Source organism: Paenarthrobacter nitroguajacolicus (assembly GCF_029952445.1).
Taxonomy (GTDB): domain Bacteria; phylum Actinomycetota; class Actinomycetes; order Actinomycetales; family Micrococcaceae; genus Arthrobacter; species Arthrobacter nitroguajacolicus_B.
In genome coordinates, this window is record NZ_JAQPPK010000007.1 from 57,672 (window position 1) to 114,548 (window position 56,877).

Annotated in this window: 54 protein-coding genes, 8 tRNA genes and 1 riboswitch (1 of these 63 cut by a window edge); of the genes, 17 read left to right on the forward strand and 45 right to left on the reverse strand. The window is 62.2% G+C overall.

Going from position 1 to position 56,877, the window contains the following annotated elements; translation table 11 throughout:
- The 3 genes in view from PJL15_RS06485 to PJL15_RS06495 are tightly spaced (at most 57 nt apart) and all read left to right on the forward strand, a layout consistent with a single transcriptional unit that may run on beyond the window.
- On the forward strand, positions 1-708 hold the 3' portion of the coding sequence (locus PJL15_RS06485) for an ABC transporter substrate-binding protein (protein WP_281450373.1). Its footprint begins 549 nt before the window's first position; 708 of the gene's 1,257 nt are visible here — the last part of the coding sequence; its start codon lies beyond the left edge, outside the window; its stop codon occupies positions 706-708.
- A 57-nt stretch (positions 709-765) separates the two neighbouring features.
- Positions 766-1,698, forward strand: coding sequence for a carbohydrate ABC transporter permease (locus PJL15_RS06490; protein WP_281450374.1), 933 nt, complete (start codon positions 766-768; stop codon positions 1,696-1,698).
- Complete coding sequence (locus tag PJL15_RS06495) at positions 1,695-2,555, forward strand: carbohydrate ABC transporter permease (protein WP_281450375.1); 861 nt, start codon at positions 1,695-1,697, stop codon at positions 2,553-2,555. The genes PJL15_RS06490 and PJL15_RS06495 overlap by 4 nt, the downstream gene beginning before the upstream one ends.
- Before the next feature lie 146 nt (positions 2,556-2,701).
- Here the strand turns inward: PJL15_RS06495 and PJL15_RS06500 are convergent, their stop codons facing one another.
- From PJL15_RS06500 to PJL15_RS06540, 9 genes are all read right to left on the reverse strand, one after another.
- On the reverse strand, positions 2,702-3,145 hold the full coding sequence (locus PJL15_RS06500; RefSeq protein WP_281450376.1) for a VOC family protein: 444 nt from the start codon (positions 3,143-3,145) through the stop codon (positions 2,702-2,704).
- A gap of 4 nt (positions 3,146-3,149) precedes the next feature.
- The gene (locus PJL15_RS06505) at positions 3,150-3,899 is read right to left on the reverse strand and encodes an SDR family NAD(P)-dependent oxidoreductase (protein WP_281450377.1); all 750 of its coding nucleotides are present in this window, start codon (positions 3,897-3,899) and stop codon (positions 3,150-3,152) included.
- 133 nt (positions 3,900-4,032) lie between these two features.
- Positions 4,033-5,019, reverse strand: a complete 987-nt coding sequence (locus tag PJL15_RS06510) for a Gfo/Idh/MocA family protein (protein WP_281450378.1) — start codon at positions 5,017-5,019, stop codon at positions 4,033-4,035.
- A 140-nt stretch (positions 5,020-5,159) separates the two neighbouring features.
- Positions 5,160-6,446: an MFS transporter gene (locus tag PJL15_RS06515; protein ID WP_281450471.1), complete on the reverse strand. Its 1,287-nt coding sequence runs from the start codon at positions 6,444-6,446 to the stop codon at positions 5,160-5,162.
- A gap of 28 nt (positions 6,447-6,474) precedes the next feature.
- Positions 6,475-7,467: a Gfo/Idh/MocA family protein gene (locus tag PJL15_RS06520; RefSeq protein ID WP_281450379.1), complete on the reverse strand. Its 993-nt coding sequence runs from the start codon at positions 7,465-7,467 to the stop codon at positions 6,475-6,477.
- On the reverse strand, positions 7,464-8,366 hold the full coding sequence (locus tag PJL15_RS06525; RefSeq protein ID WP_281450380.1) for a sugar phosphate isomerase/epimerase family protein: 903 nt from the start codon (positions 8,364-8,366) through the stop codon (positions 7,464-7,466). The genes PJL15_RS06520 and PJL15_RS06525 overlap by 4 nt, the downstream gene beginning before the upstream one ends.
- Complete coding sequence (locus tag PJL15_RS06530; protein ID WP_281450381.1) at positions 8,308-8,937, reverse strand: VOC family protein; 630 nt, start codon at positions 8,935-8,937, stop codon at positions 8,308-8,310. Before PJL15_RS06530 ends, PJL15_RS06525 begins: the two co-directional genes overlap by 59 nt.
- The gene (locus PJL15_RS06535) at positions 8,934-9,929 is read right to left on the reverse strand and encodes a LacI family DNA-binding transcriptional regulator (RefSeq protein ID WP_281450382.1); all 996 of its coding nucleotides are present in this window, start codon (positions 9,927-9,929) and stop codon (positions 8,934-8,936) included. Before PJL15_RS06535 ends, PJL15_RS06530 begins: the two co-directional genes overlap by 4 nt.
- A complete protein-coding gene (locus PJL15_RS06540) occupies positions 9,922-10,908 on the reverse strand; it encodes a Gfo/Idh/MocA family protein (RefSeq protein ID WP_281450383.1) in 987 nt (328 codons plus the stop codon). The genes PJL15_RS06535 and PJL15_RS06540 overlap by 8 nt, the downstream gene beginning before the upstream one ends.
- Before the next feature lie 140 nt (positions 10,909-11,048).
- Here PJL15_RS06540 and PJL15_RS06545 point away from each other — a divergent pair, with 140 nt between their 5' ends.
- From PJL15_RS06545 to PJL15_RS22695, 6 genes are all read left to right on the forward strand, one after another.
- Positions 11,049-11,696, forward strand: coding sequence for a bifunctional 4-hydroxy-2-oxoglutarate aldolase/2-dehydro-3-deoxy-phosphogluconate aldolase (locus PJL15_RS06545; protein WP_281450384.1), 648 nt, complete (start codon positions 11,049-11,051; stop codon positions 11,694-11,696).
- The gene (locus PJL15_RS06550) at positions 11,696-12,238 is read left to right on the forward strand and encodes an AAA family ATPase (protein WP_281450385.1); all 543 of its coding nucleotides are present in this window, start codon (positions 11,696-11,698) and stop codon (positions 12,236-12,238) included. Before PJL15_RS06545 ends, PJL15_RS06550 begins: the two co-directional genes overlap by 1 nt.
- A gap of 313 nt (positions 12,239-12,551) precedes the next feature.
- On the forward strand, positions 12,552-13,970 hold the full coding sequence (locus tag PJL15_RS06555; protein WP_281450386.1) for an MFS transporter: 1,419 nt from the start codon (positions 12,552-12,554) through the stop codon (positions 13,968-13,970).
- Between the two features lie 138 nt (positions 13,971-14,108).
- On the forward strand, positions 14,109-14,921 hold the full coding sequence (locus PJL15_RS06560; RefSeq protein ID WP_281450472.1) for a sugar phosphate isomerase/epimerase family protein: 813 nt from the start codon (positions 14,109-14,111) through the stop codon (positions 14,919-14,921).
- A gap of 112 nt (positions 14,922-15,033) precedes the next feature.
- Entirely contained in the window at positions 15,034-15,822 is a 789-nt protein-coding gene (locus tag PJL15_RS06565) for an SDR family NAD(P)-dependent oxidoreductase (RefSeq protein ID WP_281450387.1), read from the forward strand.
- A gap of 233 nt (positions 15,823-16,055) precedes the next feature.
- Positions 16,056-16,298, forward strand: a complete 243-nt coding sequence (locus tag PJL15_RS22695; protein WP_432443802.1) for a competence protein CoiA family protein — start codon at positions 16,056-16,058, stop codon at positions 16,296-16,298.
- Positions 16,299-16,843: 545 nt separating this feature from the next.
- Here the strand turns inward: PJL15_RS22695 and PJL15_RS06570 are convergent.
- From PJL15_RS06570 to PJL15_RS06610, 9 genes are all read right to left on the reverse strand, one after another.
- Positions 16,844-18,277, reverse strand: a complete 1,434-nt coding sequence (locus PJL15_RS06570; protein ID WP_281450388.1) for an MmgE/PrpD family protein — start codon at positions 18,275-18,277, stop codon at positions 16,844-16,846.
- Positions 18,274-19,182, reverse strand: coding sequence for a polysaccharide deacetylase family protein (locus tag PJL15_RS06575; protein WP_281450389.1), 909 nt, complete (start codon positions 19,180-19,182; stop codon positions 18,274-18,276). Before PJL15_RS06575 ends, PJL15_RS06570 begins: the two co-directional genes overlap by 4 nt.
- Positions 19,179-20,057: a polysaccharide deacetylase family protein gene (locus PJL15_RS06580; protein WP_281450390.1), complete on the reverse strand. Its 879-nt coding sequence runs from the start codon at positions 20,055-20,057 to the stop codon at positions 19,179-19,181. Before PJL15_RS06580 ends, PJL15_RS06575 begins: the two co-directional genes overlap by 4 nt.
- Positions 20,054-20,926: an ABC transporter substrate-binding protein gene (locus PJL15_RS06585; protein WP_281450391.1), complete on the reverse strand. Its 873-nt coding sequence runs from the start codon at positions 20,924-20,926 to the stop codon at positions 20,054-20,056. Before PJL15_RS06585 ends, PJL15_RS06580 begins: the two co-directional genes overlap by 4 nt.
- A gap of 30 nt (positions 20,927-20,956) precedes the next feature.
- Complete coding sequence (locus tag PJL15_RS06590) at positions 20,957-21,724, reverse strand: amino acid ABC transporter ATP-binding protein (protein WP_281450392.1); 768 nt, start codon at positions 21,722-21,724, stop codon at positions 20,957-20,959.
- A complete protein-coding gene (locus PJL15_RS06595) occupies positions 21,721-22,638 on the reverse strand; it encodes an amino acid ABC transporter permease (RefSeq protein ID WP_281450393.1) in 918 nt (305 codons plus the stop codon). Before PJL15_RS06595 ends, PJL15_RS06590 begins: the two co-directional genes overlap by 4 nt.
- A 66-nt stretch (positions 22,639-22,704) precedes the next feature.
- Positions 22,705-24,147, reverse strand: coding sequence for an argininosuccinate lyase (argH, locus tag PJL15_RS06600; RefSeq protein WP_281450394.1), 1,443 nt, complete (start codon positions 24,145-24,147; stop codon positions 22,705-22,707).
- Between the two features lie 308 nt (positions 24,148-24,455).
- Complete coding sequence (locus PJL15_RS06605; protein WP_281450395.1) at positions 24,456-25,532, reverse strand: LacI family DNA-binding transcriptional regulator; 1,077 nt, start codon at positions 25,530-25,532, stop codon at positions 24,456-24,458.
- A 1,241-nt stretch (positions 25,533-26,773) separates the two neighbouring features.
- A tRNA-Leu gene (locus PJL15_RS06610) sits at positions 26,774-26,855 on the reverse strand.
- 198 nt (positions 26,856-27,053) lie between these two features.
- On the opposite strand from PJL15_RS06610, the gene PJL15_RS06615 reads away from it, so the two are divergent.
- Positions 27,054-27,659 carry an ANTAR domain-containing response regulator gene (locus tag PJL15_RS06615; protein ID WP_281450396.1) on the forward strand — a complete coding sequence of 202 codons (606 nt, stop codon included), beginning with the start codon at positions 27,054-27,056 and terminating at the stop codon, positions 27,657-27,659.
- 131 nt (positions 27,660-27,790) lie between these two features.
- On the opposite strand, the gene pyk is transcribed toward PJL15_RS06615, so the two are convergent.
- From pyk to hisI, 11 genes are all read right to left on the reverse strand, one after another.
- Complete coding sequence (pyk, locus tag PJL15_RS06620; protein ID WP_281450397.1) at positions 27,791-29,284, reverse strand: pyruvate kinase; 1,494 nt, start codon at positions 29,282-29,284, stop codon at positions 27,791-27,793.
- 55 nt (positions 29,285-29,339) lie between these two features.
- Entirely contained in the window at positions 29,340-30,797 is a 1,458-nt protein-coding gene (locus tag PJL15_RS06625; protein ID WP_281450398.1) for a glutamate synthase subunit beta, read from the reverse strand.
- Positions 30,790-35,403, reverse strand: coding sequence for a glutamate synthase large subunit (gene gltB, locus PJL15_RS06630; RefSeq protein WP_281450399.1), 4,614 nt, complete (start codon positions 35,401-35,403; stop codon positions 30,790-30,792). Before gltB ends, PJL15_RS06625 begins: the two co-directional genes overlap by 8 nt.
- Positions 35,404-35,662: 259 nt before the next feature.
- Complete coding sequence (gene lgt / locus PJL15_RS06635; protein WP_281450400.1) at positions 35,663-36,817, reverse strand: prolipoprotein diacylglyceryl transferase; 1,155 nt, start codon at positions 36,815-36,817, stop codon at positions 35,663-35,665.
- A 21-nt stretch (positions 36,818-36,838) separates the two neighbouring features.
- Positions 36,839-37,651, reverse strand: coding sequence for a tryptophan synthase subunit alpha (gene trpA, locus PJL15_RS06640; protein WP_281450401.1), 813 nt, complete (start codon positions 37,649-37,651; stop codon positions 36,839-36,841).
- Positions 37,651-39,042: a tryptophan synthase subunit beta gene (gene trpB, locus PJL15_RS06645; protein ID WP_281450402.1), complete on the reverse strand. Its 1,392-nt coding sequence runs from the start codon at positions 39,040-39,042 to the stop codon at positions 37,651-37,653. Before trpB ends, trpA begins: the two co-directional genes overlap by 1 nt.
- A 115-nt stretch (positions 39,043-39,157) precedes the next feature.
- Positions 39,158-39,976, reverse strand: coding sequence for an indole-3-glycerol phosphate synthase TrpC (gene trpC, locus PJL15_RS06650; RefSeq protein WP_281450403.1), 819 nt, complete (start codon positions 39,974-39,976; stop codon positions 39,158-39,160).
- A gap of 2 nt (positions 39,977-39,978) precedes the next feature.
- Positions 39,979-40,251 (reverse strand): HGxxPAAW family protein, encoded by a 273-nt coding sequence (locus PJL15_RS06655; RefSeq protein ID WP_018778631.1) that lies wholly within the window; start codon positions 40,249-40,251, stop codon positions 39,979-39,981.
- A gap of 133 nt (positions 40,252-40,384) precedes the next feature.
- Positions 40,385-40,987: a Trp biosynthesis-associated membrane protein gene (locus PJL15_RS06660; RefSeq protein WP_281450404.1), complete on the reverse strand. Its 603-nt coding sequence runs from the start codon at positions 40,985-40,987 to the stop codon at positions 40,385-40,387.
- Positions 40,984-42,564 (reverse strand): anthranilate synthase component I, encoded by a 1,581-nt coding sequence (locus PJL15_RS06665; RefSeq protein WP_281450405.1) that lies wholly within the window; start codon positions 42,562-42,564, stop codon positions 40,984-40,986. Before PJL15_RS06665 ends, PJL15_RS06660 begins: the two co-directional genes overlap by 4 nt.
- A gap of 57 nt (positions 42,565-42,621) precedes the next feature.
- On the reverse strand, positions 42,622-43,038 hold the full coding sequence (gene hisI / locus PJL15_RS06670; RefSeq protein ID WP_281450406.1) for a phosphoribosyl-AMP cyclohydrolase: 417 nt from the start codon (positions 43,036-43,038) through the stop codon (positions 42,622-42,624).
- 90 nt (positions 43,039-43,128) lie between these two features.
- On the opposite strand from hisI, the gene PJL15_RS06675 reads away from it, so the two are divergent.
- Positions 43,129-43,773, forward strand: coding sequence for a TIGR03085 family metal-binding protein (locus tag PJL15_RS06675; RefSeq protein ID WP_281450473.1), 645 nt, complete (start codon positions 43,129-43,131; stop codon positions 43,771-43,773).
- An 83-nt stretch (positions 43,774-43,856) separates the two neighbouring features.
- Here PJL15_RS06675 and hisF read toward each other — a convergent pair whose 3' ends face one another.
- From hisF to PJL15_RS06755, 16 genes are all read right to left on the reverse strand, one after another.
- Positions 43,857-44,633, reverse strand: coding sequence for an imidazole glycerol phosphate synthase subunit HisF (gene hisF / locus PJL15_RS06680; protein ID WP_281450407.1), 777 nt, complete (start codon positions 44,631-44,633; stop codon positions 43,857-43,859).
- A gap of 45 nt (positions 44,634-44,678) precedes the next feature.
- On the reverse strand, positions 44,679-45,539 hold the full coding sequence (gene hisG / locus PJL15_RS06685; protein WP_235520531.1) for an ATP phosphoribosyltransferase: 861 nt from the start codon (positions 45,537-45,539) through the stop codon (positions 44,679-44,681).
- Positions 45,540-45,623: 84 nt separating this feature from the next.
- Positions 45,624-45,887: a phosphoribosyl-ATP diphosphatase gene (locus PJL15_RS06690; RefSeq protein WP_018778638.1), complete on the reverse strand. Its 264-nt coding sequence runs from the start codon at positions 45,885-45,887 to the stop codon at positions 45,624-45,626.
- 122 nt (positions 45,888-46,009) lie between these two features.
- Complete coding sequence (ribH, locus tag PJL15_RS06695) at positions 46,010-46,495, reverse strand: 6,7-dimethyl-8-ribityllumazine synthase (RefSeq protein WP_281450408.1); 486 nt, start codon at positions 46,493-46,495, stop codon at positions 46,010-46,012.
- Positions 46,496-46,513: 18 nt separating this feature from the next.
- Entirely contained in the window at positions 46,514-47,221 is a 708-nt protein-coding gene (ribA, locus tag PJL15_RS06700) for a GTP cyclohydrolase II (protein WP_281450409.1), read from the reverse strand.
- Positions 47,218-47,913, reverse strand: a complete 696-nt coding sequence (gene ribB / locus PJL15_RS06705; RefSeq protein WP_281450410.1) for a 3,4-dihydroxy-2-butanone-4-phosphate synthase — start codon at positions 47,911-47,913, stop codon at positions 47,218-47,220. The genes ribA and ribB overlap by 4 nt, the downstream gene beginning before the upstream one ends.
- Positions 47,913-48,539 (reverse strand): riboflavin synthase, encoded by a 627-nt coding sequence (locus PJL15_RS06710; RefSeq protein WP_281450411.1) that lies wholly within the window; start codon positions 48,537-48,539, stop codon positions 47,913-47,915. Before PJL15_RS06710 ends, ribB begins: the two co-directional genes overlap by 1 nt.
- A complete protein-coding gene (gene ribD / locus PJL15_RS06715; protein ID WP_281450412.1) occupies positions 48,539-49,675 on the reverse strand; it encodes a bifunctional diaminohydroxyphosphoribosylaminopyrimidine deaminase/5-amino-6-(5-phosphoribosylamino)uracil reductase RibD in 1,137 nt (378 codons plus the stop codon). Before ribD ends, PJL15_RS06710 begins: the two co-directional genes overlap by 1 nt.
- Positions 49,672-50,364 (reverse strand): nicotinamide riboside transporter PnuC, encoded by a 693-nt coding sequence (pnuC, locus tag PJL15_RS06720; protein ID WP_281450413.1) that lies wholly within the window; start codon positions 50,362-50,364, stop codon positions 49,672-49,674. The genes ribD and pnuC overlap by 4 nt, the downstream gene beginning before the upstream one ends.
- 89 nt (positions 50,365-50,453) lie before the next feature.
- Positions 50,454-50,610: riboswitch (FMN riboswitch) on the reverse strand.
- Between the two features lie 77 nt (positions 50,611-50,687).
- Positions 50,688-51,362: a ribulose-phosphate 3-epimerase gene (gene rpe / locus PJL15_RS06725; protein WP_281450414.1), complete on the reverse strand. Its 675-nt coding sequence runs from the start codon at positions 51,360-51,362 to the stop codon at positions 50,688-50,690.
- 77 nt (positions 51,363-51,439) lie between these two features.
- The gene (locus tag PJL15_RS06730; RefSeq protein ID WP_281450415.1) at positions 51,440-53,005 is read right to left on the reverse strand and encodes an RsmB/NOP family class I SAM-dependent RNA methyltransferase; all 1,566 of its coding nucleotides are present in this window, start codon (positions 53,003-53,005) and stop codon (positions 51,440-51,442) included.
- Complete coding sequence (fmt, locus tag PJL15_RS06735) at positions 53,002-53,922, reverse strand: methionyl-tRNA formyltransferase (protein ID WP_281450416.1); 921 nt, start codon at positions 53,920-53,922, stop codon at positions 53,002-53,004. Before fmt ends, PJL15_RS06730 begins: the two co-directional genes overlap by 4 nt.
- Positions 53,919-54,491 (reverse strand): peptide deformylase, encoded by a 573-nt coding sequence (gene def / locus PJL15_RS06740; protein WP_281450417.1) that lies wholly within the window; start codon positions 54,489-54,491, stop codon positions 53,919-53,921. The genes fmt and def overlap by 4 nt, the downstream gene beginning before the upstream one ends.
- 50 nt (positions 54,492-54,541) lie before the next feature.
- Complete coding sequence (locus PJL15_RS06745) at positions 54,542-55,444, reverse strand: cytochrome (protein WP_281450418.1); 903 nt, start codon at positions 55,442-55,444, stop codon at positions 54,542-54,544.
- Between the two features lie 12 nt (positions 55,445-55,456).
- Positions 55,457-55,624: a hypothetical protein gene (locus PJL15_RS06750; protein WP_281450419.1), complete on the reverse strand. Its 168-nt coding sequence runs from the start codon at positions 55,622-55,624 to the stop codon at positions 55,457-55,459.
- Positions 55,625-55,760: 136 nt separating this feature from the next.
- A tRNA-Val gene (locus PJL15_RS06755) sits at positions 55,761-55,835 on the reverse strand.
- A gap of 249 nt (positions 55,836-56,084) precedes the next feature.
- Between PJL15_RS06755 and PJL15_RS06760 the strand changes: the two genes are divergently transcribed.
- From PJL15_RS06760 to PJL15_RS06785, 6 genes are all read left to right on the forward strand, one after another.
- Positions 56,085-56,157 (forward strand) — tRNA-Gly (locus PJL15_RS06760).
- Positions 56,158-56,203: 46 nt separating this feature from the next.
- Positions 56,204-56,274: transfer RNA gene (locus tag PJL15_RS06765), tRNA-Cys, on the forward strand.
- Positions 56,275-56,312: 38 nt separating this feature from the next.
- Positions 56,313-56,387 (forward strand) — tRNA-Val (locus tag PJL15_RS06770).
- A gap of 56 nt (positions 56,388-56,443) precedes the next feature.
- Positions 56,444-56,516: transfer RNA gene (locus PJL15_RS06775), tRNA-Gly, on the forward strand.
- 24 nt (positions 56,517-56,540) lie between these two features.
- Positions 56,541-56,615 (forward strand) — tRNA-Val (locus PJL15_RS06780).
- 56 nt (positions 56,616-56,671) lie between these two features.
- Positions 56,672-56,747, forward strand: a tRNA-Gly gene (locus PJL15_RS06785).
- Positions 56,748-56,877: the final 130 nt, after the last annotated feature.

The window sequence follows — 56,877 nt, forward strand, 5'->3', positions numbered from 1 at the left end:
GGATATACCGGCTTCGGTACCGGTTTCTCGGACACGGACAACTCGGCCATCATCAGCACCTTCTTCAATTGCTTCATGACACAGGTTGACCAGGAAATCTGGAACAAAGATGGACAAGCGGATTTCGCAACGGACAAAGGCAACGAGTTTGGCAACTTTCTGGCCAAGCTCAGGGATGCAAAGGCTCTCGGTAGCAACGTCGTTTCAGACACATACGGCACCGTAGCTGACGGCATGGCGAGCGGCACTGTCGCCATGGCCGTCTTAGGCACAGAACGAGCGGTTTCCTTCGGCTCGCAGAACAAGGACCTCAAGTGGACGGCCCTGCCGAAGGCGAGTACCGGCGACACGACAGGCACCACCATTGGCTGGACCTTAGGCATCGGCAATGGCAGCAAGAACACCGAGGCTGCCTGGAAGTTCATCGAGTACATGACCGGTCCGGAAGCCGGCGCCCTGATGGCAACCGGCGGTGAGGTACCCACCCGTGCAGCCACTTACCAGCAACCGTTCTTCGCCACTCCGGAGGCCAAGACCGTCAACGACATCGCCGCCTACGTCAAGAGCAACAGTGAACCACGCACGTACTCCAACACATGGACCGCGCTTGCCACTGGCCTCTCCCAATCCGGGCAGAAGCTGACCCTCAACGGTTCATCAGGCAACGACTTCATCCGTTCCGCGCAGGATGCGGCCAACAAGAACTAGCCGCTCGCGGTATCCGGGGAGCCTGGGAAATCAGGCTCCCCTCGGAAGGGACAGATAATGTCAACCAAAAGCCCCACACGCAGCCCACGTAAGACCGCAACGCCTCCCCTAGGCACCCAGGCTCTTCGCCGAGTCCGCAGGGATCGAATGGTATGGCTCTACGTCCTCCCGGTCAGCGCCGTCTTCCTCTTTGTTTTTGTGGGGCCGCTCATCTACACGGCGTGGACGGCCCTACACGAGACGACCTATTACCAGATCGGCAAATTCTCCGGCCTGAATTCCTTCGTCCGGTTGTTCTCCGACTCCGACCTGCCGAGCCGCATATGGACAACTTTGGTGTTCTCGCTCGGTGCCTTGGTTATCGCTTTGCCGGCGGGACTGCTCTCCGCAATAGTGCTCAACAACCTTCACCGCTTCAAGCGCTCGGTCCGGAGCCTCTTCCTCCTTCCCTGGCTGATGTCACAGGCCACTGCAGGAACAATCTGGCTCTGGTTCCTTAACCCCAACTACGGTCCTGCATCAGCTATCACTAAGTCCCTCGGGTTCGGTCCCACAGATGTATTCTCATCACCGACCAGCGCGCTGGTCGCAGTAACCCTGATGACAGCATGGTGGTCCTACCCGCAAGCCATGCTCCTCTTCCTGGGCGCACTTCAAACAATTCCGGAGGAGCTCCGTGAAAGCCTGAAAGTGGACGGCGGTGGCATCTGGCACGGACTTGTGAACATCACCCTTCCCTACCTACGCAACACCATCGTCTCCGTCGTGGTGGTCCTACTCATGCTCTATGTCCAAATGGTCACCATCATCCTGGTCACCACAAGAGGAGGCCCCATCGGCTCAACAGAAACCTTGTCCATGCGGGTCTACAACCAGATGTTCGACAAATTCGATCTCTCTGGAGCCTCAGCAACGGCAATCCTGCTTTTCGCCGTCAACATCGCCCTAACCCTCGTCGCCATTCGCTTCCGACGGAAGGAAAGCCTGTGAGCACCACAACCCCGCGCCGCCAGCTACGCCTGGGCAATTTCTTGCGGGCAGTCCCGGCCTGGACGTACATCATACTTTCCGCCGCGGTCGTACTCCCGCCCGTTGCATGGATTGTGTCCACGTCGCTCAAGACCGCTTCGGGCACACTGGAATTCCCGCCAAGATGGATACCCGCCCCGTTCTCTTCCGAAGGCTATGTTGGTCTTCTGACATCGACGAACATCCGCTTCTTCGCAAACTCCCTCATCTATGCCGGGGGTTCCATCGTCCTTGCTCTGGCCATCTGCATACCCGCAGCCTACGTGGCCACGAGATACCGCAGCCGCCGCATGGAAACACTGATGACAGGGATCCTCGTCCTATCCATGGTCCCGGCGATCGTTGTCTTTATCGCCTTGTACTCCATGTTCGTCAAAACCGCATTGATCAACACCTACCCCATGATGATCATCGTCTACACTGCAATCATCTGCGGACAAACCATCCTGTTTCTGCGCAATTTCATCGAGAACATACCCGTCGAAATCGAGGAAGCGGCAGCAATCGATGGCTGCTCCAGGATGCAAATCTTGTGGCGCATTATCCTCCCGCTCATCAGGCCAGGTATCGCTGCTGTCGCCATCTTTATCTTCGTGTTCGTTTGGAACGACTTCCTGGTGGGCACCGTCCTCGCCACCACAGAAGACATGAAGACCGTGCAGAACGGCATAGTGCGATACATAACCACCGGCTTCGGTAGCTTCTGGGGGCTCTTCGCCGCATTCATCGTCGTTGCCTTCATACCCGTGCTCTCAATCTTCCTGGCATTCCAGCGCTGGTTTGTTGCCGGAATGACCTCCGGTGGCGTGAAGGGGTAGCTGAATCGCCCATTCACCGCACTGTCCGACAACTCAGAAGCAGGCCCCGTGGCCGTCTCCGACGGCTCACGGGGCCTGCTTCTGCGGCGCCAAGGACGTCCAACTCGCTGACTGACCCCAACGTGCAGTGACTTGTGCCCCCCGGCTTAAGCCGGACGCCAGTCCGGCGGCTGAATCAGCTCAACGCGATTTCCGTCAGGATCGAGGAGGTATACCAACCAACCGCCGGCAATGGGGCCTGAAGTCGGGGCCACGGGTTCGGATACCGCGCTGTAACCACGCGCTGTCATCCTGGCGTAAACCTGTCGCACGTCGATATCCGTAAAGGCAAGATGAGCCGTGCCCGGTTGGGCCTCTGATGGGTTAACGGCCGGCAGTAGCGGCTCGGCATGGGCGAGTTCCAGCCGAAAGGATCCGTCACTGGTAGCGAGCAGCATAGCCCTGACCTTGACGTTGGGACGGCCGTAGAGATCGCCAATGTATGGTCCCGATGTCCACGCATCCAAACGCGTTAGTCCGAGGCCGTCGACATAAAATTGCTCGCTGCGCTCCATATCCGTCACGTGCAGGGCGGTGTGATGATGTCGCATTTAGTCAGCTTCCGATTCCCAGATGTGCTCCGCCAGCCACATCGAGGGACACTCCCGTGATGTAGCGGTTGTCGGGGTCAGAAAGGAACAGGATGGCCCGGGCAACTTCGTCGGGTTCGGCAAACCGTCGCATCGGCAGTTGTGCTGCCCTCTTCGCTCGGTTGGCTGCTGCGTCCGGGCCGGAGTCCCTGGCAAATTGCGCCCACATGGGCGTGTTCACGGGCCCTGGTGCGATCGCGTTCACGGAGATGCCGTTGGGTCCGAGCAGTTCGGCAAAAGACCACATGATGTGGAGGACGGCGAGCTTGCTCGCGTTGTAGGGCAGGTAGTTGAGGCGTGCTTCTTTGGCCGCAACTGAGGACAGGACCACGATGGCCCCGGACGTGCCAGTCTCAAGCATGGATTTCGCAGTCTCCCGGACCATGGTGAAAGTCGCGGTGGCGTTGATCCTCAGGATGGAGTCGAACTCTTCGGTGGTTGTTTCCATGATGTCCGGGGTGGGGCCAAGAACTCCGGCTGCGTGCACGAGGACGTCGATACGGCCGTATGTGGCTTGAATGTCCTGTATCACCGTTGCGCATTGTTGTTCCGAGGTGATGTCGAGGGGGTAAAACGCCATAAGGCCCTGGTTCTCTTTGGGGGAACGGTCGGCGCCGATGACCATGGCCCCCGCCGCTAAGAGTGCAGTGACTGCTGCGTCACCAATTCCTCCGCTTGATCCGGTTACCAGAACCACCTGGTCCTTGAGGCTCATCGGTTCTCTCCCCTCTTGGAGCAGCTTGACTGCTGTTCTTCTGTGGTCGGAGCGTGAAGTGCCTGTCTCATGTTCATTTCCTTACTCGATATTGCCCTTCGGCAGGTCGTCCATTGTTCGGGTGTCGGTGATGCTAGGGGGCTGGCACCTCCCTGGCGCCGGAGGCTCGCGCTGTCCGGACTGCATCGGCGATTTTCGTGGCGCGGAGCGCCTGAGCGAATGTAACGGCAGGGGTTTCGCCCATGCAGAACCTCAGTGCCGCTGCTGCTTGGCGGAGGAACAGGTCGGAGGGCTCGAAGTTGTTCTCGTGTTGTCCGCCGTCTCTGTCCCACACATGGAGGGAATCGTTTGACCACAACATCCGGCCTCCAGTGGCCAGAATATCGATGGCGAGGCTCCAATCCCCCTGGTTGAGCCCTTGGGGTTCCTGCCAGGGAGACCAGTAGCTCTGCAGGGTGAACACGACCCCAGAGGGGAATTCGAGCATGGAGACCACGTGTTCCGGTACCGGAGACCCGTAGAGGCTGCTGCTGGCGCTGGCGGCCAGGACATCCGGATCACCCTCGAACCACGACGAGACCAGTTCGATCGCATGAATGCCATTGACTACCGCGACGCCGCCCTCTTTCGGGTCAGCACGCCATGAGTCGACGTTCTGCTTATGGGCAACCGATCGAACAGTCACGGCAATCACTCTGTTCTCCCTCACCCACTGTGAGAGAAGCTGGACGGCGGGATGCTGGTGGAGTGTGTATCCGACCATGAGTCGTTCGTTCACTCCTGAAGCGGCAGCCATAATGGCAGCACCATCGGCATCAGCCGCCACAGGCTTTTCCGTCAGCACTCTGAATCCTCTGTTCAGGAGATCCGCACAGATATCCGGTTGCAGTGTGGTGGGTAACGCCACAACGACCAAGTCCAGGTGATCGGAATGAAGTTCCTGGACGCTGGGCACCACCTGTGCTCCCAGCTCCTGGGCCAACTGAACGGCCCGCTCGTCTTTCTCCACAAGGTGGGTGACACTGGCACCCAGCTTTGCGAACGCTCGGGCATGCCGGGATCCGGCCCAGCCGGCCGCACCCACCACAGCGACGCGCGGGGGCTGTGCCGCCGTCGTCATGATGCCGGCCCCGCGAGAATCAGGCCGAAGATGAAAGCGGTGCCCATGAAATCTCTCCTTTGAGTTAGTTCAGAAAATCAATAAGACGTGTTGCTTGGAACGGCGGCGCCAAACTGTGGTGCATTTTTAAAAATGGGATGTCATGGAACCTGTATTTTCGGTGCCCGCTTCGGAACCGGCCTTTGATCTTCAAGCATGCGTGGCTTGTTGACCATGATCGCCCCCGCCACCAGCGCCACGAGCCAGGCACCGAGCATGCCGAACGAGGGCAGCCAACCGTCCCCAGGCGTGTGCAGGAGCGCGAATAGGAACGGGCCGATGCTTGCGAGGGCGTAGCCGGTTCCTTGGGCAAACGCGGAAAGACTCCCTGAGCCGGACTGCGTTCGGGTTCGCTTATTGATCATGGTGAACGCGAAGGAATAGGCACCTTGCCCCAGCCCGGCAATGACGACCCATATCCCGGCCGAAGCTGGTGGCGCGAAGATGATGCCTCCGTAACCGATGGCGAAGGCGGCGACAAACAGGACGGCCACAGGTAGCGGGCGGGACATTCTTACAACAACCATGGGCACCATCAGAGCGACCGGCAAAGCAAGGATTGAATAGAGGGCCAACATGGATCCAGCAGTTTCCTGGCTCATTCCTCTGTCGAGCAGGACAACCGGGAGCCAAGTGAGCGCGGCAAAAGTATTGCTTGAACAACCCGCAAACACCAAGGCAGTGCCCCAGCCAATTGACGATCTCCAAGGTTTGACCCCGTCCGCAGAAGGCAAACTCCTACCGTCTGCTGCTGGAGTCCCGGACGGGGCAAGGGTCCGTCCGGCCACGAGAAGAGTCAGCCAAGGCAGCGCGGCAACCGCGCTGAGGGCCGCCCAAATACCAATGGAGAACCGCCAGCCATAAAGAGTGCCCAAGGGAATAGCGAATTGGGCGGCCACAGCCGTGCTGACACCCAAGAGAGTGACGTGGAGCGCTGCGAGAATCCCGATTCTGTCGGGAAAATACTTCATCAGGAGAGGCGGTACTACCACATTGACCAGACCAATCCCGAGCATGGCAACACAGGTGAACGCCAAGAATGCCTGGACGTTCCATCCCCCTGCGCGCCCGAGCTGACCCAACGTTGTCAGCAGGATCGCAACCAGCAACAAGTATTCGAGCCGGACACGCCGCACGAGCGGTAGCGCAAGGAAGCCCATCACTGCGAAGCTGGCGGTCGGCAGCATCCCCAGGATTCCCGTGGTCAAGGCGTCAAAGGGAAGGTCTGCGCCTATTTGACCCAGGAGCGGGGACGCCGCGGAGACCGCTTCCCGCGCGCTGAAGGCAACCAGCAGAATACCTGCAAGCGCGGTGAACCGTCCACGAAGTGGCCGCTTCCCCGCTACTCTGGCATTGGGTGCATCCTTACGCGAACGAAGGAGAGCGATGGTGACACCTCCTTACGTCCGTGGGGATTCAGCTTGCGTTGACTGCGTGGCTGGCCCATTCGCGCCCGGTTTGCTCCTCTGTGGGCAGGCCGGCTGCGGCGAGGATCTGGTCCAGCAGGCGTTGGGTGCGGACAGCTTCGCGGCCTGAAGTCAGCGGCTGGGCCCTGTCGGCCACCCGGTCCAGGAAGTGGTGAACGGCGGTCGAGAATCCGAGGGTGTCTGTCGCAGTAGCCCAGCCATACGCTTCGGCGCTCAGTTCCCGTGAAGTGGTAACGCCGTTGATGGTTGTGGAAACCGTTTCGGGTGCCCTGACTTCGACCGTTTTCCCGTCACCGTAGGCGTCCAGTTTCTCGTTCCATGCACCCGCTGTGCGGGCTGCCATCAGGACGCCGGTGTTACCGGTACTGAAGCGGATGGTCGCTGCGAGTCCGTCTTCTTCCCATGGATCCTCACCAGCGGCGTGGGCGGCCACGTGTACGGGTTCTCCCCCGCAATACCAACGCAGGAGATCAACCATATGGATGGCGTTCTCGAACGTTGCACGGTATTCGGATCCAGGACGGTTCTTCTGGGCAACGCAGAAAGTGGCGCCTTTGTCCCCAAAGGCTTCCCTGCCGGCCGTGTAGACGGGCGCGTAGCGGCGGTTGAAGTCAACCATCAGGATCCGTCCTCGCTCATCGGCGAGGTCTGCCAGATGTTCTGCCTCCTGAGTCGCCGGGGCAAGCGGCTTCTCGCAGAACACGTCCACGTCGCGTTTGAGGCAAAGCTCGACGGCGTGCGCGTGCTCGGAACGCGGGGTCAGTACGAAGACTGCATCCAGTTCCTGCGCGGCCAGCATCTCCTCCACTGTCTTGTACGCCGCGTTGAAACCCCAGCGCCGGACCAGGCTGCTCGGATCTTCGCGCCGGGACACCAAGGCGGCCAATTCGACGTCGTCCCGCTGTACGAGCGTGGGCAGCTGCGCGATGGTGGCGATGTTGCCGGCGCCGATAACTCCGACGCGGAGGCGGTTGGTGTTCATCGGGCGTTCCTTACTTTGGCCAAATCAGTGAGCATTGAGCGCAGAACGGAGGCGGATTCCTTGAATCCGTCCTCGGGCGCGGGGAGGTCTTGCGGGTGCCAACGGTATTCAAGCTCGATGCTCAACACGTCGTCATAGCCGTTCTGCAGCAACGCACCGAGGATCTCTGCCCATGGAACAACACCGCTTCCGACGACGCGTGAACGGACCGCGCGTTCGGAGGCGTTGACCCGGGCGGTTTCCGTAGCGCGGAAGGCGGCGTTGGGATTTGTGAAGACAAGGTCTTTCACATGGACGTGGCCGATCAGGTCACCCTGGACAGCGAAGGCTTCCTCGTAGTTTTCGTCGTGTGTGAAGGTCAAGTTGGCCTGGTCATAGAGCACGCGGACGGACGGCTGGGCAATTTCCCGGACCAAGGCCGCGGTTTCAGCCGCGGTCTGTGTCATGGTGCCAAAGTGGTTCTCCACGCAAAGCCGAACGCCAGCCTGCTGGGCTTCGGGTGCCAGGGTCTCCAGCGCCTTGCGCAGCTGCCCCCACCGTGCCCCGTGGTCGGTGTCTCCAGGGTGCCAGGAACCGGCGTAGACACGGACCCGGTCTGCGCCGAGAAGGTGGGCGGTCTCTATTGCTCCGCGGAATTCGTCGATGGCTTTGTGCCATTCAGTGTCATCCAGTGAATTGATCGCGGTGGTGTAGGGCGTCAGTCCCACGATGGGTATGTCTTCGCCTTCGGCCGCTTTGAGTGCTTCCATCGCGGAGTGCCGGTCCCCTAATGGCAAGCCGGACTTGTACTCGTCCTGGTAGATGACTTCGGCAGCATCGAGCCCTGCGGCACGGAAGAGACTAAGTGCTTGAGGAACCGTGTGGTTCGGGGTGCCTAATGTGTGACCCGCCAGGCGCATTGTTCATTGTCCTTTCAGAAGTGTTGGGAACCGCTGTCCAGTCCGGAGGACCGACCAGTCGCGGTGGGGCTGCGACGCGTGATCGATCCACGAGTTCCATGAGCAGCCCCCATGGGGTGATGAAGTAGGTCCAGCGGTTGCCGGCTACGCGCGGGCTGTCCCCGGCGACTTCCTTGCGCTCACCGAGCACCCGTACTCCAGGTGTTTCCCGGAGCAGGGCGATGGCTTCGTCGACGTCGTCCACGACGAAGCACAAGTGGTGCCCGCCGGCGTCGCAGTGGCGCGGTGGCGTTTCGCGCCGCTCAGCGCTGCTCCACTCAAAAAGCTCGATATTGAGGTTCGGCGGCAAGCGCAGCATGGCGAGCGTAAGCTTTGCATCTGCCGGCACTTCGAAGTTTGTGGGCATGAATTCTTCGTCGGGACCGCGTTCGGAGCGATACAGCTCCTCGGCGCCGAGGACTTCGACGAAGAAGCGAATGCCTTCTTCAAGGTTCGGGACTGTCAGGCCGACGTGGTCCGTGTGCTGGAGCCCTGGCAGGCGCCGCAGCGTCCCCTCCTGTGGCCCGCTCACCGACGTGGTCCCGAGGTAGAGCGGCGGACCAGAAGCTCAGGTTCGAGGACTATGTGATCCACGGAACCGTCAACGTTTTGCTTCTCGGCCAGTTCGATGGCGATGTGCCCCATGTCAGCGATAGGCTGCCGGATTGTTGTTAAGGCCGGGTTGAACCGGGCACCGAGAGCCAAACCATCGAAGCCGATAACCGAGACATCCTCCGGTACCCGCACGCCGCTGCTGCCCAGTGCCGAGATCACGGCAAAAGCCACCATGTCGTTGGCCGCGATGATGGCCGTGGGCGGGTTATCCATTTCCAGGAAGTGCTCTGCACCGCGTGTGCCCGCATCGAGATCAGATCCGCTGTCCAGCACTATAGGTGTGCTGCCGCTCTGGGCCGTGAGCTCAAGATAGGCGTCCATCCGGTCCTGGGCGGTGTGCGTGCCCGCGATGCCGGATACGTAACCGATCCGGGTGTGCCCGAGCCCGTGCAGGTGGTCCAGTGCGAGCATGATCCCTTGACGGCTGTCGACTGTCACGGTTGGTACGGAGGAATCCCCTTCCACACGGTCGATCACCACCACCTTGTGGCCGAAGGCAAAGCGTTTCAGGGCCTCGGTATCCACCTTTGTGGAAGGCGCCACAATACCGAAGGGGGCGTACATCGCCTGCATGGCCGTGAAATAGCCATCAGTCTTGGCCGGATCACCGTTGGTGACGCAGAGCATCAGCTGGTAACCGCGCTCGTCGGCTGCCTGCGTCATCGTCTTGGCAAGTTCTGCGAAGAACGGGTTCGTAATGTCCGGGACGATCAGCGGAATGATGGTGCTGGTCTTTCGCCGAAGCGCCTGGGCGAGCGGGCTCATCGTATAGCCGAGTCCCTCGGCAACGCGGAGGATGTGCTCGCGCGTTTCACTCTTCACTGCCTCCGGGCGAGAGAACGCCCGGGAGACAGTTGACCGATGGACACCAGCCGCCTTTGCGACGACGTCGATACTCAAGTCAGGCATGTTCTCTTCCTCCGTGCTGGTGGTCATAGGCCCGCCAAATGGGGCGCATGACATCTTCGAGCTGGGCCAGCGTAGGCAGGCCCCGGAATCCATCTTCCAGCGTCCGGGCGACATTGCGCACAAACGGATCGTAGAGAGGGTCGCTGTCCACGTTGATCTTGTCGACCTCCGTAGTTCCGTCCAGGGCCGTGAAAGTGGCTGTGCCATCGGAATCGACGGTGGCGAACCCGGACTCGCCCACCGAGGTAAAGCTGCAATACCGCTTCAACGGCGAGCCAGGGAAAGCGTAGCCCACCTCCACAATCGCTTCGCGTCCTTCCGGAGTTGTGATGATCAAGCTGGCATGGTCCTCGATGGCTTGGCCGTGAAGAACCGATGAGAGTCGTGAATCCACCTCCGCTGCGGCCTCCCCGCATCCCCGGAGGAACAGGTCAACAAAATGCGGTCCCAGGTTCGCGAGGCACCCTCCCCCGGCCTTGACGGGGTCGAGCATCCACGGATTGGCATTGAAGAGATACCTGGCCGGAGGCCCAGCAATGAAGGATGCTCGCTGGTAAGTGGGCCTACCGGCCTTGGCCAACCAGGCCTCTGTGGGGCCGCCACGCTGGACCAGGGGCACTGTTGCTGGCACACCCGCTGCTTCGGCGGCTCGCCGCACGGTGGAAAGATCCTCAAGGGACGTGCCCACCGGCTTTTCCACCACGAATGGAATACCACGCTCTATCAGGGCCATGCACTTTTCTGCCATCCCCTCGTGAGGACCAAACACATAGGCAAGTCCCACGTCGGGCAAATCCACCAGTTTCCGCCAGTCGGCTTCAACCGGCGCTCCCCAACCGTCGGCCAGTTCCTGCACCTGCACACGGGAGACATCATCGTCGCCTACTGCGATCATGTCGTGCTCTTCGGCCATGGCCTGTGCACAGAGCGGAACATGCCAATGGGAAGCGCCAAGAATGATTGTTCGTACATTAGTCAACCGCAATACCCCCTTGTATGAGATCGATTGCTGAGATCGGTTGCAATAACACTATGGATGGTGGGAGAGTTTGTCAACGAAACATCCATACAGCCGGGGTTGGCTGGAGAAAAAAGCCACCCGGCCAGAGAGAGGCCAACATGATCAAGAAACTCCGCACCCTGCAGACCATCGACGAATCGGGAGCTGTCCTCATCGTGCGACTTGAGAGCGCCGAGGTCGCCGAGAAGGTCGCTGAAGCTGCCATCGAGGGAGGCTTCCGGGCACTGGAGATCACCCTGTCGATTCCCGGTGCCGTAGAGGTGATCCGGCGTCTGGCAGCAAAGCATGGGCCCAACGGTGTCGCCGTCGGGGCAGGGACAGTTCTCGACGAGCACTCCGCGTACGAGTGCATTCGCGCAGGCGCCGAGTTCCTGGTCAGCCCGCAGCTGAACCCCGCGATGATCCGTACAGCAAACCGCTACCAGGTGCCAACCATCAGCGGAGCCTACACACCCACTGAATTCGTGGAATCCGCAGAGGCGGGCGCCGACATCATCAAGCTCTTCCCCACCGAGGCCGGCGGTGTGACCTATGCGAAGGCAGTACTGGCACCCCTGGCACATCTGCCGATCATGCCTGCAGGTGGCGTAACACTGGAAAATGTGGGCGAATGGTTCGCCGCCGGAGTGGCCGGCGTGGGCGTGGGCAGCTACGTTACCAAGGCATGGCAGCCTGACGGTGACTTCACCCGCGTCACGGAAGCAGCCCGAGCCTTCCTCGCCGCAGTAGCAGAGGCCCGCCGATAATGACCCCGCAAGTCTTCATCGTCATTGGACCTGCCGGCTCAGGGAAAACAACCGTTGCCCAACAAACGGCCGAGAAGCACCACGCGGCTTACCTTGACAAGGACCGGGTGAGCGGCCGCTTCGTCGAATTCGCACTGACCGCCACTGGGCATGACCCAACTGACCGCGAGTCAAACGATTACTATCGCGCCAATCTACTGCCCCTTGAGTACGAGACCCTCATGGATGTGGCAGGAGTAAACCTGCGCCTCGGCCGCTCCGTAGTCCTCGACGCCCCCTTCGGCGCCTATTTCGACGATCCGGACTACCTGACCGGAGCGGCAAACGACTTCCACTGGCCCTCTCCCGAGATCACCGTGATACGAGTCCGAGTGCCTCAAGACGTCCTGCGTTCACGACTCATCCAGCGCGGCTTGGAGCGCGACAACTGGAAACTCGCACACTGGGATGACTACTGGGCCACCTACGGCCGCCTGGAATGCGCCTGGTCCGGCGTGCAGTTTCTGGACTTCAACAACGAGGCACCGCTTTCCCTCGATTGATTCAGCTGGGCTACGGGCTACGAGTGGCGTTGACACGATACGAAGCGTCGCCACTGCACATTGACAAAGATCACATTCCATCCGTATCGTTGAATGCAACCGATCTCAGCAACCGATCTCATTCGGAAACCTGGAGGTTTAGGAAAGATTTCTTCGCTTAAAGGCAAGCAGCGCCGCCCGCCCCGCACCGGCCGCCTCCCCTGGCATTTCGTCAACCGGTCGGACGCACCAACAGGCGGCCCGGCCCCGCACACCAAGTGCCCAGATCCAGCACTATAACCACAGCGCTAAACGTGAAAACATGGAGAGTTCAATGAAGACCTCAAAAGAAGCAGTCGGCAGTCCCGACACTTCGGGGCGTCCCGAAACGTCCAAACATCCGCGCCGCACCCTGAACCTGATTGCAGGCACGATCGGCCACTTCGTTGAGTGGTACGACTGGTACATCTATGGGCTGCTCGCAGCGGTATTCTCGTCGCAAATATTCCCCAGCGACTCCCCGTTCGCCTCCCTGATCGCCGCACTCCTGACATATGCCGTCGGGTTTGTTGTACGGCCTCTTAGCGGCATAATCATCTCGCCACTGGCTGATCGTTTTGGACGGCGGCTCATCCTGACCCTATCCGTCTCAGGGATGGCGCTCGGCTCACTCATCATCGGCCTCACACCATCATTTGCGAACATCGGCTATGCGGCACCCGTCCTCTTCCTGGTTGCCCGCGTCATCCAGGGCATTTCGGCCGGCAGCGAGGGCCAAAGTGCCATCGCGTTCATGGTCGAACACGCTCCAGCGAACAGGCGAGGCCTGTTCGGTTCCTTCACCAACATGGCAAGTGGCCTTGCAACCCTGGCAGCTACCGGCGCCGCAGCAATGGTGACGTCATCGTTCTCCACCGCCGATCTCGCCACATGGGGATGGCGCATCCCCTTCGTTGTGGGCGGCTTTCTCGGCATCGTCGGCCTGATCCTCAGGGCACGGGCTGAAGAAACCCCCGAATTCGAAGCAGAAGCCCTTGTCGACCAGAAGTCCGCTGCGGCGCGTCTGATGGACCTGCTTCGCGAACACCCGAAGGCCCTGCTTCAGGCAGCTGCACTCTCCGCGCCGGCGGTGGCCTACTACACCTGGGCAACCTTCCTTCCCACGTACGCCAAACTCACCAGCGGCCGCGACCTCTCGTCCACACTCGCCGGAAGCGTTATCGGGCTGGCCCTGCTGGTGGTTATCGTGCCGACATGCGGCGCACTCTCTGATCGACTCGGCCGACGCAAAATCTTCCCCATCATCGGCGCCATCGGCATGATCGTTCTCTTCTACCCCTTGCTCCTGCTCCTCAACCAGCCGGGCTTCTGGGTATACGTTCTGGTATCGGCCTCCGGGTGGGTAGTTCTCGGCATCTGGCAGTCGGTCTATCCGACCATCCAGGCCGAACTGTTCCCGGCCTCCGTCCGGGTATCCGGCATCGGCTTCGCGCATCAGATCGTGATTGCCGTCTTTGGTGGAACCGCACCTCTGATCGCGGCCGCATTTGTCGGAGCCGGGCAGCCGATGCTCGTCGCCGTCTACATGATCGTCGTCGTCGCCCTCTGCCTCGTCGTCTACTTCACGCTGCCGGAGACCGGCAACCGCGGCGACCGTTCCACTGTGGCTCTCGCTGACCCGGAGGTACTCGAAGGCGAACAGTTGGTTTCGAGCACGACTTCGATAGTCGATGTCTCCCGGCATTCCAAATAGACGGTCGGCTCGGAGCTGCGGCAGCCTGGCCGCAGCTCGGCCGAAGCTCGGCGGCAGCTCAAAATTTATAGTGCGTTATGAAGGGAAGCTTCTTTCTCCATGGCGCGGAACTGAGAGGACTTCTCCTACGTGAACAGCATGATTATCAATACGTTTTCATATCTTTGGTCAGCGACGGCGATCGATGCGATAGCCGAGCTTGTCGACAACGGCTACAAAACGTTCGAGGTTCCAGTCAGTTCTCCGCACTGCTGGCCGGATGAGGTACCAACCTCCGAACGCACGGCAATCCACGACAGGCTCAGCCGGTACGGTGCGAAAATACGGTCCTTGAACGCTGGCGGATATGACATCAACTTGGCCAGCCCCGGGGCCAGCATGCGCCGCAAAAGTATCGAACACATCAAGTCGGTCATCGACTTGGCTGCCGCTTGGGACGTACCCGAGGTTGTGATTTCTCCCGGCACCCGCCGCCCCATGATCTCCCCCTCGCTCGAAAGCGTCCACGGATGGATGTATGAAAGTCTGGAAAGTCTCATCCCGGTGGCCAAGCAGGCTGGCACACGGTTGCTCTTCGAAAACACCCCGTACTGCTTCACTCCCACCATCCAGGACTTGGCAGGTGTGGTCAGCACGATCAACGACGATTCTGTCAAGATCGTGTACGACGTCGCCAACGCCGCTTACATCGGAGAAGATCCCGTCGCCAGTCTGCGGGAGCATCACCAGGCCATCGGACTGGTGCACATTTCCGACACCGGCTTGGACACTTGGGGCCACGATCCCATCGGCACAGGGGTCATCGACTGGGATGGGCTGGGCGACGCCGTCAAGGACACCTGCGGCGTCGGGAATGTCGTTCTGGAGATCATCCGTGAGGACAATCCGGTCCACGAATTTGCGAAAGCAATGCAGGATCTCAAGAACCACGGGTGGGAACTGGAGAGTTAACTCCTTTCGCCGAAAACCGGGCTTTATCAAGAATTTATTCCTGCATGGAAGAAACCAGCATTGTTGAGATCCACTTTTCAATGAGAAACAACCTGAAAGAGGAGTTTGTGTAATGAGGGCTTTGGTCAGTGGCGGAAGCAGCGGAATCGGCGCAGCAGCATCCCTGAGACTCGCGGAGGCAGCCCTTGCGCGCGGGGAGCAGCCAATGATTGCAGTTTGCGGTCACGAATCAAACAGCAGCCAAGAGCAGGTTGTTCGTTCAATCCAGGCTATGGGAGGCACCGCCATCGCACTGGCCGGTGATCTCGGCGACCCCAACGTGCCAAGCCAGCTGGTCAAAGCTGCAGTTGCAGAATTCGGTGGCCTGGACGCGTTGGTAGCCAATGCCGGAATCGCCAACCCCGGACCCATATGCGACGTCTCCCTTGAAGACTGGGACGCAATGTTTTCCGTCAACCTGCGCGGCTCATGGCTTCTCGCCAAAGCAAGCTACCAGCACCTGAAGGACAGCCACGGCGCCGCCTGCTTCACCTCGTCCATGTCCGGTCAACAACCACACGCGGGATCCGGCGCCTACAGCCCAAGCAAGGCCGCGCTGACAATGTTGGCCCAGACACTGTCATTGGAATGGGCACCCGACGGCATCCGCGTCAACGTAGTCTCCCCCGGCATGACCCACACTCGGATGACCGAAAAAATGTATGAAGATCCCAAAATCAAGAAGGCACGGGAGGAAATTATCCCGCTCGCAAGAATAGGAGATCCGGTGGACATCGCCAACGTGATCGAATTTCTCGTAAGCCCACTATCCGGCTATGTCACCGGTCAAGATATCTGCGTCGATGGCGGCTTCTCTAAGTCCATTCTTAGCCATATCCCCGGACGACCCAGCTCGAAATAGCAGACCTGAAGGCCGGTCATGGGGCCGCAGGGGCTACCTGCGCCCCATGCCTTCAGGGGGCCGAATCGTCTCCAGAACAAGACGGCAGGCAATGAGGTTCCGAACCTTATCCCGCCCAGGCTGGTGACTGACACGGGCTCGCGGGATACCGGCGTTCGCGAGGTGGCCGGCGGCGGAGCTTATTGATGGGCGTTCCAACTTCAATTAGCAATACACGAGGAGGCACCTTGTATATGGCAAAAAGCATATTGGCTGGCACGGAATGGACCGCAACAGAATTTGCCGGGCTTCTTCCGGAAGAGCAGAGAGCAACCCGCCAGGAATTGGCATGCCTTTCTTGTAACGGACGGGCCGTGTTCCGAGCGGGACAGCAGCGTCAGCCGTCGTTCGCAGCCAGACACCGGCAGGACTGCCGATTGGTTTCGAGGCCGTGGAGCGCCTTTAGATTCCTTGCAGAAGCAGGACGACGTACTTAGCGTGCCGTACGCATGGTTCCGCAGATTAATCACGACACTTCGCCGGCCGTTTCGAGCACTGACGGCTTGGACACCATGACGAGTTTGAGCCTAGGCTCGAGCAACCCCTATTTGCCCAGATCAATTCGGCTTCGCTGCTCGGAGGCGCCCCCAGCTCAGGGGCTGCCAAGCAGGTTGTCCCGGACTTCTATCCCTACCGTCAGCGCGTCCGCCCTCCGCAGGGGGCTGCACTCGCAGTTTTTCACTGTCCATGCTGCTAGCTGCTGACCTTACATAGGTGCTCATCACATGCGTGTGCATATCGGCTCTAGACGGAGCCTCTATGGTGATAAGTCAAGCCATGAGTGTCCGGAGTGGGCCGAGCCTGGCGGGCGATGAAGCGTTTGGCTCTCATGAGCGTTGTTAACCGTCGCCGCAGGTTCAGGCCGAGACTGTAGTTTTGTGCAGGAGGCGACCAGCCCCTGCCCGTCCTCCTCCTGCCTCTCATGGGGCACCGGCGCCTACGCCCCGCGCGGGGACAGCAAAGAGTCTGTCAACCCCGAAATTTAGCTCAGCAGCACGGGCTCAGACTCCGCCGCGAGGAGTCCAAGGAGCGGGCTGATGTCCGCTGCGTCGTCCAGGTCCAGCACCAACGATGCGATGGCTGAGGCTGCGTCGCGGGTAAGCCGCGGGGAGGCAAGGGCGGTGAATTTGTTGATGGTTTCCTTGTCGCTGAGCCTGTTGGTCGAAGCTCCTCTAGCGCGGACCGCTTGGATCTCGATTGTGTCGGACTCTGTTCGTACAGACAGCCGTGGTTCAGCGGATCCGCCTTGTTGCTGGGGGTCGACTTCCAGGTGGATGCGGTCCATGAGGTCCAGGACGCGGGGGTTGGTGCGGCTGTGTAGTGCGATCTGGTCCAGCCCTACCTGACCGTGCACGAGGGCCGCGGCAAGGGAGAACTGCATGCTCAGTTGGGTGGAGATCAAGGAGCCGACGTCGGCGTTGCCGCACATATCGGCGATCAGTGAGCTGGTGTGCACAGTGACGCGGTGAACGGAATCTGCTGTGATGCCGTGGTGTGCGCGTAGGTCCAGGATCGCGTCAATGGCCGAATGCGTGCTGCGGCAGGTGGCATGGGGTTTGATGGAGGCTTTTTCAATCTGCCATTCCCGACCGAGGGTTTCGTACAGAGCGGTCTCGTCGATGTCCCCTGGTTGGCCGTAGAGACGAAGGAAACTTCCCCAGGGTGCGGAGAACAGGTCCTTGGGTCCGGTGAACCCTGCCCTGGCCAGAAGTGCGCTATTCAAGCCTGCTTCGGCTGCACGGCCGACGTGCATTCGTTTGGACATAGCCCCATCACCGATGAAAGACCAGGTCCCGCCGGTGAAGGACCCTGCCAAGCCGATCGCTGATGCCAGCTGCGCGGCATCCAAACCGAGGACCACGCCCGCGGCCACGGCCGCGCCGAACGTTCCGCACACACCGGTCGAATGCCAGCCGGCGTTGTTGACGGAGTCATAGCCGCCCAGGGCGTCTTGGACACGCCGAGCGATTTCGTATCCGCTGACGACGGCGTGAAGGAACCGGGCGCCGTCAACCGGCACGGTCTCCTCGCGGGTGCCCGCCTCCCCCGCACGCAGTGCCACTGCGGCGAGAGCAGCGGGTAGCACGACGGCACCGGAGTGGTCGCAGCCGCCGGAATCGTCCAGTTCGAAGGCATGGGCGGCGACACCGTTGACGAATGCTGCTCCCAGTGCGGGCAGCTGCCCCGGGGCGCCCCACAGTGATACTCCTGTCCCCTGGACTGGAATTCCGTAGGCGGTTCCAAGAGCTGCCCGGCTGATGTCTGCTTCGCGAGAGGCTGCCCCTGCAATCCCGGCGCCGAGGGTGTCCAGGATGTGGATCCTTGCCCGGTGCCGGACTTCAGCAGGGATGTCTTCGGGCCTCAACCCGGTAATGAAGTCAGTAAAGCGTTCGGAGGCTGTGGGGTGCTCGGTCATGCGGGGTTACCTTCGCGGGTCAGTGCATGGAATATTTCGGCCGGATGGTCCGGAGTGTTCGGTGAAGCTGTTTGCCGCCACCACTGGGCTACTTCGCTGCCGGTGGCGTGCCAGATGTCCTCGTGGGAGTGGACGTGGTCCATGAAGGCCCGGAGCATGCCGATCCGTCCGGGGGTGGCGATGATCTCCGGATGGAGGGTGAGCACGAAGCAGAGTCCTTCGGCCCGGTAGGCGTCGAATTCGAGAATCCAGTTGCGCAGGACCTCCCTGCTGGAGGCGATGCGGGGGCTGCCGTTGGGGATGGGTGGGTCCAGGTTGAACACGAAGTAGGGGTAGTCGTCCAGTTCGTGGTGGCGGGGAACTTCCACCAATGCGGATGCTGATCCGGCGTGGAAGTGGGGCAGGTCGTCGCCATGCCAGGACGAGGACCAAGTAAACCCCCTGCCGAGCAATTCCTCCGGAAGACTGGCAGCGTAGGATCCGCGTCCGGCCCGGAAACCTACGGGCCGAACCCCCAGCCGCTCTTCGAAGACGTTCTGGGCGCGTCCAATACTGTCCAGTTGTTCAGCCAGGGACTGTGCGCCCATGTCCTCCAGCGCCCAGCCCATATTGCCCAGTTCATGCCCTGCCCGGAGGACAGACTCGACCTGCCCCTGGTAGGTGACGAGGTTCGCGCCGGGAATGAACCAAGTGGCTTTGGTGCCGGTGCGGGCCAGCTCCTTCAGCAGCCGGTCCACGCCGCGGGTTCCCCCGTATTGGCCGACGGACAGGCTTTTGGCGCGGTCGACGGCGTCGGGAGCCGCTGCGAGGACCGATAGTTCGGCTTCAAAGCCGACTGTGACGACGAATGCGGCTTTCTTGTTGTCTGGCCAGCGCCCCTCCAATGCTTCCTGGGGCGTGGTCATGGCGTGGTCTCCTTGTTCAGCTGCTGGGCTTGTTGTCCTGGCTGGTGCCACCACGCGGCGACGTCGCGGCAGGTGCTGAACCACACGGCGTCGGCGTCTTTCATGTGGCCGATCCACCGGTCCAGTAAGGCTGCCCGACCGGGTTTTCCCACTACTTTGGGGTGGAAGATCGTGGACAAGCACAGCCCTTCGGCGTGATAGCCGTCGAATTCCCGTGTCCAGTTGTCCAAGGTGAGTTCGTAGCTGGCAATCCGGTCTCCGCCCGAGGGCCAGTCCGGGCTGGTGGTGTAGGCCAGCGAGGCGTAGTCGTCCATGTCCGACCGTGCCGGGATCTCCACTAGCTGTCCGCCGGGATGGAAGTAGGGACGGTCGTCCCCGCGCATCGAACTTGAGTACTCGAATCCCATATCTGCCAACAGGGCCGGTGTCTCAGGGCGCCAGTCCCCCGACGGCGTCCGGAAGCCGGTGGCCGCGGTACCCAGAACATCATGGAAGATGCTCTGACTCGTCTCGATGACCTGCCGTTGCTGCTCCAGGGTGAGGTCCCAGTACTTTTCGTGCTTGTAACCATGGTGCGCCATTTCATGGCCTTGCTCGATGATGCGCCGGCACTGCTCCGGCCAGGTCTCCACGACCCACGCGGGGGTGAAGAACGTCGCGGGGGTTCCATGGTTTTTCAGTAGCCCGAGGATCCTGTCCAGAGCGCGCCATGGCCCGTAGGCGCCTTGGCTGAAGTATTCGGGCTTGTCCCAGATGGTGCCTTTGAGCATGGCATCACCCGTGGGGCCGTCCAAGTCGAAGGCCAGGGCGACGGTGCTGCGTTTGCCTTCCGGCCACACCGCCGCCCCATCCTTCACTGCTGCGGGATGGTTCACTTGGTTCCGTTGATCTCAGGGGCCATGGCTCCGTAACCTACACCCCACTTGTCGAGGATTTTCTGGTAGTCGCCGCTGTCGATGATCTTGGTGAAGGCGTCCTTGATGGCGTTGGCCAGTTGGGTTTCACCCTTCATGACCAGAATCCCGAAGGGCTTGGCCGGCAGCGGGTCAAGCACGGCGGCGTACTTCCCGGGTTCGGTCTTCTCGAAGTAGGCCAGGTTCTCGCCCCCTTGGGCCGCCAGGTCAACACGCCCCTGGTCGATCTGGAGTCGGGCGGCCGCGCCGGAGTCGGTGGGCAGGATGCCCAGTTCCGGAAGTCCCTTGTCGGTGCACACGGTCTTGCTGAGGGTCTTGACCTGCTCGAAGTAGTCGGTCTTGCCGCTCACGGCCAGCTTCTTACCGCAAATGTCGCTCTGCTTGGTGAATTCCCCGACGCGGGAACCGGCCGTGTAGAGGCTGCCCTTGGACTTGAAGTAGTCCACGAAATCAGCGGTTTTCTGCCGTTCCACGGTGTCAGAGATGCCGGACATGACCATGTCCACACGTCCGGTCTGGACGGAGTTGATCAGCTGGTCGAAGGGGGATTCGACAACTTCGATCTGGACGCCGAGGACTTCGCCAAGTTTCTGCTGCAGGTCGATGTCGACGCCGGCGAGCTTCTTGTCACTGTCCCGGAACTCCATTGGCGGGAAGTCCGGGGACAGGCCGATCCGGAGCTTTCCGGCGTCTTTGATGGCCTGGGGCAGCCCGGCGGTCGTTGCGCCGGGGTCACTGGTGGTTTCGGTGCCGCCCACGCAGGCCGTAAGACCGAAGGCTGCTACGGCGGTGATCGCCGCGACGCGTGCGGCATTTTTGAAGTGCTTCATGATTACTCCAACTTGTTGGGGATGTCGGGTCTAAAAAACGCGGGAGAGGAAGGCTTTGGTGCGGTCATGCTGGGGGTTGCCGAGGACCTCTGCCGGCGGCCCGATCTCGACGATCTCGCCACCGTGCATGAACGCAACACGGTCAGCTACTTCCTTGGCGAAGCCGATCTCATGGGTCACGACGATCATGGTCAGACCTGATTTGGCGAGGTCCTTCATGACGTCCAGCACCTCGCCAACCAGTTCGGGGTCCAGAGCCGAGGTGGGCTCGTCAAAGAGGATCAATTCGGGTTTCATCGCCAGTGCCCGGGCGATGGCGACACGCTGCTGCTGCCCACCGGAGAGTTGCCGGGGGTAGGAGTGTTCGCGGCCTTCCAGGCCCACCCTGGCCAGGAGTTCGGAGGCATGGCGCTTGGCTTCTGCCGTTTTGACCCTGTTGACCAGGACGGGTCCTTCGATGATGTTCTCCAGGACGGTCATGTGGGGGAAGAGGTTGAACCGCTGGAAAACCATTCCGATGGACCGGCGCTGTTTGGCAGCTTCCTTGTCGGAAAGTTCGTAGAGCCGGTCGCCGTCCTGCCGGTAGCCAACCACCTTGTCCCCTACCCAGATGCGGCCGTTGGAGAGTGTTTCGAGGTGGTTGATGCAGCGCAGGAAGGTGCTTTTCCCCGACCCGGAAGCTCCCAGGAGGCAGACGACTTCGCCGCTGTTCACTTCAAGGTTGATGCCTTTGAGGACTTCGATGAGGCCGAAGCTCTTGTGGACGTTTTCGGCGCGGACCAGAACATTGGTGGTCATGACAGTGCTTTCCTGTTGGTGCCGAAGATGCTCTTCAACCGTTGGAAGGGCGTCAGGGGCAGTTGCCGGCTGGAGGATCCCTTGGCGAAGTACCGTTCGAGGTAGAACTGGCCGATACTGAGGACAGAGACCGCGCCGAGGTACCAGACGGCACAGACGATGAGCAGTTCCATGATCCTGTTGTTGACGTAGTAGATGTGTTGGGCTTCGGAGAGGATTTCGCTCACGCCGATCGCGGATGCGAGAGAGGTGGTTTTCAGCATGCCGATGACTTCGTTGCCGACCGGCGGGATGATGACGCGCATCGCTTGGGGCAACACGATCCTGCGCATGGCCTGCAGCCGTGTCATGCCCACGGCTTGGGCCGCTTCGGTCTGACCTTCGTCGACGGAGAGGATGCCGCCGCGGACGACCTCGGAGGTGTAGGCGCCCTGGTTCAGACCGAGGCCGATGGATGCAGCGACGAAGGGTGTCAGCACATCGATCATGCGTCCCGAGTAGAGACCAGGGATGCCGATCACCGGGAAGATGAGGGCCAGGTTGAACCACATCAGCAGTTGCAAGTAGACCGGAGTTCCCCTGAAAACCCAGATATATAGCCAGGCCACCCCGGAGACGACGGGGTTCTTGGACAGGCGCATCACCGCACTGACGACGCCCAGGATCAACCCGAGTGCCATCGCGACTGCGGTCAGGAGCAACGCGACACCGATGCCTTGGATCAGGACGGGGACCGTAAGGTATTCCTGGACTGTGGGCCAGTCAATTTTGGCGCGGGAGAAAGAGACGCCCAGCCATACGAGGAGAAGGACCACGGCGGCTGCACCGACCCACCGCCCTATGTGCCGCCGGGGGACGATTTTCAAGTCGACCGATGCAGCGCCGGTGACGTTCGGCTCTGTTTGAGTGTTCATGGCTTTTTCCTGATCGTGGAGGGTATCTGCTGCGCCGCGTGAATCTGCGCTTGTTGGGCCCATGGTTCAGCCCGCGTGGTGTGACCTGACCCGCAGGCCGTTGTAGTCCGCTGCCCAGCTCTTGATTTGGTCCAGCTTTGCCCGGAGCCGGATCAGCTGCTCGGCTACGCGTGTTGGTGAGGTGCCGCCGAACCCGGAGTGGGCTTCGAGGGCGGCTTCGAGGGTGAGGACTTCCCGGATGTCAGGGGTCAGACGGCGATCGACCGACGCTAGTTGCTCATCGCTGAGGTCGTCGTAGTCCAGGCCACGGGATTCGCAGAAGCGAACCAAGGCTCCGGAGATGTCGTGGGCTTCGCTGAAGGGGATGCCTTGGCGGGCCAGCCAATCGGCGACTTCCGTGGCCAGGGTGTAGCCGGCTGTGGCCTGGCGGCGGACTTCCTCGACGTTGACCGTGAACGTTCGGACGAGGCCGCTGAGGGCGGGAAGGGCGACTTCGAGCGTATCGACGGCGTCCAGGACAGCATTTTTGTCTTCGGCCAGGTCCCTGTTGTAGGCCAAGGGCAGAGATTTGACCGCAGCCATCAGCCCCACCAGGTCACCGAGGACGCGTCCAGCCTTGCCTCGTGCCAGCTCGGCGATGTCGGGGTTCTTCTTCTGCGGCATGATCGAGCTGCCGGTGCAGTAGGCATCATCCATCGTGATCCAGCGGAACTGCTGCGAGGCCCAGGAAATGATCTCTTCGCACAGCCGGGAGATGTCGATAAGGGTCAGGGAGCAGACGAAAAGGAATTCAATGGCAGCGTCGCGGCTGCCGACGGCGTCGATCGAGTTTTCCGCGCTGGTCTCGTAGCCTTGGTCCCGCGCTGCGAGTTCCGGGTTGAGCGCGAATGTCGACCCGGCCAGGGCCGCAGCGCCGAGCGGTGATACCGCTGCCCGGCGGTCCCAATCCTGGAAGCGTTCAAGGTCCCGGATCAACGGCTGCGCGTGGGCCAGGATCTGATGGCCAAAGACCACCGGTTGTGCGGACTGAAGGTGGGTGAACCCGGGAACGGGCGTGTGCAGGTGCTGGTCGGCCTGGCTGGCCAATGCCTGGGTCAACTCGATGAGGAGCTCACTGACAGTGCGGACCTTGTCCCGCATGTAGAGGCGAAGGTCGTTCGCGGCCTGGTCATTGCGTGAGCGGCCTGCGCGGATTTTTCCGCCGGTGGCACCCATGCGTTCGATGAGGAGGCGCTCCAGGAAGGTGTGGACATCTTCGTCCGCTTCCTGGGGTGCGACGCGGTCCTCTTGAATGTCGCGGGCGAGGGCGTCGATGGTGTCCAGGAAGATGACCAGCTCGGCGTCGTCAATGAGTCCGGATCGGTTCAGTTCCCTCACGTGCGCCCGGGACCCGTGCAGGTCGTATGGTGCCATCCGGAAATAGCGGGGATCGGACCGCGAGAAGCGGCTCAGTTCCGGGCTGGACGTGCCGGCGAAGCGGCCGCCCCACAACTTGGTCTGTTCTTTCATGCGTACTGCTCCTAGCTGGGAAGTCTGTGCTTGTTGGGTGATCCATGTCACTCACGCAACGAAAGTATTTCCGGGGTAAACACTAATTGTCAATAGTTTCAGCGTCGTTACAGGCAGATTACGTTTAGTGAGACACCGGTATCTTGTGCAATTTCTTAATGGTATGAGACACCGGTATCTTGGGCAATTGTTTTTCGAAGATGACGACCATGCCGGGACCGCCGTACCCGTCGTGGCGCGCGCATCCGCCCAAACGAAACAGGGCCCGCAGCCTGATGGCTGCGGGCCCTGAAGAACAGGAGAGGCTTCTATGCGCTGTGGCCGACTCGGGCTCCTGCGAGGTCCGCGACCGAGGCACGTTGAATGAAGGTTGCCGGCAACAAATGGTCCCGTGCCTCCGGGCCAGAGCCATCAATGCGTCCCAGCAGGACTTCGGCAGCCTTCATCCCCATCTCATAGGCAGGATTGGAGATCGCGGTGACTTCGGGATGGCTGACGGTCATCCACTCCGTGTCATCCAGACACAGCAAAGAGATATCATCTGGCACACTCATCCCCGCGGCGTGGATGGCCTGGAATGCCGGGAGGGCGATCCGACTGTAGGAAGCGATGATGGCACTGGGCCTGTCCTGGCGGCGCATCAGCCCGGCCACGATTTCCTGGGTCCTTTGCGGCGACATGGCCCCTGAAATGAACTCATAGCCCACCCCGGCAGCCAAGGCCGCTTCCCGCACGGCGCGCACCCTGTCCGCAATGGTCGAAATGGGAAGCGGGTGTCCTGCTTCAAGTTCCTCGGGAGTCTTGGTGGTGGCCGAGAGAAACGCGATATTTCTGTGACCCTTGCCGATGAGATACTCCATGACAGTCTTGGCATCGGTGTAGCAATCAGTTCCTACCCAGTCGGCGTCCACGTTGTCCGGGCGCCGGTCAAAGAGCACCAGGGGCCGACCCATGCCCACGACGTCCAACAAGTGCCCCGAATCGCTCCGGCTCGTTGATGCCACGATCAAACCGTCCACTCGCTTGTCCAGAAACACCTGGACTGCCGCACGCTCCGCCTCGACGTTCTCATCCGTATTGGCCAGGATGACATCAAAACCCGCGGCCTTCGCTGTATCCGTCATTCCGCGCACAGCCCGGGCGAAATGAGGATTCTCGATATCGCTGACCACTACGCCGATGGTGTGGGAGCGGCCCGAGCTGACGCTCCTGGCCAGCGCGTTGCCGCGATAGCCCAACGCTTCCGCCGCCGCGGACACCATTGACTGGAGCTCCGGACTGACCGAACCATACTTGCCAAGAGCCCGCGCGGCAGTGGAACGCGAAACCCCCGCCAAGCGGGCCACGTCCATCAAAGTAGCGGTGCCGTACCGTCGTAATTCCATTACTAGAACTTACAACAGAATTTCGCCAAATGCGGCCAATCGGACGCGCCCATTGACACCGGTTTCCTGGAAGAATGAGCACCCACGTTTAGGGCCTCGTTGCTCCTGACGTGCCGAGTAACACGAATCACGCTTACGCGGACCCGTCCACAGAACTGTTCAGTTCTTTCGCGCGTACGATTCTCGGTCTTAGGGAAAGCCAGGCACCACTCATCGCCGCCGCGGCAAGGAGACGAAGTCGAGGTGAGGCCCACGGCAGGCTGTGCCGACAAGAGAATGCCAGCCGCATGTTAGCGAACATCGGGGTGTCCGGGATCGTCTGTGCGAGAGCCAGGCACTCAACCTCGTGGACCTCGAAGCACAACAGATAAGACGGATCTCCACCTCCCCCCGTCCAGCGAAACGGGAAGTCACACCGACCGGAACTTCCAAGGGAGTGTGTCAGTTTCTTGAGACCGGGACATCCCCATTGGGACACTCCCCTGAGGATCTAATGATGCAACGTCGGAATGATCAATGAACGAGATACGTAGACTACAACGCGATACATGGGCAGTTATCGGCAAACTGGTCGGTTTCGACGTGCCCGCTGCGACAGGCGTGTGAACTCCAAATGCTCGGGTACCTTGGCAGGGACCGCAATCCGCGCCGGACGCTCCCCGATTTAGTCGTAGTTACGCGTCGACGACGCCAAAGCGGCCTCCCCAAAGCACCCGGGCGCCCGTGGCGGCTGGACTCTCACGCCGCTGCGGCCCTGCAGATGGTGCGCTTGGGAACGGGCGCCATGTCGTTCGGGCCCTTACAAGCGATGAGTGGATTGTAGGCCGACCAAGTGGAAGGAAGCGGCCGTGGCCTTGCTCAATAAAGAGGATTTAAGTGTGGACAATGTCCACACCCCCTTTGGACTTACAAAGCTCTCCTTAGTCAAGGCTCCTAGCTTCACGAACGAGCCGAAACCAAGAACTTTAACGCAGGATCTCGAAGTCATGTTGCGCTCAGTCCCCCTACCCATGAAGAGGTGTAGGCCAACCACGACCCACCGAACGAACCAGGAAAGGACCGCATAGCCCCAGTTCACGGCAAGCGGAGGGCCCACCAGCCAGGACCCTGCGCCCGCTCCCCCGCAACGAAACAGGCGACCCGCGGCGCCAGGCACACCACGCGGACAGTGTCAGAGGGACCTGACCAACCGGAATGTGCACACATTAAAGCAAAACCCCCTCTGACGAGGGGGTATGCCGTGCCCGAGGTGGGACTCGAACCCACACACCTTTCGATACCGCATTTTGAGTGCGGCGCGTCTGCCAATTCCGCCACTCGGGCGCGGATTACCGGGAAGTTAATTCTCGCTGACCGCTCTCATTCCTGTGAGCAACGCGATCCTTTCCCAGCACGCGAAACTACTCTACATGCAGATAGGCTGATTCAAAGAACCGGACGCGCGAGTGCAACAAAATCATGCTCCGCAACGGTCCACACTAAGATGGACATGAACCCGCCGAACCTTTTCAAGGAGATCCCGTGACCGAACAGACGGAGTCCACGTCTACAACCCAGCCGGCCCGACGCGTTGTCGTGGCCGAGGATGAAACCCTCATCCGCTTGGACATTATCGAGATCCTGAAGGGCGAGGGGTACGACGTCGTAGGCGAGGCTGACAACGGCGAAAAGGCCGTGCAGTTGGCCGAAGAACTCAAGCCTGACCTGGTACTCATGGATGTCAAGATGCCCGTCATGGATGGCATCTCAGCGGCAGAGAAGATCGTCAAGGCCCGCATTGCTCCCGTTGTCCTGCTGACCGCGTTCAGCCAGAAGGAACTGGTGGAGCGCGCACGCGACGCCGGTGCCATGGCCTACGTCGTCAAGCCGTTCTCCCCCGCCGACCTGATCCCCGCCATCGAGATCGCCCTGTCGCGCCACGAGGAGATCAAGGCCCTGGAGAACGAGGTTTCCGACCTCCAGGAGCAGTTCGCCACGCGCAAGCTTGTAGAACGCGCCAAGAGCCTCCTGACCACCAAGATGGGCCTGACGGAGCCGGAAGCTTTCCGCTGGATCCAGAAGACCTCAATGGATCGTCGCCTCAGCATGCGTGAGGTTGCCGAAACCATCATCAACCAGGTCAACTAAAACCAAGCAACAAACCCAGTACGACGCCGGCCGGTTACCTCACGCGAGGTGACCGGCCGGCGTCGTAACTCACCAAGAAACAAGAATGAGGGCCCCGCCACAAGGCGGGGCCCTCATTCAAACCGAAGAACTTAGCTCTTGGTCTTGGACTTCTTTTCCGGCCACGGGCCGACGGGTTCCTTGCGGGATCCGTCATCGACCTTGGACGTGTCGGCGAGGTCGCCAACCTTGTGAACCTTCAGGGAGTTCGTGGAACCGGCCTGTCCTGGAGGGGAACCGGCTGCGATGACAACCAGGTCGCCTTCCTCCACGAGATCCATTTGCAGCAGGCTCTTGTCCACCTGCGCGGTCATTTCGTCGGTGTGGCCCACGGAGGGAACCAGAACCGGCTGGATACCCCAGGTGAGGGCCAGCTGGTTCCAGACGTGCTCAACGGGTGTGAAAGCGAAGACCGGCTTGACTGGGCGAAGACGTGACAGGCGTCGTGCCGAGTCACCGGACTGGGTGAAAGTACAGATGTACTTGGCGTCCAGCTGGTCGGCGATTTCGACAGCGGCACGGGTGATGGCGCCACCGCGGGTCCTGGGCTTGGTGCCCAGCGGGGGGACGCGCTCGAGGCCATGTACTTCGGTGGATTCGATGATCCGGGCCATGACCTTGACGGTTTCGATCGGGTACTGGCCAACGGAGGTTTCACCGGACAGCATGACTGCGTCGGCGCCGTCGAGCACTGCGTTGGCGCAGTCCGAAGCCTCGGCGCGCGTCGGACGCGGGTTGTCGATCATGGATTCGAGGACCTGGGTGGCCACGATGACCGGCTTGGCCCAGCGGCGTGCCAGTTCGATGGCGCGCTTCTGGACGATCGGGACCTCTTCGAGCGGCAGTTCCACACCGAGGTCGCCACGGGCCACCATGATGGCGTCGAACGCGTCGATGATTTCGTGGAGCTGCTCCACTGCCTGCGGCTTTTCGATCTTGGCGATCACGGGCACGCGGCGGCCTTCTTCGTCCATGATCTCGTGGACGCGCTTGATGTCGGAGGCATCACGCACGAAGGAGAGGGCGATGAGGTCGGCGCCACGCTTGAGTGCCCAGCGGAGGTCGTCTTCGTCTTTTTCGCTCAAGGCGGGGACGTTGACGGCAACACCGGGCAGGTTGATGCCCTTGTTGTTGGAGACCTTGCCGCCAACTGTCACAGTCGCAACAACCTTGACGTCGTCAACCTCGACGGCGCGCAGCGCCACCTTGCCGTCGTCGATCAACAGGGCATCGCCCACGTTGACGTCTTCGGTCAGGCTCTTAAGGGTGGTGGAGCAGATGTCCTTGGTACCGGGGACATCTTCGGTGGTGATGGTGAAGGTGTCGCCAACAGCCAGCTCGTGCGGGCCGTCGACGAAGCGGCCGAGGCGGATTTTGGGTCCCTGGAGGTCGGCCATGATGGCTACGGGCTTGCCGAGCTGGGCTGCAGCCTTGCGGACATTCTCGTAGGTGTTGTCGTGCACGGAGTAGTCGCCGTGGCTCATGTTCATGCGAGCAACGTCGACGCCGGCCTCCAGCACCGCGAGGGTGTTGTCGAAGCTGGAGATAGCCGGGCCGAAAGTTGCCACAATTTTCGCGCGTCTCATATACCTACCCTAAGTAGTTCATGCTGATTGAGTAAAAGATCAGTTCCTGCCGGCGCTATAAGACCGCTATTGCCCGGTCGGTGGGGGCGACCGGTGCCGGGAGAATGGTGCTTCCCATCAGGAACTTGTCCACTGCGGCCGCACATGCACGGCCTTCCGCAATGGCCCACACAATCAGTGACTGGCCACGTCCGGCATCGCCGGCAACAAACACTCCCTCTGTGTTTGTCATGTAGTAGCCGTCGCGGGCTACGTTGCCCCGACCGTCGAATTCTGCACTGACCTGCTCCGTGATCCCTGCCGGCTCAGCGCCGGTGAAGCCGAGGCTCAGGAACACGAGGTCCGCTGGAATAATTCGCTCTGTACCTGCCTTGGGCAGGCGCTTGCCGTCCACAAACTCTGTTTCGGCAACCTTGACGCCGGTGAGCTTGCCGTTCTCCCCCACGAACTCGACGGTGGACGCAAGGTATGTGCGTTCGCCGCCTTCTTCATGCGCACTGGCCATCTCGAACAGCGTCGGGAACGTCGGCCACGGCTGGTGGGCTGCGCGTTCCGACGGCGGCTGCTTGCCGATCGCGAGCGTGGTCACCGAAGCTGCCTGGTGACGGTGGGCAGTTCCGATGCAGTCGGCACCGGTGTCGCCACCACCAAGGATGACAACGTGCTTGCCGCGGGCGTCGATGTGGTTTTCAGGAGTTTCGCCTGCAACCACACGGTTGGCCGGGACCAGGTAATCCATGGCGAAGTGCACGCCTTCAAGCTCGCGACCCGGGATGGGCAGGTCGCGCGGGACGGTGGCCCCGGTGGCGACTACGACAGCGTCGTAACGCCGACGCAGTTGCTCCCACGTGACATCGGTTCCCACAGCGACGCCGGTCCGGAAGCGGGTGCCTTCGGCCTTCATCTGCTCGAGGCGGCGGTCAACCTGTTCCTTCTCCATCTTGAAGTCGGGGATGCCGTAGCGGAGCAAGCCGCCAATCTTGTCATCGCGCTCGTAAACGGCGACGGTGTGGCCAACCCGGGTGAGCTGCTGCGCCACGGCCAAACCGGCAGGACCGGAACCAACCACGGCAACAGTCTTGCCGGTGAGGCGCGTCGGCGGAAGCGGTTGTACCCAGTCGTTGTCGAACGCCTGGTCGATGATGGAGACCTCAACCTGCTTGATGGTCACAGCAGGCTGGTTGATACCCAGCACACAGGAAGCTTCACACGGCGCCGGGCACAACCGGCCCGTGAACTCGGGGAAGTTGTTCGTAGCGTGAAGCCGCTCGATGGCTTCTTCACCCTTGTCCCGCCAGACGAGGTCGTTCCACTCGGGAATGAGGTTGCCCAACGGGCAGCCCTGGTGGCAGAACGGAACGCCGCAGTCCATGCAGCGGCCAGCCTGGCTCTTCAGGACACCTTTTTCCTGCGCTTCATACACTTCTTTCCAGTCCATGATGCGGACGGGAACGGGACGGCGTGGCTGCGTCTCGCGCTGCCGGACTTTCAGAAATCCGCGTGGATCAGCCACCGGTTACCTCCAGGATTCGAGACCATACTTCTTCGCCGTCGGGGTCCAGGCCCTCTTCGATGGCGTCGAGACGGGTTTGCAGGACTGCGGCGTAGTCGCGCGGCAGTACTTTGGTGATGCGGGCGGCGGTGTCGTCGAAGTTCTCGAGCAGACGGCCGGCCAGGACGGATTCGGTTTCCTCAAGGTGCTTGGTGAGGAGGCCGTGGACAATATCGCGGTCCTCGGCGTCGAGCTCCAGGAGCTGGAGTTCACCGGTATCGAGGGCCATCTTGTTCACGCGCTCGGGCTGCAGGTCCAGCACATAGGCTGTGCCCCCGGACATGCCGGCGCCGAAGTTGCGGCCGGTGCGGCCGATGATCAGCGTCTGGCCACCGGTCATGTACTCACAACCGTGATCGCCAATACCTTCGACGACGGCCGTGGCACCGGAGTTGCGGACCAGGAAGCGTTCGCCAACCTGCCCACGCAGGAACATCTCGCCACTGGTTGCCCCGTAACCGATCACGTTGCCGGCAATGACATTGCGCTCTGCCTGGAAGACGTTGGTGCGGTCCGGGCGGACGATGATGCGACCACCCGAGAGGCCCTTGCCGACGTAATCGTTGGAGTCGCCAAACATGCGCAGCGTAATGCCCGCGGGAAGGAAGGCGCCAAGCGACTGGCCGGCGGTTCCGTTCAACGTGATGTCGATCGTGTCCGTTGCCAGTACATCGGTACCGAACGTCTTGGTCACCACGTGGCCGAGCATCGTGCCCACGGAACGGTCCGTGTTGATGACGTCCAGGGTGATCTTGACGGGCATGCGGTCGCTGAGCGCTTCCTGGGCCATGGTGATCAGGCGCTGGTCGAAGTGCTTGTCCAGTTCGTGGTTCTGGCCGGTCATGTTGCGCAGCGGCACGTCGTCGTCGAACTCGAGCCCATGCAGGATCGGATCAAGGTCCAGCCCTTCGGCCTTCCAGTGGTCGATCGCCTCACGGGTGTCCAGGACCTCGGCATGTCCGATTGCCTCTTCAAGGCTGCGGAAACCGAGCTCGGCGAGGATCTCGCGGACTTCTTCTGCAAGGAACTCGAAGAAGTTGACCACGAACTCAGGCTTGCCGTTGAACCGTGAGCGAAGCTCAGGGTTCTGCGTCGCAACGCCCACCGGGCAGGTGTCCAGGTGGCAAACGCGCATCATGATGCAGCCGGAAACCACCAGCGGGGCAGTCGCGAAACCATACTCCTCGCCACCCAACAGGGCAGCAATGACTACGTCGCGGCCGGTCTTGAGCTGGCCATCAACCTGGACCACCACGCGGTCGCGCAGGCCATTGAGCATGAGCGTCTGCTGGGTCTCGGCAAGGCCGAGTTCCCACGGCACGCCCGCGTGCTTGAGCGAGTTCAGCGGCGAGGCGCCGGTTCCGCCGTCGTGACCTGACACAAGTACGACGTCGGCCTTCGCCTTGGTGACGCCGGACGCCACGGTGCCGATCCCGACTTCCGAAACCAACTTCACGTGTACCCGGGCCGAAGGATTGGCGCGCTTGGCATCGTAGATGAGCTGCGCGAGGTCTTCGATCGAGTAGATGTCGTGGTGCGGGGGCGGGGAGATCAAACCTACGCCGGGGGTCGAGTGACGGGTCCGGGCCACCCAAGGGTAGACCTTCTGCGCCATCAGCTGGCCACCTTCGCCGGGCTTGGCGCCCTGTGCCATCTTGATCTGGATGTCGTCGGCGTTGGTGAGGTAGAGGCTGGTGACACCAAAACGGCCGGAAGCGATCTGCTTGATGGCAGAGCGGCGCTCCGGATCCAGCAGGCGGTCCACGTCCTCGCCACCTTCACCGGTGTTGGACTTGGCGCCCAGACGGTTCATGGCGATGGCAAGTGTTTCGTGCGCTTCCTTGGAGATGGAGCCGTAGCTCATAGCACCGGTGGAGAAACGCTTGACGATGCTCGAAACCGGCTCCACTTCCTCCAGCGGAACAGCCGGACGCACGCCGTCCTTGAACTTGAGGAGCCCACGCAGGGTCATCAGGTTCTCGGACTGGTCATCAACGCCCTTGGTGTAGGACTTGAAGATGTCGTAGCGGCGTTCGCGTGTGGCGTGCTGCAGACGGAACACCGTCTCCGGGTTGAAGAGGTGCGGTTCGCCGTCGCGGCGCCACTGGTACTCGCCACCGCCGAGCAGCGGCTGGTGCGGGTGCTCGATGCCGCCTTCCGGGTACGCCATCTGATGGCGTGCGGAAACCTCGGCAGCGATCACGTCCAAGCCAACGCCACCCAGCTGGGAGTGCGTACCGGAGAAGAATTCGTCGACGAGCTCCTGGGACAGGCCCAATGCCTCGAAGGTCTGGGCGCCCGTGTAGGAAGCCACGGTGGAGATACCCATCTTGGACATGATCTTCAGGACACCCTTGCCCAGGCCCTTGATGAGGTTGTAGACGCCGTCTTCGGCAGTCACGCCCGTCACGTCGCCGTTGGAGATCAGTTGTTCCACCGATTCCATGGCCAGGTACGGGTTCACAGCGGAGGCGCCGTAACCAATGAGCACGGCCACGTGGTGCGTCTCGCGGACGTCGCCGGCCTCGACCACCAGGGCAGTCTTGGTGCGGTTGGCACTGCGGAGCAGGTGGTGGTGCACGGCACTGACCAGCAGCAGCGAAGGAATCGGTGCCCACTGGGCGTTCGAGTCGCGGTCGGACAGCACCACGTACTGCACGCCACGGTTGATCGCACCGGAAACCTGCTCGCAGATCTCCGTCAGGCGCGCACGAAGTGCCGCTTCCCCGCCCTCGGGGCGGTAAAGGCCACGGACCTTCATCGCGATGCGGTCGCCGTCGGGGGTTTCAATGTTCGCGATCTTGGCGAGCTGGTCGTTGTTGATCACGGGGAACGGCAGCGAAATCTGCGGCTGGCGGACCTGCTTGCCATCCAACAGGTTGCCGTTGGGGCCGATGGCGCACTTCAGGGAGGTAACCAGCTCTTCGCGGATAGCATCCAGCGGCGGGTTGGTGACCTGGGCGAATGACTGCACAAAGTAGTCGAACAGCAGACGCGGCCGCTTGGAGAGCACAGCCACGGGAGTGTCGGAACCCATGGCGCCCAGGGGCTCGGCGCCGGTGCGGGCCATCGGCCCAAGCAGGATCTTCAGCTCTTCGGTGGTGTAGCCGAAGGTCCGCTGGCGGATGTTCACCGATGCCGCCGTGTGGAGCACGTGCTCACGCTCGGGCAGTTCGTTGATGTCGATCAGGTTGTCCTTGAGCCACTCGGCCCACGGGTTGGCCGCAGCTACCTCGGCCTTGACCTCGGCATCGTCAATGATGCGGCCGGCTTCGGTATCAACCAGGAACATCTTGCCGGGGGCAACGCGGCCCTTCTTGACCACGTTGGAAGGCTCAACTTCAATGACGCCAACCTCGGAGGCGAAGATGATCAGGCCATCTTCTGTGATCCAGTACCGTCCGGGGCGCAGGCCGTTGCGGTCCAGTGTTGCGCCGACGAGGCTGCCGTCGGTGAAGGACACTGCAGCAGGACCATCCCACGGCTCCATCAGGAGGGAGTGGTACTCGTAGAAGGCGCGGCGTGCCGGATCCATGGTGGCGTGGTTCTCCCACGCCTCCGGGATCATCATCATGATGGAGTGCGTGATGGGACGGCCGGACAGCCACAGGAGCTCGGCAACCTCATCGAAGGACGCGGAGTCGGAAGCACCCGGGGTGCAGATCGGGTACAGCTCCTCCGGGACCGAACCGAGCAAGGGGCTCGCCAGCTGTGACTGGCGTGCACGCATCCAGTTCCGGTTGCCCTTGACCGTGTTGATCTCACCGTTGTGTGCGATGGTGCGGAAAGGCTGCGCCAGGGGCCACGACGGGAACGTGTTGGTGGAGAAGCGTGAGTGGACAATGGCGAGCTTGGTCTTGAAACGCTTGTCCGAAAGGTCGGGGTAGAACGGCTCCAGCTGGGCCGTGGTCAGCATGCCCTTGTACACGATGGTGCGCGAGGACAGCGACGGGAAGTACACGCCGAACTTGTTCTGGGCGCGCTTGCGGATCCGCCAGGCACGGGAGTCCAGCTCGTTGTGCTCAAGCTGCTCGCCGCTGGCCGAGGCAAAGAACGGCTGGGAGAAGTAGGGCATACAAGCCCGCGCCATGGCTCCGACGAGATCCGCGACAACAGGAACTTCACGCCAGCCAAGGACGGTCAAGCCCTCATCAGCGGCAAGTGCCTCAATGCCGGCCTTCGCCGTTGCAGCTTCCCGGGCTTCTGCCGGCAGGAACGCGGTACCAACCACGTACTGGCCGGGCGCCGGCAGTTCGAATTCTGTGACGGCCCGGAAGAACTCGTCAGGTACCTGCATCAGCAGGCCCGCGCCGTCGCCGGTTCCTTCGTCGGCGCCCACGGCGCCGCGGTGTTCGAGATTGCGGAGGGCGGTCAGTGCCGCTTCCACGATGTCGTATCCCGGTTCCCCGCGGAGCGTGGCGATAATGGCCAGGCCGCAGGCGTCCTTCTCCTTATCAGGGTTGTAAAGACCCTGGGCCTCCGGGAGCGCAGCAAAGCGCTTGAACGGAGACATGGCACCCTGCGGTTCGATGTTTTCGGACCAACCGGGGTTATGAAGATGGGTCATGGGAGACGTCCTTCCTCGAGATCGTGCGTATGGAAGGGACAACGTTGGCCCCACCTTGCCTGCCCTGTGACGGGCACAACAAAGCGCTAGTTATTGGAATTGTAGGCCAGTCGATCCAGCGCAACGAACAGTTACGCAGACCTCTGGCCCCGGCTTGACCAGTGAACATCGGTATGCTGCGATCCGGTTTCCGGGGTGCCACGACGCTGTGGACTGGGCCCTACGAGCGGTGACTCTGTTGCCCCTGTACCTACGGCGACTACTTGGTGTCGTCTGCCTTAGGCGAGGATCCGGATGCTTTCCTTGCGGCGGTGGCAGCAGATGAACTTTCCGTGGTGGACGTGGTGTCCTGAACGGTCTTCACTGATGCGTCCCGCGGCCCGTCAACGTTGCCCGGATCACTTTGGTTATCTGGGAGATTATCACGCGAACCACTATCTGAGACAGATGCGTCCACATCATGACTGGTGACGCTGGTCACCGCAGCGGGGACAACCTCAGCCTTCTCCTCCGGCTCCCGGCCCCTAAGATAAGGGGTATCCGGCACCGGACGACCACCTCGGGCGAGCACCAGGAAGATGACCAGGGCCGCGACGAAGACGAAGATGCTGGTCCAGACGTTGAGCCTCGTGGTGATTCCGAAAAGGGTGATTTGCTCGGCGTCGTCGATGCGCAGGGCTTCGATCCACACGCGTCCCAGGGTGTAGTACATGGCGTAGAGCCAGAACAGGCGGCCCCGGCGGAAGGCGAACTTCCGGTCCAGCAGCAAGAGGATGGCCACGCCTGCGAGATTCCAGAGCATCTCGTAGAGGAAGGTCGGGTGGAAGAGCGTGCCTGCCGCCATGTCTGGCGGGAAGTTCGCGTTCGACGGATCGATCTCCAAGCCCCACGGCAAGGTAGTAGGCGCACCGAAGAGTTCCTGGTTGAACCAGTTCCCCAGGCGTCCAATGGCCTGTGCCAGCAGCAGTCCGGGTGCCGCGGCATCGAGGAAGGCCGTCAGCTTGACGCCGGCCCGCCTGCAACCGATCCAGGCACCCACCGCACCAAGCACCACAGCACCCCAGATGCCGAGGCCGCCGCGCTGGATCTGCGGGATCAGCGAGAGGTCACCTGTGCCGTCAAAGCCGGGGCCAAAGTACGCGTCGGGCGAGGAAAAGACGTGGTAAAGGCGGCCGCCAATGATGCCGAAAGGGATAGCCCAAATGGCGATGTCCCACAGGCTGCCTTCGGGTGCATTGCGCTGCTTCCATCGCGCTGAGGTCAGCCAGAGGCCAACGATAATGCCCGCCAAGATGCACAGGGCGTAAGCGTGGATACGCAAAGTCCCCCACGGCAGCGGAATGTCGAACCCGGACCACGAAGGGCTCGGGATGCTGAGGGGGACCATTGCCGCTGCGTGGAGGACGGTCTGCATGCGCTTCGCTGTTTCCTTTTCCTAGGCTTCTGCAGCTGCGCGGCCCAGGCCGGCGCTGAGGTTCTTGGTGAGTTGCCCGACGGCGTCCACCCCGCCATCGCGGAGGGCGGCGACCAGTGCGGTACCCACAATGACACCGTCGGCGTAGGCAGCGATCTCCCGGACGTGGTCCGGGTTGGAGACACCAAGGCCTACACACACCCGATCGGCGCCGGCCGCGTGCGCGCGGGCAACGACTTCCTCGGCGGCGCTGCTGACCGAAGTCCGCGTTCCGGTGACACCCATGATGGACACGGCATAGACGAATCCGCGGCTGGCCTTGACCGTCATGTCCAGGCGCTCCGGGGTGGATGAAGGCGCCACGAGGAACACCCTGTCCAGCCCGTACTTGTCCGAGGCGTCAAACCATTCAGCGGCCTCGTCAGGAACGAGGTCGGGGGTGATGAGCCCCGCTCCCCCGGCCTCGGCCAGCCGACGCGAGAACTCGTCTACGCCCATGCGCATGACCGGGTTCCAATAAGTCATGACCAGCACGGCAGCATCGGTGGTTGCCGTGATGCCGGCAACCACATCAAAGACGTCCGATACGCGGAAGCCGTTGGAGATCGCTTCCGTGGTGGCTGCCTGAATGACCGGACCGTCCATGACGGGGTCCGAGTACGGGATGCCGATTTCGATGAGGTCTGCACCGTTGCGGGCCAGCGCAATGCCGGCCTCGATGCTTTCCTGGACCGTCGGGTAGCCGGCGGGCAGGTAGCCCACCAAGGCGGCGCGGCCTTCGGCGCGGGCCTTGTCAATGGCTGCAGCGGACTTGCTGGCGGTTTGCTCGTTCATCAGTTCTGGTCCTCATCAGCGTCCGCGGAGTTGGCTTCCCCGGGTACTTCAGACGCGCGGTCTGAAGGGCCCTTGGGCTTACGGGTGGACAGAGTGGTGCCCTTGACGTGCCCCTCGTCATCCAACATGTTGAACCATGCTGCGGCGGTTTCCACGTCCTTGTCGCCACGTCCGGACAAGTTCACGATGACCGTGATCTCGGACGGGTCTTCCTTGCCCTCAGTGAGGCGGTGGCCAATCTTGATGGCCCCGGCCAGGGCATGCGAGGACTCGATGGCTGGGATGATGCCCTCGGTCCGGCAAAGGAGGCTGAAGGCATCCATCGCTTCGGTGTCGGTCACGGCCTCGTAGGTAACGCGTCCGATGTCGGCGAGGTAGGAGTGCTCGGGGCCAACGCTCGGGTAGTCCAGGCCCGCGGAGATGGAATGCGACTCAATGGTCTGTCCGTCTTCGTCCTGCATGAGGTAGGAACGTGCACCGTGCAGCACCCCGGGGCGGCCCAGGGAGATCGCTGCAGCGTGACGGCCGGTTTCCACGCCTTCGCCGCCGGCCTCGAAGCCGTAGATCTTCACTGAGGCGTCGTCGAGGAATGCGTGGAACAGGCCGATTGCGTTGGATCCCCCACCGATGCACGCACAGATGGCGTCGGGGAGCTTTCCGGTCTGCTCGAGGATCTGGCCGCGGGCCTCTTCACCGATGACTTCGTGGAAATAGCGGACCATGGCCGGGAACGGGTGCGCTCCTGCGGCGGTACCCAGGAGGTAGTGGGTGTGCTCGACGTTGGAGACCCAGTCCCGCAAGGCGTCGTTGATGGCGTCCTTGAGGGTCTGCGAACCGTTGGTTACGGGAACCACCGTTGCACCGAGGAGCTGCATCCGGGCTACGTTCAGGGCCTGGCGACGGCAGTCTTCGGCGCCCATGTAGACAACGCACTCGAGTCCCAGCAGGGCCGCGGCGGTGGCACTGGCAACGCCGTGCTGTCCGGCACCTGTCTCAGCGATGACGCGGGTCTTGCCCATCCTCTTTGCCAGGAGCGCCTGGCCCAGCACATTGTTGATCTTGTGCGAACCGGTGTGGTTCAAATCCTCGCGCTTGAGGAAAATGCGGGCCCCGCCGGCATGCGCCGAGAAACGCTTGGCTTCCGTGAGCAGCGACGGCCTGCCGGAGTAGTTCTTGTTGAGGTCCTTCAGCTCCGCGATGAAATCGGGATCGGCCTTGGCTTTTTCGAAGGTGTCCTGGACTTCGTCCAAGGCGGCGATGAGAGACTCGGGCATCCAGCGTCCGCCGTAGTTGCCGAAGTAGGGTCCCGATGCGTTGCGCAGCGAAGGGCCACCTTGCAGGAATGCGTCTGCCGCATTCTCTTCTGAGCCGGCTGTTGGCGCGTCGACCATCAGTCTCACCGTCCTGTTCGAAGTTAGTTCTTTGGGTAGTTCCACGTGCCACAAGGCAGCCACGGGCTCATGCCCGGGCTGCCTTATGACTGCTTGCCGTGATTCAGTTACTGCCTCAGTTCCTGACGGCGATTGCGGCAGCTCCAGCTGCCTTGAATTCCGAAATCCGTTCACGCGGGGTGGAATCGCTGACCAGCGCTTCCCCCACCAGGATGGCGTTGGCGCCACCTGCCGCGTATTGCGCGACGTCGTCGGCACTCCTGACGCCCGATTCCGCGACCACAACAGCCCCGGCCGGTATCAATCCAGCCAATGAACCGAAAACCGAGCGGTCGACGTCGAGCGTTTTCAGGTTGCGCACGTTGATGCCGATAATCCTGGCTTGAGCTGCGACAGCCCGCTCGATCTCTTCTTCCGTGTGCGTCTCCACCAGCACGTTCATGCCAAGTTCATGGCTCAAGGCGCTGAAGTGTGCCAACTCGGCGTCGGAAAGGGCTGCGACGATGAGCAGGATCAGGTCGGCGCCGTGGGCACGGGCTTCCCAGATCTGGTATTCGTCAACCGTGAAGTCCTTGCGGAGCAAAGGCGTTTCGACGGCGGCACGCACGGCATCGAGGTCGGCCAGCGAGCCGCCGAAACGGCGCCGTTCGGTGAGCACGCTGATGACAGAAGCCCCGCCGTCAGCGTATTGTGCTGCGAGCGATGCGGGATCGTCAATCGGGGCGAGGTCGCCCTTGGAAGGGCTGCGGCGCTTGATCTCGGCAATGACCTTGAGGTCGATGCGCGCGGATGCTGGCCCACCCAAGGCTGCCCAGGCATCGCGTGCAGGTGGGGCACCGGCGGCGCGCTCCTTCAGCTCCTCAAGGGACACAAGACGGCGGCGGGCCTCCATGTCCTCCTTGACGCCAACAATGATGTCATCAAGAACGGTCACGATTAGTGGCCGTTGTTCTGCAGCTTGCTGCCGCCCACTCCGTAGCCCGCCTTGCGCATTACCAGGCCCACGATGAGTCCGATAACCATGACAACCAGGCCGCCGACGAAGATCGGGGTGCTGGCGATGACGAAAGCGATGGAGGAAATCAAGGCGCCAACCAGCATCACAATCACGCAGGTCCAGGCAGCCGGGCTGTTTCCGTGACCGATGGCGTCAGCGTGGCTGGCCATGGTGGATTCAGTTTGGTTTGCGGACACTGTGGTTTTGCTCATGTGAAATCTCCTCAGGATGAATACTGCTTACATTCTGCCATTTATTGACGACGGCCGGGGACATCGTCCGACGTCCGGGACAACGGTGGCGCCAGTGCCGCACCGTTGCTGCCCGAAACCCGCTCATGGCTGCCTACGTGGGGTCCTCGCCGCGGGACAAGCTGTCCCAACTGTCGATCTCATCCACGGGTTCGCCGGTCTGCAAACGCTTGGCCGCTGCGTCGTATTTTGTCCGTGTCTTCCAATACCGTCCAGCCACAGGCAGGACCACGGCGCACACTGCGAGCAGGGCGCCGGCCACGATGGCCGCCACGGGAAACGCTGTTGCCGCGACACTCGCCTGGCCACCCGCGACACCCGTTGCGGCTGCGATGGCTCCCCGGGCCGCACCCAGCGGATCAGCCAGAACGGTGGCTGCCGCCAGGATGATCCCGGCCGCGGACAAAGCAATGATCACCGCGATGATCCACCGCGCGATCCGGCCTGCAATGGAAGCGGCCAAGCCTCCGGCCAAAGCCACCAGGGCCAGCGCCGTAACGGCTGTGGCTGCCTTGTTTCCCGGGACGTGGAGGTTGCTGTTGGAGACTCCCGTGGGATCCAGCTGCACCTCGATCCACGTCTGGGTGGTGGTTCCGAAAACTGCCAGGGCCAGCACTACGGCGGCCAGGACCAGGGTGGACTTGCGGGCCCAACGGGGCGAGGCCTTCGCGGGAAGCGCGGATGCGGAGGCGCTCACGAGGCGGGCGTCCCGTCGTCGGGATTTTCGTTCCGACCGGCGTCTGCCGCGATGTTCTGCAGCGAGCCTGCGGTGTGCACGGCGCGCAGCGGTGCAGCGGCCTTGTTCACTGTCTCCAGGGCTTCGCTGGGCTTGTGCGAGTCGGCAACGATTCCACCACCGGCCTGCACATAGGCGCGGCCTTCGCGGAGCAGTGCTGAACGGATGGCAATGGCCATGTCCATGTCACCTGCGAAGTCCAAGTAGCCCACCACGCCGCCGTAGATGCCGCGGCGGTGCGGCTCAAGTTCATCGAGGAGCCGCAGTGCACGGGGCTTCGGCGCGCCGGAGAGCGTACCCGCCGGGAAGGTTGCTTTGAGGACGTCGTAGGCCTTCGCCTGCGGAGCAAGCCTTCCCACCACGGTGGAGACCAGGTGCATGATGTGGCTGAAGCGCTCCACCTCCATGAACTGGGTGACATCGACGGTTCCAGCCACGCACACCTTGGAGAGGTCGTTGCGGGACAAGTCCACCAGCATCAGGTGTTCCGCGCGTTCCTTCTGGTCCGCGAGCAACTCCGTGGCCAGGGCCTTGTCCGCCTCTACGGTCTTCCCGCGGGGACGTGAACCGGCGATGGGATGGGTGATGACTTCTTCGCCGGTCACTGTAACCAGCGCCTCGGGCGAAGATCCCACGATCGAGTACTCGCGGCCGTCGGTATCCTCCAGGCTGAAGAGGTACATGTAGGGGCTGGGGTTGGTGTTGCGCAGCACGCGGTAAACATCCAAGGGATCGGCGGCACATTCCATCTCGAAGCGGCGCGAAATCACCACCTGGAAGACTTCGCCGTCCACGATCGCTTCCTTGCCGCGATCAATGGCTTCCAGGTACTTTGCTTCGTCCCAGCGTTCCTGCACGCTGGAGGCGAAGTCCAAGGCTGCCGCGTCCAGTACGGAAACGGGCTGGGGAACGGGAGTGCTGATCTGCTCCAGGAGCGATTTCACACGGGCCACGGCGTCGTGCCAGGCGTCATCGACCCGTTCGGTGCTGTCGTCAAAGTTGATGGCATTGGCGATCAGCAGGACGGTACCGTCAACGTTGTCATGAACCGCCATGTCGGTGACCAGGTTCAGCGCCATTTCCGGCAACTGCAGGTCATCCTCGGGCGGGGACGTAAGGCGTTCCCAGTGCCGCACCGACTCCCATCCGAGGAAGCCCACCAACCCGGAAGTGAACGGCGGAAGGCCGTCGAAGCGGTCGGTCTGCAATGCTGCGATGGTGTCGCGCACGGCTTCCACGGGGTTCCCGGAAACGGGCACGCCGACGGGCGGCTCGCCAATCCAGTGCGCTTGGCCGTCCTTGGTGGTCAGCGTCGCGCGCGACCTTGAACCGATGAAGGAATAACGGGACCAAGCCCCGCCTACCGCTGCCGATTCGAGGAGGAAGGTACCGGGCTGGCCCTTGGCGAGCTTACGGTAGAGCCCGATAGGGGTTTCCGCGTCGGCCAGGACTTTGAGCCGGACAGGGATGACACGGCTGTGGACGGCGAGTTCCCGGAACTCTTCCAGGCCCGGGCTGATGATTCCAAGGTCCTGCATGGCTATGTTCTCCGCCTTTTGTCTGAGGTGGTGCGTCAGTGGAAAGTGCTGGGTGCCTTAGTCGCGGTGGCCCGTAACGACTGCAAAGTCGCGACCGTCAAAGCAGGTCCGGGTACCGGTGTGGCAGGCTGCGCCGATCTGGTCCACGCGGATCAGGAGGGCATCGCCGTCGCAGTCCAGGGCGACTGACTTCACGAACTGTACGTGTCCGGAAGTGTCGCCCTTGCGCCAGTACTCCTGGCGGGAACGGGAGTAGAAAGTGACGCGTCCGGTGGTCATGGTGCGGTGCAGTGCTTCGTCATCCATCCATCCGAGCATGAGGACCTCGTTGGTGTCGTGCTGTTGCACGATGGCAGCAACCAGGCCGGCGGAATCACGCTTGAGTGCGCTGGCGATCTCCTGCGGCAACGGACCCGCGGGGTCGCTGGAAAGCTCCACGGCGGGAGAGGGGCTGGGGGCGGACTGCTCTGACATCAGATCAAGTCTAGTGCCTTTGGCGGGGCTGGCTATTCTGCGGCGGTTCCACTGCGCAAGAGCGCTCCGATCGTGCTAGTTTCACAAGTGATGCATTTCGTCGATCCCTCCCGAGAAGTACTGGCCGAAACCCTGCTGGCGGCCGGACCTGACTCCCCCACGCTCTGCGAAGGGTGGAAGACCCGGGACCTTGCCGCGCATTTGTACCTGCGGGAGCGGAAAATCGCTGTAGGCATCGGCCTCCTGATCCCCAGCCTGGGCAAGGCGTCGGAGAAGGCCACCTCCAAACTGGCGTCCGAACTCAAGAGCACGGACGCCTACGCGAAGCTCGTCAAGACCTTTCGGTCCGGTCCCCCGGCTTTTTCTCCTTTGAAGATCAAGGCCCTGGACGAGACCTCCAACCTCATCGAATACTTCGTGCACACGGAGGACATCCGCCGCGCCGGCGACCGTTGGGCGCCGCGGGCGCTGGACGAGGCCTATTCAGATGCCCTCTGGAATGACCTCATCAAGCGCGCGGCGTTCCTGTATCGCGGCGTGGATCTCGGCATCGTTTTGGTCAGGCCCACCGGACCACGACATGTCGCCAAACGCGCTCCGGTTTCCGTGGCCATCGTCGGCGAACCCGGGGAGCTCCTCATGCACGCCCACGGCCGCACCAACCAAGCGTTGGTCACCTTCGAAGGCCAGCCCGACGCCGTCGCGCTTTTGCAGTCGGCGGACATCGGTCTCTGAACAAACAACGCGGGGTCAGTTATGGCCCATCATCCCTTGGATAATGGGCCATAACTGACCCCGCGTTGCACTTAAAGGGTGCGCTACCGGACCTCGAAACCAGCCTCGCGGATGGCGGCCTTGACTTGGGCGATCATGTCGTCAGGACCAAAGTGGAACACTGATGCGGCCAGCACGGCGTCGGCCCCTGCCTGGACAGCCGGCGGGAAATGCTCAGGCGCTCCAGCACCGCCCGAGGCGATGATCGGGATGTTGACCGCTGCGCGGACCAAGCGGATGAGTTCGAGGTCGAATCCGTCCTTGGTGCCATCGGCGTCAATGGAGTTCAGCAGGATCTCTCCCACTCCCCTGTCCGCGGCTTCCTGCGCCCAGGCAATGGCGTCGATCCCGGTACCGGTCCGGCCACCGTGCGTGGTCACCTCAAAACCGGACGACGTCGGGACGTCGCCTTCCCGGGTACGGCGCGCGTCAACGGAGAGCACCAGCACCTGGGAGCCGAAGTGCCGGGTGATCTCGTCGATGACCTCGGGCCTGGCAACAGCTGCGGTATTGATGGACGCTTTGTCCGCGCCGAAGCGAAGAAGCTTGTCCACCTCGGCCACGCCCCGGACGCCACCACCGACGGTGAGGGGGATGAACACTTCCTCGGCGGTGCGGCGAACGACGTCGAACGTGGTTTCGCGGTTCCCCGACGACGCCGTGACGTCAAGGAACGTCAGTTCATCTGCCCCGCCGTTGTCGTAGCGGTGGGCAAGTTCCACCGGGTCCCCGGCGTCGCGAAGGCCTTCAAAGTTAACGCCCTTGACGACGCGGCCCGCGTCCACATCAAGGCACGGAATGACACGTACGGCTACAGCCATGTGCTGCTCCTCAGTTCTGCTGGCTCTACTCGATCAGTGCGTGGGTCAGATCCGGCAGGCGTGGATGCTGCTGACCAGGATGGCCCGCGCGCCGAGGTCGTAGAGCTCGTCCATGATGCGGTTGGTTTCCTTCTTGGGAACCATGGAACGCACTGCGACCCATTCGGAATCGCGCAGTGGCGAAACCGTGGGCGATTCGAGGCCGGGGGTCAGCGCCGCGGCGTCTTCCACGAGATCCTTGCGGATGTCGTAGTCCATCAACACATACTGGCGCGCCACGAGGACGCCCTGGAGGCGGCGGATCAGGATGTCGATTTCCTTGGCGGTCCCATTGGCTGCGCCACCGGAGCCGGAACGGCGGATCAGGACGGCCTCGGACTTCAGGATGGGATCGCCGAAGATTTCCATGCCGGCGGCCTTGAGGGTGTTGCCGGTTTCCACGACGTCGGCAATGGCGTCCGCCACACCGAGGCGGACTGACGACTCCACTGCGCCATCCAGGCGGACCACCGTGGCGTTGACGCCACGCTCTGCGAGGTAGTCGCGGAGCAGGCCGTCATAGCTTGTGGCCAGTCGCTTGCCCTCAAGCTGCTCGACGCCGGTGAAGTCGCCAACGGGGCCGGCGAAACGGAAGGTGGAGGGCGCAAAGCCCAAGGGAAGCAATTCTTCGGCTTCCACCTTCGCGTCCAGCAGGAGGTCCCTGCCGGTAATGCCGACGTCGAGGGTTCCTTGCCCGACATAGACGGCGATGTCACGGGGACGGAGGAAGAAGAACTCGATGTCGTTGTCGGGATCGACCATCACCAGTTCGCGGGAGTCGCGGCGCTGGCGGTAACCGGCCTCGGACAGCATGGCCGAGGCGGCTTCGGACAGGGATCCCTTATTGGGGACTGCTACACGGAGCATTGGGAGACTTTCTTTTTGGAATGGAAGTTTCAGGCACATCGGCCACGCTGCTGGCTCCGCCTAAAGGCAGGCGGAGTGGCGTGGCTAGAGATGCTTGTAAACGTCTTCCAGGCTGAGGCCCTTGGCAAGCATGAGGACCTGCAGGTGGTACAGGAGCTGGGAGATTTCCTCAGCGGCGGCTTCGTCCGATTCGTACTCCGCGGCCATCCAGACTTCGGCGGCCTCTTCGACCACTTTCTTTCCGATGCCGTGGATTCCGGAGTCCAGCTCGGCTACCGTGCGCGAGCCTGCCGGGCGGGTCGCTGCTTTCTCACTCAGTTCTGCGAACAGCGTCTCGAAATTCTTCACGCCCTCCAGACTACTTGCTCCGGGGCCGACGCCGCTTGTTGGGGCCTTGCATGACGAAGGGGATGTGAGTGAACACACACCCACATCCCCTCACGTCATGCTTGGCTAATGCCCGGTGGGCGTCAGCTGAATTGCTTGAGCGTCACGGCCGTGGCCAAGGCAGCAGTGACGGCCTCGTGGCCCTTGTCTTCCTGGGAACCCGGAAGTCCCGCCCGGTCCAGGCCCTGCTGTTCGGTGTCGCAGGTGAGGACACCGAAGCCAACCGGCACGCCGGTGCGGACACTGACGTCGGTGAGTCCCGACGTCGCGGCCTGGCAAACGTAGTCAAAGTGCGGCGTTCCGCCGCGGATCACGACGCCGAGAGCTACGACGGCGTCAAAGTGCGGTGCCAGCCTGGCCGCGGCAACCGGAAGCTCGAAGCTGCCCGGAACCCGCAACAGCGTGGGTTCTGCGATGCCGGCTTCCTTTGCGGCGCGCAGGGCGCCGTCCACCAGGCCGTCCATGATCTGGGTATGCCAGCTCGCGGCCACGATGGCCAGCCTGAGCTGCGAGGTTTCCTCGGGGTTGAGGGTAGTGAGGTCGATGGTGGGCGCGCCGTGTCCGCTCATGGTGTGCTGTGGATCCGTTCAGTCTTGGTTGCTGTCAAAGGTTTGGGGTGAAGCTGTTTTCTTGCCGTTGCTGACCGGCTCGATGTCGAGCGTCAGCAGGTGGTCCATGCGGTCCTTTTTGGTCTGCAGGTACCGCAGGTTCTGCTCGCGCGAAGGCACCTCGGTGGGCACCATTTCCACGACGGTCACTCCAGCCTTGTCCAGCCGGTGCTGCTTGTCCGGATTGTTGCTCAGCAGCCGGACTTCATGGAGGCCCATCTCGGCGAGAATCTGGCCTGCTGCGTTGTAGGAGCGCGCATCCACAGGCAGGCCCAACTGCTCATTGGCCTCGACAGTATCGAATCCGGCTTCCTGCAAAGCGTAGGCCTTGATCTTGTTGGCCAATCCGATTCCGCGCCCCTCTTGTCCGCGCAAGTAGAGCAGCGTTCCGCCTTCCCGGTGGATGAGTTCCAGTGCGAAGGCAAGCTGTTCACCGCAATCGCAGCGGTAGGAGCCAAATACATCGCCCGTCAGGCATTCCGAGTGCAGGCGCACCAAGGGAGCCTGACCACCCTTTGGGAGGTTGGGTGAGCTGACGGCGAGATGTTCAATTCCCGCTGCATGGTCGGTCCACGCCTGCGCCACGAAATCGCCGTAGGCCGTGGGCAACTGGACGATCGGCCCACCGCTCACAGGGTGCGGTCCGGGCTCCGTGTGCCCACTGCTGCGTGTTGTCGATGCGGTCATCGCTTCTCCTCGTCTCCCCGTGAATCATCCGCCGCCTGGGACTCTACCGCCTCAACATACGACACCAGGTCCTCGATGGAGATGAGGGGGCATCCATGTTCGGCGGCAAACCCGCGCAGGCTGTCCAAGCGCATCATTTCACCGTCGTCATGTACCAACTCTGCGATCACACCCACCGGGGCGAGCCCGGCCAGACGACACAAGTCCACGGCAGCTTCCGTGTGTCCCGGACGTTCCCGCACTCCCCCCTTAACGGCCCGCAGCGGGAAAATATGCCCGGGACGGGTGAGTGAGGCCGGAGTACTGCTCGGATCCGCCAGAATCCGGGCGGTCAAGGCCCGGTCCGTGGCGGAAATACCCGTGCTTACTCCCATCGCAGCGTCACAGGAAACAGTATAGGCAGTACCCTTAGCATCTTGGTTGATTTCCACCATGGGAGGCAGGATCAGGGCGTCGGCCCGCTCACCTTCCAACGGCACGCAGATGACGCCCGAGGAATACCGGATAGTCCACCCCATGAGGGCCGGCGTGGCGTGTTCCGCGGCAAAAATGATGTCGCCTTCGTTTTCCCTGTCCTCGTTGTCCACCACGATCACGGCCTTACCGGCCGCCATCGCGGCAATGGCCGACTCCACGGGATCAAGGCCGGGACGCTGCGCCGTAGCTGGCTGCGGCTTGGTAGGCGCGCTCATCAGTTGCCTCCGTGCTGCGGAGCGAACGACAAAAGGCGCTCGGTGTATTTCGCCAGGACATCCACTTCCAGGTTGACGTGTCCGCCCAGGGGCTTGGCCCCCAGTCCTGTCTCTTCCAGCGTGGTAGGAATGAGGCCGACCTCGAACCACGGTTCCGCTTCGGACGCCGCGCTGACGGCCGTCACGGTCAGCGAAACACCGTCGACGGCGATCGATCCCTTCTCGGCGATGTACCGTGCCAGCGGGGCCGGTACGCCGAACCGCAGGCGGTCCCAGTTGCCCAACGCTTCGCGCTCCAGCAGCTCACCCACCCCGTCAACATGGCCCTGCACGACGTGGCCGTCCAGACGTCCGCCTGCAGGAACACAGCGTTCCAGGTTCACGGTGTCCCCAGCGGCCAGTTCCCCAATGGTGGTCCGCGTCAGGGTCTCGCCCATGACGTCCACGCTGAAATCCTGGCCGTCAATGCTGGTAGCCGTGAGGCACACCCCGTTGACGGCGATTGAGCCGCCCAAGGGCAGGTCACCCGAGGTGGTGGGTGCCTTCAATCGCAAGGTTGCGCTAGCGTCGCCGTCGTGCTCAATGCCAAGGACGGTGCCTTGTTCTGCGACGATTCCGGTAAACATCAGTGTCCTCCTGTGACATATTCCGCAGCTTCACCATGTGAGGCCACACGCGTCTGCGGAATCGAATTCTTTGTGGTGTTGGAAGCGCGTCCGGCGGGGCGAAGATGCAGCCGAAGATCGTTGCCGAGTGTGCGGACCGGGCCGCCGGAGGCCTCGTCCCACGCCCAGTGCTGGGCATCGGCAAGTGTGCCGATTCCCAGGTCGTTGAGGGCCGGCGTCCCGGATCCCAGCAGGGTCGGCGCCAGGTAGACGATCAATTCATCCACCAAACCGGCAGCCAGGAACGTGCTCAGGATGCTCGAACCGCCTTCGACCATCACGTGGCGGACGCCCTCTTCGAAAAGAAGGTGCAGCGCCTCGGCAGGATCCCGGGTTGGCAGGTGCCGGAAGAGGTGGTCGGTTCCGCGAACAGCAGCTTGTTCCGGGACATCCCTGAGGCCCATGACTGCCCTGATGGGCTGACGCTGGGAAAGTTCACCGTCCGGGGTTCGGGCCGTCAACCGCGGGTTGTCGATGAGCACAGTTCCGGTGCCCACCAGGATCGCGTCGATGAGCCTCCGCAAAGCGTGGTTGTCGGCCAACGATTCCGCGCTGGAAATCCACTGACTGGTGCCATCAACGGCGGCGATCCGGCTGTCCAGGGTCTGTGCAATGTGCAAGGTGACGAAAGGGCGTTTGGCGGCAACGGCGTCAAACCAATCCCGGTTAAGGTCCAGCGCCTCATCGAACCTGAGCCCTGATGTGACGTCCACCCCTGCGGCGCGAAGGGTCCTGGCACCGCCGGCGGCGGGGTCATGGGGATCGTCGACGGCGTAGATCACCTTCGCGATTCCGGCGTCAATAATTGCCTGGGCGCAGGGCCCTGTCCGGCCTACGTGGTTGCAGGGCTCGAGCGTGACCACCATGGTGGTGCCGTTGATGTCGATTCCCTGGCGCTGGGCCTCGAAGATCGCGTCGGCCTCCGCGTGCGCCGTTCCGGCGCCGCGGTGGTAGCCGGTGGCGAGTTGCTCGCCTTCGACGCTGAGGATCACCGCACCCACCAGTGGATTCGCTCCCCGCCGGCCCTCAAGTGCGGCGGCCAGCGCCGCATCCATGGCAGCCCTTTCAGAGGGCGCAAACAGGCTGGGCGCGCTCATCGTACGCCTCCCGCCGCTACTGGAACCTGCGGAATGGCGCCACGTTCACGCTTTTCAGCCCGCCACCACACAAAGAATCCGGTGAGCGTAAAGAAACCGTAGAACAGGTACATGACGGCACTGGCGTAGTAGCCGGCACTGAAAAGCAATGGCACTCCGACGATGTCCACGGCGACCCAGATGAGCCAGAATTCGGTCCACCCGCGGGCCATGCCGTAGGTGGCCAGGAGCGAGCCCATGAAGGTCCACGCATCTGCCCAGACAGGAGGGTAGGAGCCCAGGGCGTCAAATAGCGGCGTGAGCGCCGCGGTTCCCGCTATCATCGCGCCAATCAGCACCAGGCGGACCTTGTTGCTTGCCCAGCCCGGGACCACTGCCCTGCCCTGGGTGCTCGATTGGCGGCCTTGCTGCCACCGGTACCAGCCATAGACGGCGACGGCGATGAACATCATTTGCCGGCCGGCCTGTCCCCAGAGGGTAGCCGGCGCAGCGGCGCCAAAAACGTTGCCGAGGAACACGGTGAGCAAGAGTATGTTGCCGACGATACCTACCGGCCAGGCCCAGACTTTCCGGCGCATTCCGCCGAGGGCGCTGAGCAACCCAAAGATGTTTCCAAGCACTTCGCGTAAGACAAGAGCAGATCCTCCAACGGGGATCTGTGCTTCGAAGAGCCATCGCAGAAAGTCCATGCCGTTCCTTCCCAGTAAGCCGCGATGACTCCGGGGGTGTACGACAGCGCAATGCCGGGCGTCCCTGAAGGAACGCCCACGGCATGACTGTACGTGCTTCTCCCATCCAGACTTTAACTGTCGGTACCGGAATTCCACCGGTTCAACCGTCTGCCATCGACATCCGGACTGCTCAGGACATCAATGGCTCGCGGGTCGCGGACTATAACCGCCGGTTCGGACTTACACCGACCCCGGAGCACGTATGTGTGTTGTTATTGTGCCATAACTACGGCCATGGCCAGGCTATTCCCGGCCATCTTCGTAACATCTGCTGACGACCGTCAGGCCTTTGCTGTAATCGCGGACTGGCCTGCGGCGCGCAGGCGGTCGATCGCGGCGGCCGGGTCCTCATGCCCGTAGACAGCCGAGCCCGCAACGAAGACGTTGGCACCGGCCTCCGCTGCCCGGACAATGGTCTCCTCCGTGATACCGCCGTCCACCTGGATGGCCACGGAAATGCCTGAACCCTCGATCGCGGCACGCGCACGACGGATTTTGGGCAAGGTAATGTCCAGGAACGACTGCCCGCCGAAGCCTGGTTCCACCGTCATGATCAGGAGCATGTCCAGCTCGCTGAGCATGTCCAGGTAGGGCTCCACCGGCGTGGCGGGCCTCAAGGCCATACCCGCCTTGGAGCCACGCGCGCGCAGTTCACGCGCCAGCTTGACCGGCGCCATGGCGGCCTCGGCATGGAAGGTAACAGAGGCGAGGCCGGCGTCCGCATAGGCAGGTGCCCAGCGGTCGGCGTCGGAAATCATCAAATGGGCGTCCAGCGGAACCGGGCTGACCGCCTGTATCCGCTGTACCACCGGCAGTCCGAGCGTCAGGTTGGGCACGAAATGGTTGTCCATGACATCGACGTGGACAGCATCGGCGTTGCTGATCCGCTGCAACTCCGCCTCAAGGTTGACGAAGTCCGCAGACAGGATGCTCGGGTTGATACAGCACTGAGACAAGGCAGCCCCTTTGGGTCGGTATGGATCGTGGGCGACGGCAGCGAAAGGACGCTCCCGCTGCAACCAGGTAGTTGCGGCTACGGCTTTTTGCGGATGATGGCCATGAACATGGCATCGGTCTGGTGGATGTGGGGCCACAGCTGGGCAGTGAGCTCATGTCCCGCGCCCAGATTGCCGGTGAGGCTGACATGGTCAAGGGCTTGTCCGGAGTCCAGCAACTCCAGGTCCTCACGCTTGGCCAGGACGTCGCCAACGACGGCGGTTGTTTCAGCCGGGTGCGGCGAACACGTCACGTAGGCTACGACGCCGCCGGGCTTGACGGCGTCGATGGCCGACTTCAGGAGATCCCGCTGGAGCGGTCCAAGGTCGCCGATGTCCTTTGGCGAGCGGCGCCATCGCGATTCGGGGCGCCTGCGAAGGGCTCCCAGGCCGCTGCAGGGAACATCCACCAGAACGCGGTCGAAGGACTCGCGGTGCTCGCTGCCCACCTCCCGGCCATCGCCGGTCCGTACTGTCCAGGCTTCACCGGGGACCGCCGAAAGAGCTTGCTGGACCAGCTTGGCCCGGTGCGGTGCCGGCTCGTTGGCAAGGAGGGTGGCTCCGTCGCGGTAAGCCAAGGCGGCCAGAAGCGCTGCCTTGCCGCCTGGCCCTGCGCAAAGGTCCAACCATTTCTCGCCTTCGGCGGGGCGCTCTCCGAGCTCAACGCCGGCCAATGCACGTGCCACAAGCTGGGATCCGACGTCCTGCACACGTGTTGTGCCGCGCCGCACCGATTCGAAGCGGCCAAGATCCCCGCCTGCGGAGAGGGCCGAACCTTCCACCAACTCCCCTGCGGTGGCGCCTTGGTCGAAGGCTTCGTCGAGGCTGCCCAATCCCGGCAAGGCCACAAGGTTCACCACTGGAGCGGCGTTGTCCGCCTCCAGGAGGGCGTCGATCTCGCTCTTGGGACGCCCGTGGTTCACCAACGACTGACGCAGGGCGCGGACAATCCATTCAGGGTGTGCGTGACGCAGTGCGGAGATTTTGGTCTCGTCGCTCTCCTGGTCCAGCAGGATTTCCAGCCACTGGTCCATGCTGTGGGCGGTGACCTTGCGGAGGACTGCGTTGATGAGTGCCGACGGGCCGGCCCCGATGACTGCCCGCGCCAAGCCAACCGTCTGGTCCAAGGCGGCATGGGCGGGAACGCGCATGGAAAGAAGCTGGTGCGCGCCGATCCGCAGGGCATCAAGGATGGCGGGGTCCAATTGCTCAAGGGGGCGGTCCACGCACCGGGCCAGGACGGCGTCATAGGTACCCTGCCCCCGCAAAGCCCCGTAACTCAACTCGGTGGCGAACCCGGCATCACGGCGGTCCAGGCGGTGCTCACGGATCCGTGCGGGAAGGACCAGATTGGCGTAGGCGTCCTCGGAAGCTACAGCCCGGAGCACCTCGAAGGCGACCAACCGGGCGGGGTCGGCACGGCGGGTACGCTGCGACGGAGCGTTGTTGGTAAAGCCCCGCTGGGGTCCCCTGTTCCGCTCCCTGCCCTGGGCGTTGCGTTGGCTTCCGCCGCCGGCGCCGCGATTGCCTTGCCCGCCGCGGTCCCGGCTCCCACCGTTTTGGCTCCCGCTGTTGTTGGGGCCTCGGCGGCCGGACTCGCTCATTCGAATACCACTCTCTCGGGTGCTGCCAAGCCGCGGGCCCAATCGGCCGACGACATCATCTTCTTGCCGGCCGGCTGGATCCGGCCCAGTTCAACTGCATGGGAGCCGGTTCCCACCAGGACGGATTTGCCATCCACGCGGATGGTTCCGGGCGCAAGGTCCTTGACCTCGGGCCTTAGTCCTACGGGTTCCAACTTGACCCGGTGTCCTTCCAATGTGGTCCATGCGCCGGGTTCGGGAGTAACTCCCCGGGCCTGCCGGTCAAGCGCCAGTGCGGGCTTTTGCCAGTCCAGGCGTCCGTCCTCAAGGGTGAGCTTCGGGGCCAGCGACACTTCTCCCGCCTGGGGTTGCGGTGAGGCTTGCCCGGCTTCGATGGCGGAGAGCGTCTGGCCGAGGAGCACTGCGCCACTGACCGAAAGCCGCTCCAGCAGGTCTCCGGCGGTGTCGTCCGGTCGGACACTTTCAGTCAGGGTTCCGAAAACCGGCCCGGTGTCCAGGCCCTCCTCCAACTGGAAGGTTACTGCGCCCGTAATGTCGTCGCCCGCCATGAGGGAGCGCTGAACGGGAGCCGCCCCGCGCCAGGCTGGCAGGAGGGAAAAATGGAGGTTGACCCAGCCGTGCGCTGGAATGTCCAAAGCGGGGCGGGGAACAATTCCCCCGTAGGCCACAATCGCGGCGACGTCGGGCGCGCATTCTGCGATCCGCGCGGTGGTGTCGGCGTCCACCTTTGCCGCCCGGATGATGTCTATCCCCAACTCTTCCGCCCGTGCCGCCACCGGCGAGGGTGTCATGACGCGTTTGCGTCCCAAGGGGGCATCCGGCCGGGTCAGGACGGCAACGACGTCGAAGCCGGCCTTAACCAGGGCGTCCAACGACGGCACCGCGACGGCAGGGGTCCCCGCAAAAAGCACCCTCACTCGGGAACTCCGAAGCTGCCGCCGCCGAAGCTTGAGCCCACGGTGTTGGCGCGCTTGGATGTGGTCTGTTCTGTGATGGCGTGATAGTTGGCATTGCGGATGGCACGCAGGGCAGCTTTGCGGTCTTCGCCTTCCAGCCTGTCGGTGTAGAGGACTCCGTCAAGGTGGTCCGTCTCGTGCTGGAAGCAGCGGGCGAGCATTCCTTCAGCCTCTACTGAAACAGGGTTGCCGTTCAGATCCACGCCCGTTGCCCGTGTGGCCCGGTAGCGGCGCACGGGGAAACCAAGGCCGGGAATCGAGAGGCAGCCCTCTACTTCGTCCGGCTGGAAGTCTTCGCTGTTCTCGAGGACCGGGTTGATAATGTGGCCCTCCACTCCCCCGATGCGGTACGTGAAGACGCGTTGGCTGACCCCTACCTGTGGAGCAGCCAGGCCTGCGCCATCAACATCTTCCATGGTTTCGGTCATGTCAGCTACCAGCTTGGCGAGCTCCGGACCGAAGTCGGTGACGGGGTCGGCCACGGTGCGCAGCACCGGATCCCCGATGATTCGGATACTCAAAATTGCCATGCGTTGCCTGTCCTCACGATCGTCAAACCCTGGCCCGTGTGTTGCCGGGCCTAAGCCAGTTTAGTTGAGGTCATGGCACTGCCGCTGTCCGCTGGTACTGAACCAGCTGCAGCAAACACCGGCGGAGCAACCGGCAGCAATGCTTGCCCGGCAGCGGTCACGTCAGCCGACATTTCCCACACCCTGCGAAGGGCGCAGAACTTCCACCAGTGGTGCTTCAGGATTTCCGGATTCGCCCGCATGGGCCGCACCTCTGTCTCCCCAATGGCAACAGCAAGCAACATGGGATTGTCTCCGTACCGCCAAGGTTCCCATTCACCGGACACCGGATCCACCAGGCTCTCTTCGGCCTTCATCCCGGCCGTAAGTTGCATAACGACTTTGTCGTCGAGGGCTTTTACCGTTCCATCGCGCGTGGTTCCCTTGGTCTTGTAGTCGATGAGGCAAATACGCCCATTGATCCTGGCTACCAGGTCCAGCGTTCCGGCGTAGCCCACGGTCTTGTTCCAGACAGTGATTTCCGGTGCCAGCGGCTCCACGCGGTACAGCTCCCACCATTCATCGAACCGGGCGGCAAAGGCCTGCTCACCGTTGGCAGCGAGTTCCTCCCTGTATTCCTGCATGCGGTGCGGCCGGCCCAACGCCCGCAAAGCGACCTGCTCGCAATAGGTATGCACACGGTCACCGCGGGCGGCCGCGGCGTCCCGGTAGGTTTCGGCCGACTTGGACGCTTTATTAATCGCCTGCCGCACTTTGGCCGGACTTCCGAGGATCGCCGGGAGCTCGGGATCGGCGGCCAGGCTGCTTGCGCCCATGTAGCTGAACCATCCATCCAAGGAGTGGGCCTGTTGTCCGATCACCGTAGTGATTGAGGGCACGGAGAATTCCTCGGTGGTGGAACGGGCGTACATCCGGCCGTATTCAGTTGCGTGGGCAAGCAGTGGAGCAGTCATATAAAGACTGTGTCATAGAGGGCCGACAGAATTCTCCGGCGGGAAGATCATTGCGAGCTGCTCCGGGGCCAGCCGTGCCAGTTTTCCGGCGAGGATCGGAGCGGAAAGAGCCAGCTCTCCCAAATATCCGGAAGGGTCGTGGGAAATCCTGGGCCGCTCTGTTTCTTCTTCTCCGCGCATGTAGGGAATGTGCTTCGTGGAAGCGATTCGTGACGCAGGAAGGGCCGGCCATTCACGGGGGCCATTCACGGACGCCGTTCAAAGACATGAAAAACCCCGCCCGAACTGACCAAGTCAGTCCAAGCGGGGTTCCCGGTGGTGGGCGATACTGGGTTCGAACCAGTGACCTCTTCGGTGTGAACGAAGCGCGCTACCACTGCGCCAATCGCCCGGGTGCATAGAAAACACTAACGGACCCCGGCCGGATTGCAAAACGGGCGGACGGCTCCCCGCAAGCAATGAACTACAGCGGTGGAATTACAGGGGTGAAACTCCCCCCAAACCGCGTAAACACAAGGATCCGGGGGTCACGACATGCAAAAGCAAGCAACCGATTTGGAGAATGCAGGAACCTCCTATAGAGTTTTTACTCGTCGGAAAGCGACGGAATGCCTACAGGGTTGCCCGTCGGAACCGCACTGCGGACGTAGCTCAGCTGGTAGAGCACCACCTTGCCAAGGTGGATGTCGCGAGTTCGAATCTCGTCGTCCGCTCGCAAGGCACTGTCAAGGCAAGAATTCCCCGGAATCCTGCTTACACGGTGGGTTGGCCGAGAGGCGAGGCAGCGGCCTGCAAAGCCGTATACACGGGTTCGAATCCCGTACCCACCTCGGTGAAAACCATGTCTTCCAGCTATTGCTGGATGCATGGGCGATTGGCGCAGCGGTAGCGCGCTTCCCTGACACGGAAGAGGTCACTGGTTCGATCCCAGTATCGCCCACCAGAACAAGGCAACTTGTTTGTTGTTGAATTCCAGAGTCACTCTGGCAGGCAACATGTGCGGACGTAGCTCAGCTGGTAGAGCACCACCTTGCCAAGGTGGATGTCGCGAGTTCGAATCTCGTCGTCCGCTCTCCTCATTGCAGGACCCGGCAACGGGCGATTGGCGCAGCGGTAGCGCGCTTCCCTGACACGGAAGAGGTCACTGGTTCGATCCCAGTATCGCCCACCAGAACAAGGCAACTTGTTTGTTGTTGAATTCCAGAGTCATTCTGGCAGGCAACATGTGCGGACGTAGCTCAGCTGGTAGAGCACCACCTTGCCAAGGTGGATGTCGCGAGTTCGAATCTCGTCGTCCGCTCCAAAGAAAAAGCAGCTCCCAGGAGCTGCTTTTTTTATGCCCTCATTTCCCTGTGACCCAATTCATCACCAGAAGTAACTGATACCGCTCAGAAGAAGTCGCTTTATCTAATGTGATTACCCTCGCATAATGT

Coding starts and splice junctions, on each gene's coding strand:
- PJL15_RS06490 (WP_281450374.1), top strand. CDS start 766: ATGTCAACCAAAAGCCCCACACGCAGCCCACGTAAGACCGCAACGCCT.
- PJL15_RS06500 (WP_281450376.1), bottom strand. CDS start 3,145: ATGCGACATCATCACACCGCCCTGCACGTGACGGATATGGAGCGCAGC.
- PJL15_RS06505 (WP_281450377.1), bottom strand. CDS start 3,899: ATGAGCCTCAAGGACCAGGTGGTTCTGGTAACCGGATCAAGCGGAGGA.
- PJL15_RS06510 (WP_281450378.1), bottom strand. CDS start 5,019: ATGACGACGGCGGCACAGCCCCCGCGCGTCGCTGTGGTGGGTGCGGCC.
- PJL15_RS06520 (WP_281450379.1), bottom strand. CDS start 7,467: ATGAACACCAACCGCCTCCGCGTCGGAGTTATCGGCGCCGGCAACATC.
- PJL15_RS06525 (WP_281450380.1), bottom strand. CDS start 8,366: ATGCGCCTGGCGGGTCACACATTAGGCACCCCGAACCACACGGTTCCT.
- PJL15_RS06535 (WP_281450382.1), bottom strand. CDS start 9,929: ATGCCTGACTTGAGTATCGACGTCGTCGCAAAGGCGGCTGGTGTCCAT.
- PJL15_RS06545 (WP_281450384.1), top strand. CDS start 11,049: ATGATCAAGAAACTCCGCACCCTGCAGACCATCGACGAATCGGGAGCT.
- PJL15_RS06550 (WP_281450385.1), top strand. CDS start 11,696: ATGACCCCGCAAGTCTTCATCGTCATTGGACCTGCCGGCTCAGGGAAA.
- PJL15_RS06555 (WP_281450386.1), top strand. CDS start 12,552: ATGAAGACCTCAAAAGAAGCAGTCGGCAGTCCCGACACTTCGGGGCGT.
- PJL15_RS06560 (WP_281450472.1), top strand. CDS start 14,109: ATGATTATCAATACGTTTTCATATCTTTGGTCAGCGACGGCGATCGAT.
- PJL15_RS06565 (WP_281450387.1), top strand. CDS start 15,034: ATGAGGGCTTTGGTCAGTGGCGGAAGCAGCGGAATCGGCGCAGCAGCA.
- PJL15_RS22695 (WP_432443802.1), top strand. CDS start 16,056: ATGGCAAAAAGCATATTGGCTGGCACGGAATGGACCGCAACAGAATTT.
- PJL15_RS06570 (WP_281450388.1), bottom strand. CDS start 18,277: ATGACCGAGCACCCCACAGCCTCCGAACGCTTTACTGACTTCATTACC.
- PJL15_RS06575 (WP_281450389.1), bottom strand. CDS start 19,182: ATGACCACGCCCCAGGAAGCATTGGAGGGGCGCTGGCCAGACAACAAG.
- PJL15_RS06585 (WP_281450391.1), bottom strand. CDS start 20,926: ATGAAGCACTTCAAAAATGCCGCACGCGTCGCGGCGATCACCGCCGTA.
- PJL15_RS06590 (WP_281450392.1), bottom strand. CDS start 21,724: ATGACCACCAATGTTCTGGTCCGCGCCGAAAACGTCCACAAGAGCTTC.
- PJL15_RS06595 (WP_281450393.1), bottom strand. CDS start 22,638: ATGAACACTCAAACAGAGCCGAACGTCACCGGCGCTGCATCGGTCGAC.
- argH (WP_281450394.1), bottom strand. CDS start 24,147: ATGAAAGAACAGACCAAGTTGTGGGGCGGCCGCTTCGCCGGCACGTCC.
- PJL15_RS06605 (WP_281450395.1), bottom strand. CDS start 25,532: ATGGAATTACGACGGTACGGCACCGCTACTTTGATGGACGTGGCCCGC.
- pyk (WP_281450397.1), bottom strand. CDS start 29,284: ATGAGACGCGCGAAAATTGTGGCAACTTTCGGCCCGGCTATCTCCAGC.
- gltB (WP_281450399.1), bottom strand. CDS start 35,403: ATGACCCATCTTCATAACCCCGGTTGGTCCGAAAACATCGAACCGCAG.
- lgt (WP_281450400.1), bottom strand. CDS start 36,817: ATGCAGACCGTCCTCCACGCAGCGGCAATGGTCCCCCTCAGCATCCCG.
- trpA (WP_281450401.1), bottom strand. CDS start 37,651: ATGAACGAGCAAACCGCCAGCAAGTCCGCTGCAGCCATTGACAAGGCC.
- trpB (WP_281450402.1), bottom strand. CDS start 39,042: ATGGTCGACGCGCCAACAGCCGGCTCAGAAGAGAATGCGGCAGACGCA.
- PJL15_RS06655 (WP_018778631.1), bottom strand. CDS start 40,251: ATGAGCAAAACCACAGTGTCCGCAAACCAAACTGAATCCACCATGGCC.
- PJL15_RS06665 (WP_281450405.1), bottom strand. CDS start 42,564: ATGCAGGACCTTGGAATCATCAGCCCGGGCCTGGAAGAGTTCCGGGAA.
- hisI (WP_281450406.1), bottom strand. CDS start 43,038: ATGTCAGAGCAGTCCGCCCCCAGCCCCTCTCCCGCCGTGGAGCTTTCC.
- PJL15_RS06675 (WP_281450473.1), top strand. CDS start 43,129: ATGCATTTCGTCGATCCCTCCCGAGAAGTACTGGCCGAAACCCTGCTG.
- hisF (WP_281450407.1), bottom strand. CDS start 44,633: ATGGCTGTAGCCGTACGTGTCATTCCGTGCCTTGATGTGGACGCGGGC.
- hisG (WP_235520531.1), bottom strand. CDS start 45,539: ATGCTCCGTGTAGCAGTCCCCAATAAGGGATCCCTGTCCGAAGCCGCC.
- ribH (WP_281450408.1), bottom strand. CDS start 46,495: ATGAGCGGACACGGCGCGCCCACCATCGACCTCACTACCCTCAACCCC.
- ribA (WP_281450409.1), bottom strand. CDS start 47,221: ATGACCGCATCGACAACACGCAGCAGTGGGCACACGGAGCCCGGACCG.
- ribB (WP_281450410.1), bottom strand. CDS start 47,913: ATGAGCGCGCCTACCAAGCCGCAGCCAGCTACGGCGCAGCGTCCCGGC.
- PJL15_RS06710 (WP_281450411.1), bottom strand. CDS start 48,539: ATGTTTACCGGAATCGTCGCAGAACAAGGCACCGTCCTTGGCATTGAG.
- ribD (WP_281450412.1), bottom strand. CDS start 49,675: ATGAGCGCGCCCAGCCTGTTTGCGCCCTCTGAAAGGGCTGCCATGGAT.
- pnuC (WP_281450413.1), bottom strand. CDS start 50,364: ATGGACTTTCTGCGATGGCTCTTCGAAGCACAGATCCCCGTTGGAGGA.
- PJL15_RS06730 (WP_281450415.1), bottom strand. CDS start 53,005: ATGAGCGAGTCCGGCCGCCGAGGCCCCAACAACAGCGGGAGCCAAAAC.
- def (WP_281450417.1), bottom strand. CDS start 54,491: ATGGCAATTTTGAGTATCCGAATCATCGGGGATCCGGTGCTGCGCACC.
- PJL15_RS06745 (WP_281450418.1), bottom strand. CDS start 55,444: ATGACTGCTCCACTGCTTGCCCACGCAACTGAATACGGCCGGATGTAC.
- PJL15_RS06750 (WP_281450419.1), bottom strand. CDS start 55,624: ATGCGCGGAGAAGAAGAAACAGAGCGGCCCAGGATTTCCCACGACCCT.